This window comes from Mesorhizobium sp. B1-1-5 (assembly GCF_006443065.1).
GTDB lineage: Bacteria > Pseudomonadota > Alphaproteobacteria > Rhizobiales > Rhizobiaceae > Mesorhizobium.
On record NZ_VFWS01000019.1, the window covers coordinates 1 to 57671 of the forward strand.

Consider the following 57671-nt stretch of genomic DNA (forward strand, 5'->3'; position numbering starts at 1 on the left):
AGGACGAGGAAGCCCCGATCTTCCAGGTCGCCGATTACGGCCTGGTCGGCGATCTCTTCGTCATCCTGCCGGAGCTGGCAACCTATGTGTGATTTCCTTATAATCGATGCTCCATGGGAGCGGCTAACGATGGAGATTTCATATCAGATAGGTTTGGTGGTTGAGAGGATGATCGAGGTTGGAACACTCGAGCGACCCGCGCTTGAGCAAGACAACGGCCACTGCTTCGTTTGAACGACCGCTTCGCACCTCATACCGGCCTGGCGAACAGCCCCTACCATGCCCTGAAAGCGGACATTCAAATTTGGGCTTGCGAAAGTCCCAGAGAAATCGCCTTAGATGTTCTCGGGCGTGACAATTTCAAATGGTATGGATCGCTGAATGGTGGCCAGCTGCGCCTGTGGCCCAGTGACATCAATCATCGTCTGCACAAGAAGGGAAGACGTGGCTTCGAGAGGATGGCAGAGAGCTGCGGTTATCAGCCCTTCGGACAGCCCTTTCCGAGTTTCTGGGCCAATGTCGCGGCACACCACTTTGATACCTGATCGCCGCTCAGGAGAGACTTCCCTTAAAGCTCGAAGCACGCCCGTAATACCGCCGCCCACGATCAGGATTCCTGCAAGATCGTCGGTCGTCTTCAGCAACTCCGCCACCATGCGGTAAGCTTCAATTGGTTCCTCGTGGGTGGGGCGGCTTTCCTCAACTGTGAGCCGAGGCGCGTGCTCGCGCAGATAGGAGCGGAAGCTGGCGTCCGAGACATCCTGGCACTGATAACGGTGATTGCCGATGAAAACCGCGATACGGCCTGGGCCTTGCGTCGTTTGCGTGATCAGGAAGGCCGCGGTCCGTCCCAGCTTCCAATTGTCGGTGCCAACATAAGCCGCCCTTTCCGGTGCCGATTGGTCCGTGATGTAGGAGACGACCGGCTTTCCCATCTCCTTCAGGGAACGGATGGCCTGGCCAACGATCGGGTGATCCGCCGCGACCACCGCGACCGCGTCGCATTCCTCGCCGAGCGCGATAAGACGGTTCGAAATGGTCTCCGGCGTCAGAATATCGACGAAGTCGACGACAGGTTCAATGACCTCGTCCCGACGCTCGCGACAGGCAGCAATAATCTTCTTCCCGAACAGCTGGTAGAGGTCGCGGGTCGACTGCTGGAGCAGGAAACCCAACCGGTAGTGTGGCGATATTTTTCGGGCCCGATCGTCAATCGCTCCTAGGCCGTAAAACCCGATTTCCTCCGCGGCGCTCTGCACGCGTTGGACTGTCTTGGGTCGCACGGAAACGGTGCCGCCCAATATTCTGTTCACAGTCGCCACCGATACGCCTGCCGCCGTGGCGAGATCATGGATTGTCGGCCGCTTCATTGGACGCCCATCCCTTTGCAGTATCATCATGACTGAAACTAAATGATACAAATGCAATTTTGATACTATTTCTACCTTCCCCAAATATCAACCCTCCGATATGAATTGCGCCGAGTTAGGGCTCGGCCGGCTGAGCCCAGGGCGGGGCCTGATCCCTGCAGATTCCAGATCGATCCGGGTGAGGAGGCGCTGTTACGATGGATGACCTTCAGTATGGAACACGCGACAAACGCGGCAATTGGGCGCCGCACCGCCGCGCCGAGCCGGCGCCGATCTGGCACCGCCCGTTCAATGCAAAGAAGGTGATGGCCTGGATCCCGGAGTTCTTCTGGCCGTGGAACATGTTCCATCTCGCCACGTCGCTCATTTGGGTCAATCTGCTCATCCCGAGCTGGCAAAGCCTCGCGAGCTTTTCGCTGCTCAACTACCTTTGGCTGTATGGCCTCAATGCCGCCGGGATTTTTCTTTTCTACGGCTTCTTCGAGTTGCGCTATTACATCCAGCGCAAGCAGCAGAACCGTTTCAAATACAATCCGAAATTTCCGTCCGAGGTGCCCTCCGACGTGTTCTGGTTTCAAAGCCAGAACATCGACAATTTTGCCCGCTCTTTTTTCGTCACGATACCGCTGTGGACGGTGGTCGAGATCGTGATGCTGTGGGTCTATGCCAACAGCTGGGCGGTCTGGCTGCCGTGGACGACGAACTGGCTATACCTGTCGTTCCTGGTGCTTATCGCGCCGGCCGTACATGAGGTCTATTTCTTCTTCCTGCACAGGGCTATCCATTGGCCGCCGCTCTACAAATGGGTGCATTCGGTCCATCATAATTCGATCAACCCGAGCCCGTGGTCGTCGCTGTCGATGCATCCGGTCGAAGGCTTCCTCTATCACGCTGAGGCCTGGCTGCACCTGTTGATCCCGTCCAACCCGGTCTGCGCCTACTTCACACTGCACGGCGCGGGTTTCGGCGCGGTGAACGGTCACCTCGGTTTCGAGATCTTCGAAATCACCGACAAGGTCAATCTCGATAGCCATTCCTACGTACACTACCTGCATCACAAGTATTTCGAGGTGAATTACGGCGGCGACGGGCTGGTACCCCTCGATAAGCTGTTTGGCACCTGGCACGACGGCAGCAAGGAAGCCGACGAGGCCATGAAGGCACGCTTCCGCAAGAAGAAGGAAAAGATGCGGAGCCGCCAGGAAGGCCGCGGTGATCCGGCGCCTGGAATGCCGGCGGAATAACCAACCAAACGCTGTTTCGGCTGAGCCGTGAGGAGCGGGCCCGGGACAGGAAGACTTTTGTTGAAACCCCACGGGGTAATCTGGGAGGAATACCATGAAGCTTTTCAAGACACTGGTGTCGACAGCGGTGCTGATCGGGTTCAGCACCGGCGCGACGCTCGCCGCCAATATCTTCGTGGTCGGCGGCAAGCCCGACGATCCGTTCTGGTCGATTGTCAAGCGCGGCGCTGAAGACGCCGGCAAGGTGGTCGAGGCTCAGGGCGGCAAGGTTACCTGGCTCGGGCCGCAGAACTACGACAATCTCGGTGTAGACGCCGCCGAACTGATCCGCCAAGCGATCGACCAGAAGGCCGACGCCATTGTCGGCCCGGACTGGGTGCCGGAAGCTATGGACCCTGCGTTCAAGGCGGTAAAGGACGCGGGCATTCCGCTGCTTATCTACAATGCCGGCGGGTTGAAAGCGGCCGATCGCCTTGGCGCCATGAACTATGTCGGCTCGGACGATTATAAGGGCGGCGTCGCGGCCGGCGAGTACCTCACCAAGGCTGGCAACAAGAAAGGCGTCTGCATCAACACGCTGCCAGGCGCCGCCAATATCGAGGCGTTTTGCGGTGGCTTCAAGGAGGGGATGAAGAACGGCGGCGGCGAAGCCGACGTGCTGCCGTTGCCGGCCACCTCCTTCGGCTCGGCCACGGCCGTCGCGCAGGCGGTGAAGGCCTATCTGCTACAGCATCAGGACGTGAACGCCGTCTTCACCATCGGCAACGTCGATGCGAACTCGGCCATGAACGGCATTACCCAGGCCGGCAAGATCGGAAAAGTCCACCTGTGCGGCATGAATTTCGACGAGACCATCCTGAACAACATCAAGGGCGGCCAGCAGGACTGCGCGATCGACCAACAAGGCTATCTGCAAGGCTATCTCGCCGTTGCGATCCTGAACGGCCATGTCAACTATGGTTTGTCGGTGCCTACCCGTGAGATCCTGACGGGACCAGGCATCATCGACAAGGCAAATGTCGACGCCACCATCGCCGGCGTGAAAGCAGGGACGCGATAATCCTCCCGCCTGGGCCGCCCTCGCTTTTTCTGCGGGCGGCCCCTTTCCTTCTCGGCGTCGGCTGCATCGTGGCAGGTCGGCATGTTCGCGGATTACCCCAATGGCACATCCCGTGACGTCCACATCAATTCCGGCGCCGGACCGAACGCAATCCGGACTGGCCCTCGGCCGGCTGGCGCGTCGGCCGGAGTCGGGCTCGTTTCTCGGCATGGTCGCAGTTCTGCTGTTCTTCGGGCTGTTCGGCGGTAGTGGCTTTTTGTCGGCCGCCGGCACGGCCAGCTGGCTGAACATCGCTTCCGAGATCGGGATAATCGCGCTGCCGATTGGACTGCTGATGATCGCCGGGGAACTGGACATCTCGGTCGGTGCGGTGATCCCTGCTGCATCGCTCACGGCGGCCATCGTCTCCGGCCATTATGGCCTGCCCGATTGGCTCGGCATAGCGGCGGCGCTTGGCCTTGGCCTCGCGGTCGGCTTCATCAACGGCCTGTTCGTGACGAGGACAACCATCCCGTCGCTCATCATTACCATCGGCACCATGTTCGGCACGATGGGTCTGACGCTGGGGCTTACCGTCAAGATCGCCGGCAGCACCGGCGTCTCGCTTGTGCCTGACCCGCTCACCAAGCTAATCCTCGGTGATTATCTCGGCGGCATGTTCCAGGTCACGATCCTGTGGTGGGTGGTGTTCCTCGTCGGTCTGTTCTGGCTGCTGCACGTCTCACCGATCGGCAATTGGATCTATGCGCTGGGCGGCGACAAGGAGAGCGCGCGCAACGTCGGTATCCCGACCAAGCGGCTCACCATCGGCCTGTTCATGCTGTCCGGCTTCAGCGCCGCTTTCGTCGGGGTCAGCGAGGTGATGGTGTACCAGAGCGCGCAGGTTCTGGCAGGCCAGTCCTTCATCTTCAATTCTATCATGTGCGTGGTCATCGGCGGCGTTTTGCTCACGGGCGGTTTCGGCTCGATCGTCGGCATCCTGTTCGGCACGCTTACTTTCTCGATCGTGAACCAGGGCATCTACTTCACCAGCCTGGATCCCAATGTCGGCAGCGTCATCATCGGCGCGCTTCTGCTGATTGCGGTACTGACCAACGACACGTTCCGGCAATTGGCGCTCAGCTATTCGTCGAAGAAGGCAGGGCAGTCATGATGGACGTGGTCAAGTCCTTGCTGCGCCGTCCCGACGCCGGTTCCATCCTCAGTCTCGTCGGCGTGGTGCTGTTCTTCGTTCTGTTCGGCGGCGCCAATCTGGTCACGCTGGTTGGCGCGGCGAGCTGGGTCAACTTCGCGGCCAATCTCGGCATCGTCGCCATCCCCGTCGGCCTGCTGATGATCGCTGGCGAGCTCGATATTTCCATCGGCGCGTTGATCCCGGCGGGTTCGATGACCACTGCGATCCTGACCGGTTACTACGGATTCCCCATAACAGTGGGCATTGCCGGCGCGCTGGCGGTCGGCATCGCGGTGGGCCTGGTCAACGGCCTGCTGACCATTCGGACTTCGGTGCCGTCGCTGATCATCACCCTGGCCACCCTCGTCGCCATGCAGGGCGTGGTGCTCAGTGCTTCGGTGCTCCTGACCGGCAATGCCAGCGTGGCGCTCACCGCGCCGGACTGGGCAAAATTCCTGTTCGGACAGCTGATCGGCGGCTCTCACCAGGTCATCATCGTCTGGTGGCTCGCGTTCGCCGCCATCATCGGTTTCGTGCTGCACAAGACGCGTTATGGCAATTGGCTCTTTGCAATGGGCGGCGACAAGGTCAGCGCCCGCAACGCCGGCATCCCGACGGACCGCATGACCATTGCCCTGTTCGTGCTGTCCGCGGTCAGCGCCACATTCGTCGGCATCTGCCAAGCGATCCTGTTCAACTCCGCCCAGGTCTCCGGCGGCATGAACTTCATCTTCAATGCCATTGTGTCCGTCGTCGTGGGCGGCGTGCTGCTGACCGGCGGATTCGGCTCGGTCCTGGGCATCTTCGTCGGCACCATCACCTTCGCCATCGTCAGCCAGGGCATCTACTTCACCCAGATAGACCGGAACTGGTCGAACCTGATCATCGGCGTGATGCTCCTGCTGGCGGTGCTGATGAACCAGTCGTTCCGCGACTTGGCGCTGTACTTCCGGCCGCGGCACAAACAAGGCCCGCCGCGAGAGCCGGCAAACCCATGAGAAACGAGTTTCAGATCAGCCCCCGCTTCGCCGAGCACCTTGGCGCAGCCGGATGCAGATGAAGAGATGACGCCATGAACGACAAACCTGCCATTCTCGAACTGAGGAACGTCAACAAATCCTTCGGGCCGATCGACGTCCTGCACGATATTTCGCTGAGGGTGCGCGCCGGCGAAGTGCTTTGCCTGCTCGGCGACAACGGCGCCGGCAAGTCGACGCTCATCAAGACGCTGGCCGGGGTCCACAGGCCCACAAGCGGTCAGATCCTGATGGATGGTCAGCCGGTGACCTTCACCGGACCGAGCGACGCGCAGGTACGCGGAATCGCCACGGTGCACCAGTTTGGCGGCACGTTCCCCCTGATGAGCATCGGGCGGTCCTTCTTCGTCGGCGTCGAGCCGACCAAGGGTTGGGGTCCGTTCAAGATCTACGACCGCAAGCGCGCCAATGAGATCGCGGTGAAAGCGGTCCGGGATTTCGGCATCACCCGTATCGATGACGGCGACCGCCTGGTCGGCGGGTTATCGGGTGGCGAGCGCCAGTCGCTCGCTATTGCCCGCGCCGTATATTTTGGAGCGCGCGTGCTGATCCTGGACGAGCCGACCGCGGCGCTCGGCGTCAAGCAGGCCTCGCATGTGCTGCGCATCGTCAACGAGGCCAAGCGGCGTGGCCTGGCGGTGGTCTTCATCACCCACCAGGTCATGCACGCCATGGCCGTCGGCGACCATTTCGCGGTGCTGATCCGCGGCGCCATCGCCGCCGATTTCCGTAAAGGCGAGAAGTCCCGCGAGGAGATCACGGACCTGATGGCGGGCGGCGAGACCATGTCCGATCTGGAGGTCCAGGTCGAGGGTTACATGGAAACCCATGAGGGGCATCCGCCGTCGCTCCAGGTGCTGAAGGGCCCAACCGCGCACTAGACGTCACGAGGTATTCCCAGCCTGGCGCCGCTCGATGCCGCCGCTGCCCATAATTCGAAGAAGCAAAGCAGGACAGAAATGACAATTCGCATTGCAGTGATCGGCGCCGGCTTGATGGGTGCCGACCATGCCAGGGTCGTTGCCGAGGAATTGCCCGGGGCAACTCTCCAATTGGTTTGCGACATGGACGAGCAGCGCGCCCGTAGCGTCGCCGACGCGTGCGGCGCCTTCGACATTGCCACGGACCCCAAGGGCAGCATCGCGCGACAAGACGTCGACGCCGTGATCATCGCCAGCCCCGATTTCACGCATGCGCCGCTTTCGATGGTCTGCATTGCCGCCGGCAAACGGGTCCTCTGCGAAAAGCCGCTGTCACAAGCTTCGGCCGACTGCATCGCCGTGATGGAGGCCGAACAGAAGGCGGGGGCGAAATTCGTCCAGCTCGGCTTCATGCGGCGTTACGACCGCTCCTACCAGGAGATGAAGTGGGCCCTTGATGATGGCCATCTCGGCCGGGCGCTGATGATGCACAATTTCCATCGCAATGTTGAAACGCCTGCGGCCGATTTCACCGGCGCGATGGCGATCACCAATTCCGCCCCGCACGAATTCGACGTGGTGCGCTACGTGCTCGGAACCGAGTATGCGGCGATCTCTGCATTCCAGCCGAGCCGCTCCGATGCGCGCGTGGCTCCCGTTGTCATGGTGCTGGAAACAGTGGACGGGCAGCTCGTCAACATCGAGATCAACAACAATGCCGCCTATGGCTATGACGTCCGTGCCGAACTTGTCGGCGAGCGCGGTACCGTTGCGACCAATAATGTCGCCTACACCCGCACGGAGTCCGCGCTCACCCAAAGCACAAGCTATGACGTCGACTGGCGGACCCGCTACTACGATGCCTACCGCCGGCAGAACCGCGATTTCCTGCGCTTCGTCACGACCGGCGAGTTCCCCGCGACCGCCTCGGATTGCTGGGACGGCTATTGCGCCGCCATCGTCGCCGAGGCCGGCGTGAGGGCGCTGAAGGAAGCCCGCCGCACAGAGGTTCAGATGATTGCAAAGCCGGAGTTCTACGCGTGAAGCTGGGTTTCGTTTCAGACAGTCTCGGCGGTCTGCCGATCGAGGCGGTGCTCGATCACGCCCAGCGCATGGGCGTATCCGGCATCGAGGTGAACACCTGCGGGTGGTCGACCGCGCCGCATTTCCGGCTGTCGTCCATGCTGGGCAACGGGGAGGCCCAGAAGCGATTCGCTGGAGCCTTCGAGGAACGCGGGCTGGAGATCATCAGCCTGAACGCGAACGGCAATCCGTTGCATCCGACGGATCATTCCCAAGGCGAAGGATTGAGAGATACCATCCGCGTCGCCGGCGAGATGGGCATCCGCACGGTCTGCACCATGAGCGGCCTGCCGGCCGGCAGCGCCGGCGACAGCATGCCGAACTGGGTCGTGTCCTCTTGGCCGCCGGAAACACAGACCATCCTCAAATATCAATGGGAAGAAAAGCTGATCCCGTTCTGGACCGAGATCGCTGCGCTGGCGAAGGCAAACGGCGTCGAGCGCATCGCGCTCGAGCTGCACGGCAATCAGTGTGTCTATAACGTGCCCTCGCTCCTCAAACTTCGAGCAGCGGTCGGACCTGTCATTGGCGCCAATCTGGACCCCTCGCATCTGTTCTGGATGGGCGCGGACCCGCTCGCTGCCGCCGAAGCGCTGGGCGCGGCGGTTTATCATGTTCATGCCAAGGACACGCTGCTCAACCGGCCCGTTCAGGCCACGACCTCGTTGCTTGAGAATGGCAGCCTGATGGACATCCCGGCCCGCTCCTGGAGCTACATCACGCTCGGCTTCGGCCATGGCGAGGAGTGGTGGCGGCAATTCTGCTATCGGCTCAAGATGGCGGGCTATGACGGCTGGCTTTCCATCGAGCACGAAGACGTCCTCCTGAATTCGGTGGAGGGGCTGGAAAAGTCCGTCGCGCTGCTCCAGGGCGTGATGCCGTCGGCCCCTGCGGACTTCAAGCCACAAGATATCTGAGGAGATGCTCAATGCCCTGGGTCGACGCATGCGCCGCTGATGACATCGAAGCCGAGGAAGCCAAACGCTTCGACAATGGCGGCCGAACCTTCGCGATCTTCCGCAACGACGCCGATGAATATTACTGCACGGACGGGCTGTGCACGCACGAGAGGATCCACTTGGCCGACGGCCTGGTCATGGGGAATACGGTGGAATGTCCGAAGCACGCATCGATCTTCAACTTCACGACTGGCGAGGTGGAGACGCCGCCGGCTTGCGAGAATCTCAGGACGTATAAGACGAAGGTCGAGAACGGCCGCGTCATGGTCGAGGTTTGAGCCACTATGGCCCAGCCCTTCCAACTGGCCGCTTGCGCCGAGATGCTTTGGCGCGATCGCCCGATGGCTTGGCGCGTCGCGCGGCTGCATGAAATGGGTTTCGGCGTCGGATTGTGGAATTGGCCGGACCACGACCTCGCGGCGCTTGAGAAGACCGGCGCGAGCTTCACGATCATGAACGGCTATCTCGAAGGGCGGCTTGCCGACGATGAGGGCGCCGACATGCTCTTGAAGTCAGCTTCCGAGACCGCGAAGGTCGGAAAACGCCTCGGCGTTGCCCGGTTGAACCTGCACGGCACCGGGCTTGGAGAGGGCGGTATTCCCATCGTGAAGGCCGAGGTCGAGACCGGCCCCATGTGGCTGAAGGCGCGCGACACGTTGAACCGCATCTGCGACATGGCCGAAGCAGAAGATGTCGTCTTCACGCTCGAAAACCTGAACCTGCTGGACCACCCAGGCTGCCCCTTCGGCTCCACGGCGGCGGTGCTGGCTTTGGTGTCGTCGATCGACAGGCCGCAATTGCGGATCAACCTCGACCTCTATCACACGCAGATCGGCGAAGGCGACATCGTGCGCTGGTGCCAGAAGTGCCTGCCCTTCATCGGTGAGGTGCAGGTCGCCGACAATCCGGGTCGCTGCGAGCCAGGAACGGGCGAGATGAACTGGCCCTACATCGCGAGGGCCCTGTTTGACATGGGATATCGCGGGGCAGTGGGACTGGAAGCTTTTGCGCAAAATGATCCGGAAGCAGCGCTGGACGCTTTCCGGCGGGCTTTCACGATCTGAGAAACGAACTGCGGCGGAGGCTGACCATGGGCATGTATCACAACCGTCCTCATGTCGAGGACATCCGAAAGATGAAGCGGAATGGACAGAAGATATCCATGCTCTTCGTCAGCACGCCCGAGGAAGCCGCCGCCGCAGCGGCGGCGGGCATTCACATGCTTTCGATCGAAGGCCGGTATTTCGACCAGGAAATGCGGGATGCAGCTGGCAACTGTTTCGTGCAGGTCGGTCTGCCCTATGGCGGCTGGGGCAGTTTTGCAGGCCGGCCTCTTGCCACGGCGGAAGATTATCTGCGGGCGGCCTTCCATTTCGCCGGCATTGGCGGCGACGCCTTCTACTGCGCGGCCTCCTATGACGTGCAAAGGGCGCTCTGTGACAACCACCTCCCTGTCGTCGGCCATATCGGCCTGATCCCTTCCTACATCACCTGGACGGGGTGGCGAGCGGTCGGCAAGACGGCGGACGAAGCGCTCCGCCTCTGGCGACATACGAAGAGGCTCGAGGAGATCGGCGTCTTCGGGGCGGAATTGGAAGTCGTGCCTGACCGGGTGGCGAAATTCCTGACCGAGAACTCGTCATTGGTGATGCTTGGCATGGGCGCCGGCAAACATGCGGATGCGCAATATCTCTTCACCGAAGATGTCTGCGGCTACGGCAAGAACCACAAACCACGACATGGAAAGGTCTACCGAAATCTTGGTCCTGAGTTGCAGAAGATTCAGGACGAGCGCATCGCGGCGTTCAGAGAATACAGGGCCGATGTCGAGTCTGGCCGATACCCAGGCTATGAGCACACCGTTCCGATCGGAGATGCCGAGTTCGACAGCTTCATGCAAGCGGTCAAACGGTGAAACGATGCCTTTGGAGCTACCCACGTCATCACCAGCAGGCGCCAAGCAGCCGGTAGTGCGAAGCACCAAAGCGCCGACTCTCGCTGAGCTCAAAATACTGATTGCAAAGAAGGAAATGATACTTCCGGCGAAACTGGAGACAGCGGCTCGCCTAATGTTCTCGAACCCGGACTACGTCGCCTTCGAGAATTCGGTCTCGATCGCACGCCGGTGCAACATATCAACGACCACCTTATCTCGCCTCGCTCCGCGCCTCGGCTTCAGCTCGTTCAAAGAAATGCAGAACTGCTTTCGCAAGGATATCCTTGATCGAAAGGGCAGCGGAAACCGAGCTAACAAACCAATTGCATCGATCGCCAGAGCCTAAGCTGCGTTTTACTAGCCGGCGACGTCAGGTGGGCTTTCTAACCTGGCTTCCTAGAAGCCGACGGTCCGCTTCCGGCCTCATTGCGGCCATTCCAGAAATTGGGCGGGCTCATACGGAGGGATATGGGAAGCTTCGGAGTTTTGGCCCAAAAAGACTTGGTAAAATCAACGATTTCAGTACGTCCTCTGGCACACCATTATCCTTATTTATCAGTGCTTTATGGGCGGTTCGCTAATGCCAGCGACGGGATCAGCTCAGCATTTTTAAGGCATGGACTTGAGGCTTGCGTGCAGCCCTTCATGCCCCTGAGCTCAGATGTCGGGCTATTGCGCGCCCGGGCGGCGAGCGACACTATTGTTCGAAAGGCTCTCCCAGCGAAGCCACGCCGTTGAGCTTGAGCAGACGCCGGTTCGAAGAAATGATGCCCAGCACGACGATTGTCACGAGATAAGGTAGGCTCGACAGAAGTTGCGAGGAAACGTCGAGCCCAGTTGCCTGGGCTGCGAGGCTTGCGAGGGACACGGCGCCGAAGAGGCAAGCACCAAGGAAGATACGGCTGGTAAGCCAAGTGCCGAAGACGACGAGCGCGATCGCTATCCAGCCGCGCCCGGCGATCATGCCATCGGCCCAGAGCGGAGTGTAGACCACGGCCGCGTAGGCACCGGCGAAACCCGCCAACGCGCCGCCGAAAGCGACCGCGGCGAAGCGCACGGCGATTACCGGATAGCCGAGCGCACGGGCCGCCTTGGGATTCTCGCCGACGGCGCGGATGACGAGGCCGGTCTTTGTGTGGGCGAACACCGCCCAAATGGCGACGGTCGCAGCAAGCGAAAGCCACACGACAATGTCTTGGCTGAACAAGCCGCCGATGACCGGGATATCTGAAAGCCAGGGCAATGAGAGCTTCGCAAGCCCTTTGACCGTGAGGCTCTCAAAGCTCTTGCCGAACAGCGCCGACAGGCCCTGGCCGAGGATGCCGATGGCGAGGCCCGTCGCAACCTGGTTCGCCCGGAATCCCAGCGCCACGACGGCAAAGACAAGGGAAAGAGCGGCGCTGGCGAGACCAGCGGCGAGGAAACCCAGGAGATGCCCGCCGCCTTGATAGACGATGATGAAGGCAATGACTGCGCCGAGGGCCATCAGGCCCTCCACACCGAGATTGAGGACCCCGGCGCGCTCGGCCACCAGTTCGCCGAGCGCCGCCAGAAGGAACGGCGTAGCCGCCGCCAACATCCCGGCGAGGATGAACTCCAAGGCGTTCATGGCGTGCTTCCGCGGGCGGCATGGCGCCATTCGAGCCGATAGCGGACGAAGGCGACGGCGACAAGATAGGCAAGCAGCAGACTGCCCTGGAATACCCTGACCGCAGCGACCGGCAGATTTGCCGAGACCATGGCGTTATCGCCACCGATATAGAGGGCCGCCATGAGCAACGCGGAAAAGACGATGCCGACCGGGTGAAGGCCTCCGAGATAGGCGACGATGATGGCGGCATAGCCGTAGCCGGTCGAGATGGAGCGCTGCAACTGTCCGAGCGGCCCGGCCACCTCGGCCGCTCCGGCGAGCCCTGCCGCGAAGCCACCGACGAGGAGCGAAAGCCAGATCGCACGTCCTTCGTTGAAGCCGGCGTATCCGGCGGCGCGCGGCGCGAGGCCGCCGACCTGCAGCTTGTAACCCGCGAAACTCCTCTGCATGAACACCCAGGCGCCGAGGGAGAAGGCGCAGGCGACAAGCAGCGAGACGTTGACGCGGGTGCCGGGGATCAGAATCGGCACCATCGCGTCAAACTGGAACATCACCGATTGCGGGAAGTTGAAGCCATTCGGATCCTTCCAGGGGCCGAGAAGCAGATAGTTGAGCAATTGCGCGGCAACGAGCGCCAGCATCAGCGACACGAGAATCTCGTTTGCGTTGAGCTTCACGCGCCAGAAGGCCGTTAGCGACGCCCACAGCGCGCCGCCCAGCGCGCCGATGACCAGCATGGATGGCCAGATCCACTGGCCCGTTGCCTGCGGGAACCAGACGGGAATGGCGGATGCGAAAATCGCGCCGAGGATGAACTGACCCTCGGCGCCGATGTTGAAGACCTTTGCGCGAAAGCCGACCGCAAGCCCCTGCGCGATCAGCAGGAGCGGCCCCGTCTTCAGCAGGACTTCCGAGAACGAGGCCCAGGACAGGAAAGGCTCCAGAAGCATCGCGTGGAAAACGGCTACCGGATCGCGGCCCATCAGGAGGTAGAGCCCGAGATTGAGGAGTGTCGCCAGGCCGAGCGCCACGGGCGGAGCGACCAGCTTCACGGTAAGCGAGGCATGCTCCCGGCGAACCAGAACCGGAAGCAACGGCCTGGAAAGAGCACTCATGCCGGGACCTTCGTGGCCATTGATTGCGCGCCGATCATGTAGCGGCCGATCTCCTCGGGTCTGGTGTCGCGCGTCACCAGCGGCGGGCTCAGCCGGCCCTGATGGATCACCTGGATCGAATCGCAGAGTTCGAACAGTTCCTCCAACTCCTCCGAGATGACGAGGATGCCCATGCCTTCGTTGCGCAGCGCGACAAGGCGCCGGCGGATGGCGGAGGCCGCGCCGATGTCCACGCCCCAGGTGGGTTGCGCCACGAACAGCAATTTCGGGGACAGCATGATCTCGCGGCCGACGATGAACTTTTGCAGATTGCCGCCTGAAAGCGCGCTGGCCTCCGCTTCGGAACCGGGCGTGCGCACGTCATATTGCCGGATGCAGTTCTCGGTGAAAGCCTTCGCCCGGGCTGTGTCGACAAGGCCGCGTTTCAGCAGGCCGAACGGATGGGCGGTCAGAAGGCTGTTGAGGACGAGCGACATTTCCGGCACCGCGCCGCGGCCGAGCCGTTCCTCCGGAACGAAAGCGAAGCCCAGCCGGCGGCGGGCGGCCGTATCGAGCGCGCCGACATCCTTTCCCATCATGTAGATGCAATTGGACTTTTGGCGCGGCAGCACCGTTTCGCCCGAGATCAGCGCCGCGAGTTCGCTCTGCCCGTTGCCCGATATGCCCGCTATGCCGAGGATCTCACCGGCACGCACCGTCAGGTTGACATCGCAAAGCGGCACGGCGAAGGGATCGTCAGGCTGATGGTCCAGGCCCACGATTTCGAGGCGCTTTTCGCCGCCGGAATGCGCCAACACTGGCATGGGCTGCGGCATGTCGCGGCCGATCATCATGCGGGCGAGGTCGTGCGCGTCATGATCGCGCGGGTCCACGTGGCCGGTGACGCGCCCGCCGCGCAGGATGGTCGCTCGGTCGCAGACCGCCCGGATCTCCTCCAGCTTGTGCGAGATGAACAGGATCGAAACGCCGCCGTCGCGCAGCCGCCGCAAAGTCTCGAACAGCTTGTCCACCGATTGCGGCGGCAGGACGGAGGTCGGTTCGTCGAGGATCAGGAGTTGGGGTTCGGTCATAAGGCAGCGAATGATCTCCACCCGCTGCCGTTCTCCCACCGACAGCGCGTGCACATGAGCAAGCGGATCAACCTCGAGTCCGAAGTCGCGGCCGAGCGCGCGGATGTGTTCCGCGAGATCCGACTTGCCCTTGGGCACGACCAGGCGGATGTTCTCCACCACCGTCAGCGTTTCGAACAAGGAGAAATGCTGGAAGACCATGCCGATCCCCTTGCGCCTCGCATCCGCGGGGGAAGCGAGGGCCAGGGGGGCTCCTTTCCAGGTCGCCATTCCGGCGTCCGGCTGCTCGACGCCGTAGATCAGCTTCATCAGCGTCGACTTGCCCGCTCCGTTTTCCCCGAGGATCGCATGGATCGAGCGTGGAGCCACATCCAGATCGATGTCTCGATTGGCATGGATCTGGCCGTAGCTCTTGGAGATGCCGCGCAGCGACAGGAGCGGGACGGTCACGGTCACTTGGGCAGCGGCGTGGTGACACCCTTGACGTGCCAGTCCATGGCAACGATCTCGGCCCCGGTCATCGTCTTACCGGCGGGCACGCCCTCGCTGCCGTCGGCCTTGACGATCGGACCGGTAAAGGGCGAGAAGCTGCCGTCGGCGATCTTGGCTTCAACGTCCTTGATCCTGGCCATCATGTCGGCCGGGATTCCCGGGTTCCAGTCAACGACCTCGACCACCTTGTCGCCGACACCCAGGAAAGCGTTTGCGCCCTTGAAGGTGCCGGCGATGTGGGCGTCGACCGAGGCCTTGAAGAAGGGCGACCAGTCGGTCGCCACGCAGCCGAGATAGTTTTTGGGCGCGTATTTCTTCATCGACGAGTTGAGGTTGAAGGCGGGGACGCCGGCCTCTTCGCAGGCCGAGACGACGGAGGGTGTGTCCTGCGCGTTGGAGAAGATCACGTCGCATTTCTGCGCCAGCAGCGCCTTGGCGGCCTCCTGCTCCTTGGCCGGATCGAACCAGGAGTTCACCCATACGACCGAAACCTCGACATCGGGCTTTACCGCCTGCGCTCCCAGCGTGAAAGCGTTTATGGAGGTGATCAACTCGGGAATGGCGAAGGCAGAGACCGAGCCGAGCTTGCCGGTCTTCGAAAGCGCGGCCGCCGCCATGCCCATAAGGTAAGTACCTTGGGAATATTGGGCCGCGAAGGGCGAGAAGTTCGGCGCCACCTGGAAACCGGAAGCGTGCAGCACGGTTACGTCGGGATTGCGGCGCGCGATCTGCAGGGCGCCGTTCTGATAGCCGAAGGAGCCGGCGACCAGGAACTTGTTCCCGTCGGCGACCGCCTTGTTCATGATCCGGTCGGCATCGGGTCCTTCCTGTATGTTCTCGATGATGGTCACCTTCACCTTGTCGCCGTAGGCAGCCTTCACAGGCTCAAGCCCGTCGGCGAGCGCACGGCCCCAGCCGACATCGCCGACCGGCGACGGGACCACGAGCACGATGCCCAGAGGTTCGTCGGCGGCAAGCGCGCGGCCGCCCACCGCCACGACGAGCCCAGAGGCGGCCGCGCCTTTCATCAATGTTCTGCGGGTAAGATTTGTCAGCATGTCGGTTCCCCTTGTTTTGGTTTCTAAAATTCCACCGTCGCAAGCGCCGCCTCGGCTTGCGCGAACAGCCTGGCCTCGTCGAGCCCCGGGAATTCGCCTTTGGCCCAGACGATGCGGCCGTTGATCATGGTCATGTCGGTCGGCGCGCCGATACCCACCTTGGCCAGCAGGCTCAGCGGATCGTGCCGCGTGCCGACATAGTCCATGCGCCGCGTGTCGATGGCGAAAAGGTCGGCGGCCATGCGAGGCGCCAGCCTGCCGATGTCGCTGCGCCCGAGCAATGCCGCGCCTCCGGTCGTCGCATAGCCGAGAAAATCGGCCGGCTGCGGCACCGGATGGTCGCGCCTCGACGCCGACAGGCACTGCAGCATGTAGGCGGAATGGATGCAGTGCATCAGGTTGGAATTGTCGTTTGAAGCGGCGCCGTCGCAGCCCAGACCCACACTGAGTCCGAAGGCCGACATCGCCGGAATGTCGGTGATTTCGGCGCCGACGAGATAGACCGGTTCCGGGCAGTGGGCGACGCCGGTGCCGCTCGCGGCCATCTTGCGCAGCTCGTCGTGGGTCAGTTCCCAGCAATGGGCATAGAAGGTATCCGGCCCGCAGAAGCCGATGTCCGCGCAATAGTCCACCGTGCGCATGCCGTGACGGGCCTCGATTACCGGGCTTTCGCCCTCGCCGACATGGGTATGCATGCGCACCCCGCGGTCGCGCGCCAGCGCCACCGATTCCACGAAGGTGTCGCGATAGCAGTTGACTGGCTGGCAAGGCGCGACGACGACCTGCCGCATGCCGAAGGGACCGGCATCATGGTAGGCGTCGATCAGCCGGGCGCAGTCGGCGATGAATTCGTCGGTCGTTTCCAGCATGGCGTCGGGGATGGTCGAGCCTTCCGATTTGGGCAGCGTGTTGCCGCCACGTCCGGCATGGAAGCGCATGCCGAGCAGTTCGGCTGCTTGGAACTGCCGGTCGATCAGCCGCTTGCCCGCCTGCCGCGGAAAGCAATACTGATGGTCGAATGCCGTCGTGCAGCCGTGCTTTATCAGCTCGGCCATTGCCGTGACCGATGCGTGGTAGAAGCATTCCTCAGTCAGCCGCGAGAAAATGGGATAGATGCGGTCGAGCCATTCGATGACCGACAGCTTCGTCCAGTCCAGATCGGCGCGGTTGCGCACGAAGCATTGAAAGAAGTGGTGATGGGTGTTGACGAGGCCGGGATAGACGAACCAGCCAGCGGCGTCCTGCGTGATTGTTCCAACGGGCAGCTCTGCCTTGTCGAGGCCTGCGCCGATGGCCCGTATTGCCGGGCCGTCGGTCAAGACATCGACATTGCGTCGGATGTCCGGACCGTTGCCCTCGTCCACGATGACCGCAGCGCAGCCCTTCAGCAAATAGCCCGCCATGTCAGGCCTCGCCGACTTCGAGGACGGGCGCAGGTGTCAATTCGTGCAGCCGGTGGATGCCCGGTATCTCGATGAAGCCCTCGAGACTGCGGACCGCCCGTGACCAGAGCCGGATCGCGGGATAGGGGTCGAGCGAAACGCCGCCGTCCGGCGCCAGCGCAACATAGGGAAAGCAGGCAATGTCGGCGATCGTCGGTCGATCCGACGCGAGGAAGCGCTGGCCGCGGACATGCCGTTCGACGAGGCCGGCTTCCAGCTCCCGCAGGGCCGCTGTTCCCTGCTCCCGAAGGGCGGCGATATTGCCCGGACGCAGCAGCATCTCGTGCAAGCGCGCCGCCCCAAGGCTCGCGGTCAGCCGGTGCGAGAAGGACAGCCATTGCTGGACGCGCGCCGCCCGCCCGGCCGTATCATTGCCCAGCCATTGGGGTGCCGCCTTCGCGGCGAGATAGACCAGCATGGCCGAGGATTCGGTCAGCACGAGGTCGCCATCCTCCAGGATCGGGATCGAACCCGCCGGATTGAGCGCCATGAGCTCAGGACCGCGATGCTCGCAACCGGGATGGAAGTCGACAGGGCGGATGTCGAGCGTCACCCCGATCAGCGCAGCCATGAGGCGCACCTTGTAGCAGCTCGGCGACAGCACGTAGTCGTAGAGCTTCATTGCGCCACCAGTTGCGCGCCGTAGGTGTAGCCGTGGCGTTTCAGCCAGCGCCGGTAGGCAACCGAGGTAAGGTCGGCGCGCGTGGGGATCTCCATGCCGGGATCGAGCGGGAGCAGCGTCGGAATCTGGTTTTCGAGGATCGACCGGTCCTGAACGAAGATCGTCTGCTGGAAATGGATCAGGTCGGTCATCGGTGTTTCGTCATCGAACAGCGCCATCCATGGCCAGACGTCGCACAGGTCTTCGGCAAGTGGCTGCACGAAAAGTGTGATGACGTCCCATTCCGCCGGGCGAGGCGGGCAGGTCTTGTAGAGCACCGAGCAGGTCGGCGCGGGCACGCGGTACATGTATTCCGTGGTGATGCCACCTTCCGCCGACTTGGCGGCCTGCGGCTGGTAGAACTTCACCTGAGTGGCCCAGACCTCGTCTTCGTCCTCTCGGATCTCGACCTTGTAGTTCTGCACCTCCGTATGCGGCTCGGCCCCCAGTATGTCGGTGTGCACGAAAGGAAAATGCGCGATGTCCAGGAAGTTCTCCACCGCACGCAATGGCGAGCAGCGCACGCGCACCACCCCGACATCGACGAGCCGCCGGCCCGGCTGATCGGCCTCGGGGATCGCAAACAGCGGCTTTTGTGGATCACCGAGCGACGACCAGACATGGCCATAACGGATGCAGGCCGGCAGGTCACGTCCGTTGCCGTCCGTGACCTTCGCGGTTCCGTCTTCGCCGCGCCTCACCGCGATCGGCTCGCCCATCAGGGCCGTCCTGCGCCCATGCGCATCGAGCTGGCTAGCAAGGCCGACAGGGTACCATCCGTCGATCATCGCGTTGCGGGTCATCGGGCGGTCCCGGCGCGTCCAATATCCTCGGCCGCCCGCCGCAGCGCCTCGGCGGCCCTCGACGCGGCGATACGCTCGTCCGGATTGCTGTCCTCGCCCACCAAAACATGCATCAGTGTGCGCGCCTGCCCATCGGGAGCAAGCAGCAGCCAGACAGTCCGGTCATCATGGGTGTAGTCGAGCAGGCCTCCAGCGGCTTTCGTGCCCGCTGCCGCCTCCAGCGCCACGATGCCCGCTTCCACCACCATGGAGCGGAGCGGCGCAAGGCCCTCGAACCGCGGCGGCCCGGCGGCGGGTTCGCCAACCGAAATCCATATGATGCCGCCGCCATCCTCGACGTGCTGTGTCGCGACACGAATTGTGTCCGGCGGCGTCAATGCCGGTTGGGCCGGAATGCGCTGGCAGTTTCCCGCCTTGGCGTAGCTCCAGCCGTGATAGATGCAGGCCAGGGTCTCACCGCGTACGAAGCCGTGGGAAAGGCGCATGCCGCGATGGGGGCATCTGTCCGCGAAGGCCGCCGCACGGCCGGAGCGGGTTCGCCAAAGGGCAACCGGACCGGCCGGGGATTGCGCCGGCATAACGGTTCCCGCCGGCAAGTCTGCGGAGAGGGCAACAGGCATCCATGAGCCGGTGGGATAGGGCGGCATGCATCAACTTTCAAAACGGCACCAGTATCTTCCCATCGAAGCTTCGCGGTCAAGGATATGCTAATACGCCGGGTTACGTTTGCACAACATTTCCTCACTGGCAATAATGCCTAAAAAAGGTGCATGACGCTTCGGCAGGCAGAGGGCCGCAGGCCCAGAAACCTAGCCCGATTCGCACTCGATCGGCGCCCGGCGGATGGTCTCGACCCAGACATCGATTGGTCCAAGAGAGCACCCCATCTCCATCATGTCGATGAGTTCGGCCGGACCGGCAATGTCGAGTTCAATGCGGTCGGGACCGGCAACGCATATCGCATGCGCGAGCCCGAGCTTGGCGGCATGACGCTCGATCCACGGAAGAAAGGATGCCACTTCGACATCGCCGAGGATCGTCATGCGCTCCCGCCAGGAACATCGATTTTGCTCGCTCATAGAAAACCTCGGCAATGAAGCTGATATTCTATCTATCTACATCGTGCTCAATCGCTGAACCATCTGCTTTTGAGAGCATCGTCACGCCAGACCTGAAGTCGAAGACCGCGCTGACTTGATCGAATCGTCTTTACGCAAAGTTCCCCCTTTGTCGCTTCGGTGAAACATCATCCGCCGAAAGCTCATCGAGATATGCGCCCGCCTGATGTGTCCGATCGAAGCCCAGTCGCCGATCTCGGCTGCCGCGAGCACCTCCGCGATTTCCCGGCGGAACGCGGCGAACTCCTCGGCCAGGCCAAGCCGCGGCATCATTTTCAAGACGACCCGTGCGACCTGGAAATAGAGCCGCTCGCTGATGTCGCGCAGCGGCTGGTTTCCGGTCATCGCGCTCAGCTCATAGAAGAAATCCATGTTGAGCCGCAGGAAAGCGCGCTGGTCCGGATGGAGGATGTGGGCGTCGCAGCGCTCCATCAGCGCGCGTATGCGGTCGAGATCGGCACCGGTCCGCGGAATTGGCGACAATTTGCCGATCAATTCCGCCAGCTCCATGCGCAAATGGTAGACCTGCTCCAATTCCTCGATGTCGACGTCGGTGACGATCGTGCCGACACCATGGACCGACTGGACCAGGCCTTCCGATTCCAGACGCGCAAGGACCCGCCGGACCGGAGTCCGGCTGACTTCGAACTCTTGAGCGAGCTCTTCTTCCGACAGATGGTTCCCAGGGGGATAGTCGAGCAGGCAGATACGGTCGCGCAGAATCCTGTAGATGCGTTCCGATCTCTCCCGCGCCGAAGGCGGTCGCGTTGGACCGATCGTGGCCCGCTCTATCGCCGCATCGTCGTTGCGGGTCATCCCGCCTCCAGCACCGCGCGCAGGAATTGCCGCGTCCGTTCGTTCTTCGGCGCGCCAAACAGCTCGCTTGGAGGTCCCTGCTCGCAGATCTTCCCTTGGTAGAAGAAGCAGACCCGGTCGGAGAATTCCTTCGCGAAACCCATCTGATGGGTGACCATCAGCATTGTGAGGTCATGCTCCCGCCCGATTTGCCTTATCACCTGCAGCACTTCGCCGACAAGCTCGGGGTCGAGCGCCGATGTCACCTCGTCGAACAGCATGATCTTTGGCCGCATGGCGAGCGCCCGCGCGATCGCGACGCGCTGCTGCTGTCCGCCGGAGAGCTGCGAGGGATAGTGAGCCTTCTTCTGCGACAGGCCGACCATGTCGAGCAACTCGGCCGCGCGCGCCTCGGCGTCGGCGCGTTTCATGCCGAGCACAGTCATCGGCGCCTCGATGCAATTGGCCATCGCGCTCATATGCGGGAACAGGTTGAACGATTGGAACACCATGCCGATCTTGGCCCGTACCCGCCTGATATGGGCGAGATTGGCGGGAACCAGCTTGCCGCCCTTGTCCATATGCGTGAGCGGCTCGCCTTCGACCCAGATGACGCCGTCATTGATCGTCTCCAGCGTCATCAGCATGCGCAGTACCGTCGTCTTGCCGGAGCCGGAAGGTCCGATGATCGACACCTTTTCGCCGCGCGCAATGTCGAGGCTGAGCCCGTCGAGAACCGTCAGCGCGCCATAACGTTTCGACACATTGTCGAAGCGCACCATGGGCTGGTCCGTCATCGTGGAGTCCTCCGGTTGAGCAGGCGTTCCAGAATACGGATGAGCGCGGCCGAGACCAGGCTCATCACCAGGAAGAACAGGCCGACGAGCGTCATCGGCTCGGTGTAGCGGAAGGTGTCGGAGCCGATGATCTTGGCCGTCTGCATCAGTTCGAGAACGGCAATGGCCGACAGCAGCGGCGTCTCCTTGAACAGCGCGACCAGGTAGTTGCCGAGCGCCGGAACGATCGGCGGAATGACCTGCGGGATGATGATATCGCGAAAGGTCGCCCATTGCGGCAGGTTGAGCGCGATCGACGCCTCCCATTGGCCGCGCGGGATGTTGTCGAACCCGGCGCGGTACACTTCCGAGCAGTAGGCCGCATAATGAAGTCCGATCGCGATCACGCCGGCGGTGAAGGCGTCCAGCACCACGCCGAATTTGGGAAACACGAAGTAGAGGAAGAAGATCTGGATGAGCAGCGGCGTCGAGCGGATCAGCTCGACCAGCACCGATATCGGCCAGGCCGTCCACGGTATGGCGATGCGCACCAGGGCGAGCGCCAGACCGAGCAGGGCCGCGATGACGAAGCCGATCAGCGTCGCCTCGATGGTGATGATCGCAGCACTTGCCAGCGTCGGCAGGATTTCGAGCGCGAAGGACCAATCCCACATCAGGCGGCCCTCCCTCGCGAGAGCCCGGCGGACGCCCGCTGCTCGAGAAACCGCATGCCGATCGTGATCGCGAGCGACATGACGAGATAGATCAGAAGCACCAGAGTGAAGATCGGGACGGTTTTCAGCGTGCTCTGGTTCATCTGCTGCGCCTTGAAGGCGAGGTCCGTCAGCGTGATGAGCGACACCAGCGCCGTCGATTTCAGGAGCTCGATGAACAGGTTGCCCCAAGGCGGGATCATGGCGACGAAAGCCTGCGGCAGGATGATCCTGCGCAGCATCTGGGCGCGGCTCATGTTGAGGGCGATCGAGGCTTCCCACTGGCCGGGCGCTACCGCTAGGATCGCTCCGCGCACTACTTCCGATCCGTAGGCGCCGACATTGAGGCCCAGCGCCAGCACGGCCACCGTAAAGGCATCCATCAGCAAGCCGAATTGCGGCAACACGAAAAACAGCCAGAAGAGTTGCACCAGCGCGGAGGTGCCGCGAAAGATCTCGACATAGACCGTCGCCAGCCAGCGCAGCGGTGCCGCCCCGTAGAGGCGGGCAAGCGCCGCCAAGACGCCCATCACCACGGCCAGCACGCTCCCCAGCACGGCGATTTCAATGGTCAGCAGCGCTCCCTGCAGCAGTCCCGGCAGGAACAGGCTGTAGGAGGTCTGCGTGGCGAGCAGGCCGATCACCGCCAATGCGGCAACCAGCATGCCAACAAGCGTCCGGATGCCCATCTGCCTCTCCGAAGAAAAAAGGCGGCGCCGAAGCGCCGCCCGGAGTTGGGACTTTTACTTGCCGGCGCAGAGCTCGGCGGTGGTCTTGTTCGGCAGATAGTCCTTGCCGAAGCCGAACGGCTCGACAAGGGCGACGTGCTCGGGCGAGCCGATGAATTTCTTCAGCTCGGCGTTGAAGGCCTTCTGCAGGTCGGTATCTTCCTTCCTGAATCCGAAACCGCCATGACCTTTCACCGACTTTCCGTTCACCTCACCGAAGGGCTTGGTGGACTCGACACCGTCGGCCTTCTTGGCCATCTCGGCGATCGACAGCGCCGTCAGCGCAGCGGCGTCGGCGCGACCCGACTGAACCGCGGCAACCAGGCTCGACTGGTCCGGCAGGACCACGAGCTGGCCTTGAGAGACGCCGGCATCCTTGGCTTCCGCCCCTTCGACGGCTCCGGCCATGACCGCGAGCTTGAGGCTGGAATTGTCCTTGAAAGTCGAAAAGTCCTTAACCTGCTTCGGATTGCCCTTCTGCACGAGCATCGCCGCGCCGATGCCGTAGGACGGCTCGGAGAAGTTGATCTCGGCGCAACGCTTGGGATTGATGAACATGCCGGCGGCGATGATATCGAAGCGCCCGGCCTTGAGACCCGGGATGAGCGAGCCGAACTCGGTCAGCACGCCGTCGACCTGCTTGATGCCCATCTTGGCCAGTACCGCCTTGGCGACTTCCGGCGCCTCGCCGGTCAGCTTGCCGTCGGGCGTGGCGTATCCGAACGGCGCCTCGTTGGCGAAGCCGACCCGGATATAGCCGTCCTTCTTGGCGCGCTCCAGCGTCGTCTCGGCCAGCGCTGCTGCGGTGCTGGACAACAGGACAAGCCCCGCGCCGAGTCCAAGCGCGGTGCGGCGCGAAATTCTGATCGTCATCATCTTGCTCCCATTTTTGCGAAACCGCCGCCTAACCCGACCCCTTTTTTCGGCATTGAGCAGCTTGAACGTATGGTTGCAGATTTTTCGCTGCGTTTCAATAGATGTGCACATCCATGGCCTTCGAAAAATGAAAAATCCTTGACATCGTCGAAAGCTGAGGCCGATATTGGCGGAAGTTGTACACAACATGCCTCACCGAAGGCGAGCAAAAATGAAGCTGCGGAGCAACGGCTCCGGAGGGGGAGTTATGCTGGACAAAAGCAACGGCGAAGCGGTCGCGCCCTATTTCGAGAGCGAGGAATTCGACCGGCGCCGCGACGCCGTCCGGCATGCCATGGCCGGGCGGGGCATCGACACGCTTCTCGTCTCCGCGCCGGAGAACATCTTCTATCTGACGGGTCTCGATCACTGGGGCTATTTCGCGCCGCATATCCTGGTCGTTCCGGCCGATGGCGAGATGATCCTGCTGACGCGCGCCATGGAAAAGGTCACCATTGCCAACCAGGTCAGGAACGCGCGCTTCGAAGGGCACCATGACGGCGAGACGGTCGCCGACCTTTCAGGACGCGTGCTTCTCGGCAGGCTCGGCGCCGTCGGTATCGAGTCCTGGTCGTTCGGCCTGCCGCACGGGCTTGCCGAGGCGCTGAAGGAACGCCTGAGCGCCGCGTGCTGGGTCGACGCATCCGGCATCATCGACGACATCCGCATGGTCAAGAGCCCGGCAGAGCAGGCCTTGATGCGCGCGACCGCCAAGGTATCCGACGCCGGCGCGCAGGCTGCGATCGAAGCGATCGGGGAGGGGGCGAGCGAGCGCCATGTCGCGGCGGAAGCCGAGCGCGCGATGATCGAGGCCGGCGGCACGTTTCCCGGCTTCGGTCCGTTCATCCGTTCCACCCGGCGGCTCGGCGAGGAGCATACGACCTGGACGAGCGACCGGTTCGGTGCGGGCGATGCGGTCTTCCTCGAACTGACCGGCTGCGTCGCCCGCTACCACGCGCCTCTCGGCCGCCTTATCCATCTCGGCCACGCCTCGAAGGAGACCTACGAGATGGCAGCGCTCACGGCCGACGCCTTTGCGGCGGTCGTCGGCGCGATGCGCGAGGGCGTCCTGTTCCGCGACGTCTATGCGGCCTGGCAGGGCGTGGTCGACCGCGCCGGCCTCTCGCACTACCGCCGCCATCATTGCGGCTATGTGGTCGGCATCGGCCTGCCGCCGAGCTGGACCGGCGGCAACAAGGTGACGGGGCTGCGCCGCGACAGCGACATCGTGCTCAAGACCGGCATGAGCTTCCATGTGCTCTCCTGGCTGATGGGCACCGGCCGCGGCGATTTCTTCATGTCCAACGCGGTGCTTCTGGGTCCCTCGGGCGCCGAGGTGCTGACCAGGACGCCCTCGGGCGTGACCGTGCGCTGAGGACATCGGCGATGCAGTTCGGCAAGAACAACACACCGTTCGACAAGGAGGAATTCGCCGCCAGGCTGGCGAAGACCAAGGCGCCCATGGCTGAAGCCGGGCTCGACGCGATCTATGTCTCGGAGCCCGCCAACCTCAACTATCTCACCGGCTATGACGGCTGGTCCTTCTATGTCCATCAGGGCGTGCTCGTCGCGCAGGACGCAGCGCATCCGGTGTGGATCGGACGCGGCCAGGACGTCAACGGTGCGCGGCTCACGACCATCCTGCCGGAGGAAAACATCGTCGGCTATTCCGACGATCATGTGCAGTCCGAGGCGAAGCACCCGCTGCAGGCTGTGGCGCGCGTGATCAGCGAGCGCGGCCTCGATCGCGCCAGGATCGGCGTCGAGGCGGACTCCTTCTACTTCACCGCGAAGTCGCTCGACATTTTGAAGGCGGAACTGCCCAACGCTCGCTTCGTCGACGCCGGCGCGCTGGTCAACTGGGTCCGCGCGGTGAAGTCGGGCGCCGAGATCGAACTGATGCAGCAGGCGGCCCGCATCGCCGAAAAGACGATGGCGCGGGCGATCGAGGTGATCGGCCCCGGTGTCCGCCAGTGTGATGCCGCCGCCGAAATTCTTGCCACCGCCACGCGTGGCACCGAGGCCTTTGGCGGCGATTACACCGCGATAGCGCCGCTGATGCCGACCGGCGTCGGCACCTCCTGTCCGCATCTGACCTGGCGCGACGACCTGTTCGCTTCGCCGGCCGGCACGACGGTCGAGATCGCCGGAGTCAGGTACCACTATCATGTGCCGCTGACGCGCACGGTCTATCTCGGCCAGCCGCCGGAAAATATGCGCAAGGCCGTGGACGTGGTCGTCGAGGGGCTGGAAGCGGCGCTCGGCGTGGCGAAGCCCGGCGCCGGTGCGCGCGACGTGCACGCCGCATGGACCAAGGCCATCGAGCGGCATGGCTTCTTCAAGGATTCGCGCTGCGGCTACTCCATCGGCCTGGGCTACCCGCCGGACTGGGGCGAGCGGACCATCTCGCTGCGCTCGATCGACCAGACTGTGCTGGAGCCGAACATGACGATCCATTTCATGCCGGGCCTGTGGCTGGACGACTGGGGCATCGCAATTTCGGAATCGATCCGCATCACCGAGATCGGCGTCGAAGCCTTCTGCGATTTCCCGCGCCGCCTCTTCGCCAAATAGAACCCAAGAAGCCTCCGATGCGCCGCTATTCGGCCCTCTCCATCCTCGCCAACGGGCTTGCCGGGCACAGGCACTGGCAGCGCGCTTGGCGCGCGCCGGAACCGAAACGCTCCTATGACGTCGTCATCGTCGGCGGCGGTGGGCACGGACTGGCGACGGCCTTCTATCTTGCCGAGAACCACGGCATCCGCAACGTCGCGGTGATCGAGAAAGGCTATGTCGGCGGCGGCAATGTCGGCCGCAACACCACCGTCATCCGCTCGAACTACCTGCTTGACGGAAACACCCAGTTCTACGAATTCTCGATGAAGCTGTGGGAGAGCCTGACGCATGCGCTGAACTTCAACGTCATGTTCTCGCAGCGGGGGCAGATCGTCACCGCTCATTCGGCCGACCAGCTCGACTTTTTCAGCTACCGCGCCAACGTCATGCAGCTGAACGGCATCGATGCCGAGATCCTGAGCCGCGACGACGTCCGGCGCCTGGTGCCCTATCTGGACTATTCCGACACGGCTCGCTTCCCAATCCACGGCGCGATCATGCAGGGCCGCGCCGGCACGGCCCGGCACGATGCCGTCGCCTGGGGCTACGCCCGCGCCGCCGACGGGCACGGCGTCGACATCATCCAGAATTGCGAGGTGACGGGCTTTCTGCGCGACGGCGACAGGATCGTCGGCGTCGAGACGGCCAAGGGCCCGATCGCCGCCGGCAAGGTCGGCTTGGCCGTGGCGGGGCATAGCTCGGTTCTCGGCCAGAAGGCAGGTCTCGAGCTGCCGATCGAAAGCCACGTGCTGCAGGCCTTCGTGACGGAGCCGCTGAAGCCGATGGTCGACCACGTCGTCGCCTACGGCGCCGACCATTTCTACGTCAGCCAGTCCGACAAGGGCGGACTGGTCTTTGGCGGCAATCTCGACGGCTACAATTCCTACGCCCAGCGCGGCAATCTCGGCGTCGTGCGCGAGGTCGCGGAAGCGGCGATTGCGCTGATGCCCTGCATCTCGCGGGTCAGGCTGCTGCGCCACTGGGGCGGCGTGATGGACATGACGCCCGACGCCAGCCCGATCATCTGCCCGACCCCGATCGACGGGCTCTACCTCAATGGCGGCTGGTGCTACGGCGGCTTCAAGGCGACGCCGGCGTCCGGCTGGTGCTTTGCGCACACGATCGCGACTGGCAAGCCGCATCCGCTGAATGCCGCATACAGCCTCGAGCGCTTCCGCACGGGGCGCACGCTCGACGAGGCCGGCGTCGGTCCGTTCGCCTGGCTGCAATAGGGGAGGCCGAGATATGCTGCGTATCGACTGTCCCTGCTGCGGCCCTCGCGACCATGACGAGTTCCGTTATGGCGGCGATGCCTCGGTCATGCGCCCCGCGCATGACGATGCGGATTTCGAGGCCTGGTACCGCTATGTCTTCGTCCGCAAGAACCCGGCCGGAGCACACCGGGAACACTGGCAGCACGTCCTCGGCTGCCGGCAGTGGCTGATCGTGGAGCGCGATACTCGCAACCATTCGATCGCTTCGGTCGCTCTCGCCCGGAACCCGTCTGCGAAGAAGCCACCTGCCAGGAAACCATCGCAATGAATTCCAACTCCAACCGGCTGGCCGAGGGCGGCCGCATCGATCGCGGCCGGCCGCTCGAATTCAGCTTCGACGGAAGCAGCCTCACCGGTTTCCAGGGCGATACGCTCGCCTCGGCGCTGCTCGCCAACGGCGTGTCGCTCGTCGGCCGCAGCTTCAAATACCACCGCCCGCGCGGCATCTTCTCGGCCGGAGCCGAGGAGCCGAACGCGCTGGTGACGGTTGGCACCGGCGGACGGCGCGAGCCGAACCTGCCCGCGACAATGCTGGAGCTCGCCGAGGGCATGGTCGTCGAGAGCCAGAACCGCTGGCCTTCGCTCGCCTTCGACGTGCAGAGCCTCAACAGCCTGTTCGCGCCGTTCCTGTCCGCGGGCTTCTACTACAAGACCTTCATGGGTCCGACCCGTCGTGCCTGGATGTTCTACGAGCATTTCATCCGCAAGGCGGCGGGGCTCGGCAAGGCCGGGCTGGAGCCGGATCCCGACCGCTACGAGGTTCGCCACGCCTTTGCCGATGTCGCCATCGTCGGCGGCGGGCCGGCGGGCCTATCCGCCGCGCGCGCCGCGGCGAACGCCGGGGCGAGGGTGGCGCTGATCGAGCAGGATTTTCGGCTTGGCGGGCAGCTTCTCTCCGAGCGTCGCGGTTCGGAGGCCGCCGCTTGGCTCCAGGCAATGGAAGCCGAACTCAAGGGCTTCCGGAACGTCAGCCTCATGGCGCGAACGACCGCCGTCGGCCTTTACGACGGCAAGGTGCTTGGCCTTGTCGAGCGGCGCGACGATCCGCAGGCCGCCGGCCAGGCCCGCCAGGCATTCACGATCCTGCGCGCCGGCGCGATCGTCTTTGCCACCGGCGCCATCGAGCGGCCGCTGGTGTTCTCCAACAACGACCGTCCGGGCGTGATGCTTGCCTCGGCGGCCAGGACCTATGTCAACCGCTTCGCTGTCCTGCCCGGAAGGAAAGCAGTGGTCGCCACGACGAATGACGGCGCCTGGCGCACGGCCTTCGATCTCGCTGCCGCGGGAGCGCAGGTCACGGTTGCGGATCTGCGGACTACGCTTGCGCCCGCCCTGCAGGCAGAGGCTTCGCGCCTCGGCATCGCCGTTCGTGCCGGCACGCACATTGCCGACCTGCGCGGCGGCCGCGCGGTCAAGGCGGCCAGACTGGCCGGAACAGGCACGGAGACCGAGGTCGATTGCGATCTGGTCTGCGTTTCCGGCGGCTGGTCGCCGACGGTGCATCTCGCCTCGCAACTCGGCGTCAAGCCGGTCTACCGCGAGGACATCGACGGCTTTGCCCCCGGCCCCTTCGCGGCCGGCCAGTTCGGCGCCGGTTCCGTGGTTGGCGGTTACACCACGGCGGAAGCGATCGAGACCGGCCATCGCGCCGGCATCGAGGCGGCCGTTTCTTGCGGCAAGACGAAGCCCGTGCCGGCCGCTCTCGAGCTTCAATCCGCGGAGCTGTCCGCGGCCGCGTTCCGCAATGTTCCGGCGGCGCGCGGCAAGGCCTTCGTCGACATCCAGATGGATGTCACCATCGGCGATATCGCGCTCGCGCACCGCGAGGGCTATGAATCGGTCGAGCATCTGAAGCGCTACACCACGCTCGGCATGGGGACGGACCAGGGCAAGACCAGTAATTTCCCGGCGCTCTCTGCGATGGCAGCCTTGCGCGGCACAACCATCCCCGAGACCGGCACGACCACCTTCAGGCCGCCCTATACGCCGGTGGCAATCGGCGCGCTGGCCGGACGCGCCGTCGGCCATCACTTCAAGCCGACCCGCCGCACGCCGCTGCATGAATGGCACGTCGCCAATGGCGCCGACATGCTGGAAGTCGGCCTATGGATGCGGCCCTATTTCTACCGCGGCACCGGCCGCGACGTGAACGAGGCCTATGTCGCGGAAATGCACTTTGTGCGCGAGGCCGCCGGACTGATGGATATCTCGACACTCGGCAAGATCGACATTCAGGGCCCCGATGCCGCGACGCTGCTCGACCGGGTCTACGCAAACAGCTTCGCCAAACTGCCGGTCGGCCGCGCTCGCTACGGCGTCATGCTGCGCGACGACGGCATCGTCTTCGACGACGGCACCACGACGAGGCTTGGCGAGCACCGCTTCTTCATGACCACATCGACCGCCAAGGCGGCCGATGTGATGTCGTGGCTGGAATTCCTGCTCGACACGGCCTGGCCGGACCTGCGCGTCGCCGTCGCCTCCGTGACCGACGAATGGGCGGCGATGTCGGTCGCCGGATCGAGGAGCAGGCAAGTTCTCGCCGCCGCCTTTCCTGCGCTCGACCTCTCCAACGAGGCCCTGCCGCATATGGGCTTCGTTGAAGGGGAATTCGAAGGCCGGGCGCTGCGGATCATTCGGCTGAGCTATTCCGGCGAGCGGGCCTACGAGGTCTATGTCGGCGCGAGCGCCGGCGAAGCCGCCTGGCGCCGGCTAATCGAGATCGGCGAGCCGTTCGGGCTGAAGCCCTACGGGGTCGAGGCGCTGGGCGCGCTGCGCGTCGAGAAGGGTCATGTCGCCGGCCCCGAGATCGACGGCCGCACGACACTCGACGATCTCGGTCTTGGCCGCATGGTCGGAAAGCGCTCCGGTTTCGTCGGCGACGTGCTTCGCCGTCGTCCTGCTCTTGGCGAGCCTAACCGGCAGCGCCTGGTCGGGCTGAAATGCCTGGAGGCAGGAACGCGCCTGAGCGGCGGCGCCATTCTCTTCAAGCAGGGCGAAGCCCGGCAGGGGCACGGCCGCGGTCGCATCACCTCGGTGACGTATAGCCCGACGCTCGAAGGCTATGTCGGTCTTGCGCTGCTCGCTGGCGATGTTGCCGTGGGAGACGAGGTGGTGGCCGTTCACACCATGAAAAACGAGACCGTCCGCGCGAGCGTGGTCTCGCCAGTATTTTTGGACCCGGAGGGGGAGCGACTTCATGGTTGAAACCGGCTCCGCCATATGCGCCGCGGCCTGCACGATAATCCAGATCGAGAGCTGGCCTGTAACGCAAGCGGCATGCGAAGCCGACCTGTCACGCCAGCTGGGCGCCGCGCTACCGGCCGCTACCGGCGAGACAGTCGCCGTCGCGGGGTGGCTCGCGGTTCGTATTGCGCCTCGACGGTTTTGGCTGATCGCGGATGGAGGACCGCAGGTTGACTGGAATATCGACCCCACTCTTGGATGCTCGCTGTCGCTCAGCGAAGGAAGAATGCGGCTCAAACTGAGCGGGTCGCAGACTTTCAACGCTCTGAAAGGATCGGTGGCGATCGACTGGGACTCACCGTGCGCAAGTCCGGGGAGGGCGCTGCAGACTGGCTTACATCATGTACCGGTTCTGCTGTTGCGAAACGGACCTGACGCTTGTGACATCTTGGTCCCGCGCAGCTTTGTGCGAAGCGTGATCGAATGGCTGGCAGACATAGCCGCGGTGTCCGATATTCAGAAAGAAATTGTCAGACGCCGCGCCTGAATGCTGCAACGCGGCTCGCAGATTCAAGCGCGTCGGCGCTCACAGATGTGGAAGCTGGAGGACAACCCGGCCGCCGACGGTGGGAAGATCACGATGTGTCGACTTCCGCTGAACAGAAAGTTGTTGCCACACCCGCTAGCTCCCCAGAGCGATGCCGTCTTTCCTTGGTTCCGACGCGCCGGTCAGCGTGCCGTTCTCCCAGTCGACGCGGATCGCTTGAGCGCCGCCGATCGGATCTTCCGCTTGAGTAAAGGTGAAACCTCGGCGTTCGAGCTCGGCTTTTGTTGAGCCGTCCAACGTATGCTCTGCCTCCACTCTCGTTCCGTTGGAGGTCGGCATCAAGCGCGGCAGATCGATCGCCTCCTGGAGGTCCATTCCGTAATCGAGGACCTTGGAGATCAGATGGGCATGGCCGAGCGCCTGATAGTAGCCGCCCATCACACCGAACGACATTTCCACCCTGCCGTCGCGGGTCGCCATGCCTGGGATGATCGTGTGAAGCGGCCGTTTCGACGGGCCGATTCGATTGGGATGGCCGGGCTTGAGCGAGAAGCTCTGACCCCGATTGTGCAGGATCACGCCCGAGCCAGGAGAGACAAGGCCGCTGCCGAAACTGTCAAAGATGGAGTTGATGAAGCTTACGGCATTCCGATTTCGGTCGACCACCGAGATATAGACCGTGTCGCGATGAAGAGGCGTTTCGAAAGGCGGCAGATCTGTCAGCGCCTTTGTGAGGTCGATCATTCCCGCAAGTCTGTCAGCCAGTTCGTCGGACAGCAGGCGGTCGACGGGGACATCCGCCTTCTCGGGATCGGCGATCCAGGCGTCGCGAGCGGCATAGGCAAGGCGCGTCGCCTCGATCTCGACATGCAGCCGGTCGGGCGACTGCGGGTCCCCTTTGGCGTCGAAGCGGCTCAGGATGTTAAGGATCAGGAGAGCGATGATGCCCTGGCCGTTCGGGGGGCATTCATGGATCGTGTAGCCGCGAAAATCGGTGGTCACCGGGCTCACATACTCGCCGCGCGCATTCGCGAAGTCTTCCAGCGTGTGGAGCCCGCCCAGCGAATTTAGATAGGACACCATGTCCTCGGCGACCGGCCCGCCATAGAACGCGTCGCGTCCCCCTGCAGCAATGCCTTTCAGCGTGTGTGCCAGCTCCGGCTGGCGGTGAACCTCCCCGATTCTTGGCGCCCTTCCGCCGGGAAGGAAGATTCGCGCGGCCGTGACGTCGGCTGCGAGAAGTTTTTGTTCGAGAAACCAATCGCGGTGAACGCGCGGAGTGATGGCATAACCCCCCTCGGCAAACCGTATGGCGGGAGCAAGCACGTCGGCAAAGGGGAGATCGCCGTAATCGGCGTGCAGGCGTGTCCATGCGTCGATCGCCCCCGGGATCGTCACCGATGCGGGCGACTGACGTGGCACCTCTGTCAGTCCCCGCTGGTCGAACCAGTCGGCCGTGAGGGCCGCCGGCGTGCGCCCGGATCCGTTATAGGCGATGACCTTGTCGGAGCCGTTGGGCGCGTAGAGCGCGAAACAGTCGCCGCCGATGCCGGTCGAGCCCGGCTCCACAACGCATTGGACCGCGCAGGCAGCAATGGCGGCATCCATCGCGTTGCCACCCGCTTCAATAACCTGCAGCGCCGTGAGCGTGGCGGATGGATGCGAGGTCGCCGCCATCGCATGTCGCGACACGGCAACGGATCGCGTCGGCTTCTCGAAATTGCGCATTTCGTTAATTCTCTTCGTCATTGCCGAGTGGCACGTCTCAGGCCCGCGCCCGGTAGGGGGTGAGCCAGTTTTCCAGCGCGTTCAGCGCCGAGATGAGCGTGAAATTGATGGTGAGATAGATCGCGCCGGCGGCCACGAAGACCTCGACCGCGCGATAGGTTTGCGAAATAAGCCCCTGCGCGATGCCGGTGATCTCCATCAGCGTGATGATCGATGCAAGCGACGTGCCTTTGATCATGAGGATGATCTCGTTGCTGTAGCTCGGGATGGCTTGGCGGAGCGCCAAGGGCAGAATGACGAGACGCAATGTCAGCAGTCGTGACATGCCGAACGCGGAGGCTGCCTCGGCGAGGCCGCGCGGCACGCCCTGTATCGCTCCGCGCAGGATCTCACTGCCATAGGCCGCGGTATTGAGGCTGAGCGCGATGACGGCGCACCAGTAGGGCTCGCGGAACACCCACCAGAGCCCGGCCGCCTGGAGCGACGGGCGAAACTGGCCCAGTCCGTAGTAGATGAGGAAGATCTGCACGAGCAGCGGTGTGCCGCGAAAGATCGCCACGAAGGAGCGTATGGGCCAGATCAGTATCCGGTTGGTTCCCTGTTGGGCCAGTGCGAACAACAGAGCCAAGACGAAGCCGATGCTGATCGACCAGCCCGCAAGCTGCAACGTCAGTGGCAAGCCGGAGAGTAGGGTAGGAATGATCTCGACAAAGAACGCGAAGTCGATCATGCGCGGGCCATGCCTCGCCAGGCCCGGGCCTCACTGTAGCGGAAGACCGAAGCGGTCGCGGCAGCGATGAGGAAGTAGAGCGTGGCGGCCGCCACGTAGAAGACGAAAGGCTCTCGCATCGAGCCGGCACCGATCTGGGCTTGCCGCATCAATTCGACCAGGCCGATCACGGAGATCAAAGCTGAATCCTTGAGCACCAGCTGCCAGACATTGCCGAGCCCCGGCAGGGCGTGGCGCATCAGCTGCGGCCCGATGACGAGGCGCAGGGATTGAAGGCGGGATAGGCCGAGCGCCTTGCACGCGTCAAACTGGCCGTGATCGACGGCCAGATATGCGCCGCGATAGACCTCAGCCTGGTAGGCGCCAGAAATGATGCCGATCGCCAGGACGCCCGTCGCAAATGCCGGCAGTCCGACGAAGCCGGCGCCGCCGAAGAATTTGCCGATCTGCGTCAGGGCAATGCTGCCGCCGTAGTACAGCAGGTAGATCGTCAGCAGATCGGGCACGCCCCGAAACACCGTCCCGTACCCTTTCGCGAGCCAGCACGAGAGACGTTTCGAGGAGAGCCGGCCTCCTGCTGCCACTGCGCCGAAGACAGCGCCGAGAAGAAAGCCGAGGACGGACAGCGAGAGCGTCACGCCCGATGCCAGCAGCAGGGCGGCGCCCCAGCCGCCCTTGCCAAAGGAAAGAATATGCAATGCATCCATCATGTGAACCGAGGCTTTCAGCGCGCCGCCGGCGGAGTCGATCGATGCCGATCCGCCGGACGGGTCAGCCAGCGCCTACTTGACCGGCGTCACATCCGTCTTCACCCATTTCTCCGAGATACGTTTGATGGTGCCGTCGGCGATCGCGGCGCTGATCGCGGCGTTCATCATCTCCTTGAGCTTGGTGTCTTCCTTGCGCAATCCTGCGCCGGTTCCGGCGCCGAACAGGCCGCCGACGAAGCCCGGACCTGCAAGCGTGAAGCCGGAGAATTCAGGTTTTGCGAGCGTCGCGGCAAGCGCTGTCTTCTGAGCGAATATCGCGTCGACGCGGCCCGCCGCCAAATCGAGATCGTGCTGTTCGGTGGTCTTGTATTCGCGGATTTCCACTGTGTCGCCGAAGTATTTCTTCAGGAATTCGAGCATGGCCGTCGCCGCCTGGACGCCGACCACCTTGCCTTTCAGCAGCGGCTTCAACTTGTCGATGGCGGCCTTGGACGCGGCTTCGTCATCCAGTTTGAATTTTTCAGCCGAAGCACCGAGCTTGCCGAGCTCGCTATCCTTGGCGACTGCAAACCCGCCCGGATCGATCGCGTAAGGCTGCGTGAAGTCGATGGTCTCGAGGCGTTTCGGCGTGATGAACATGCTGGCCATGATCACATCGAACTTGCCGACCTTCAATGATGGTATAAGGCCGTCCCAGTCCTGGGCAATGATGGTGCACTTGATTTTCATCCGTGCGCAAAGATCGTTGGCAAGCTCGATCTCCAGACCGTCGAGCTTGCCGTCTGCGTTGGTGAAATTCCAGGGGGCGTAGGCACCCTCGGTCGCGATTGTTATAGCCTTTGGCGCGTCCTGCGCGAATGCGGTCTGGACAAAGCCGAGCATGCCGAATACGGCCGCGACGGCGGCCAGTCGATGAATTTTCATATATGTTCCCCTTTCTTAGGCTGATCTAGATGTTCCGCTGGCCAGTTCCGGTCTTTTGCCGGTTTGAGGCCATTTCTCCTGCCGGCGTTGATCACCGGCTCGCAGACACGAATTCGGCCAACATCGGCGCTGTGCCGAGAATATGATCCCGCATGACCTCTTCCGCATGACGAGCGTCGCCCGATCGCAAGGCTGCGATCACCGCAGCATGCTCCTCGCGTGCGGAGAGCGGCTTGTCGGCGTCATCGAACCAGATGCGCATGTAAGGCTCTATCACGACATGCAGTGCCGAAACCTGGTGGATGAGCTTGGGCCTCCGGCTGAGCGCACAAATCCGGCCGTGGAATTCCTGATGGCGGATCACCCAGTCGCTGCTGCCGCTCTGGCCCGCGCGTTCCATGCGGTCGAGCAGGTTCTCGAACTCCTCGAGCGCCTCCTCATCGATCCGTGGCATTGCCAGCCTGACGGCCAGTCCTTCGAGAACCGAACGTATCTCGAAGATCTCGTAAAGCTCATCAACCGTGAGGCCGGCGACGACACATCCCCGATTGGGACGCAGAACCACCAGCCCGTCGGAAGCCAGGCGCCGAAAGGCTTCGCGCACCGGCATGCGGCTCATGCCGATCTCGGCCGCGATCTCTTCGGGAATTAGCCGGTCACCCGGTTTGTAGCGACCGAAGCGAAGCGCCCGTTGAAGATGCCTGTACGCCTCCTCCTCTGCAGTGGCGGACAGGCGTGGCTCTACGGAGAAGGATGCTGGCACTTGGCACCAAAAAGTATTTTTGTATCCACGTATCATAAAATCCGCATTTGGCTGCGGCGTCAATACCCCGCAAAGATCGTTGCGAGCTGTTCGGTGTCAGCTAACGTCAGCGCGCCCAGCGCTGGGCGTTGGCTGACTGACTTATGATGGGCAATCTCGTCCCTCGCTCCGTCCGAGCGGCGTGAGGGTCATGCCGAGCTACGCGGCATGTTGATGGGCATTCGCGAATTCGCGAGAGGCCATGGATATTCACTTACCGAGGTCTGACGGCGTTGGCTGCGTGCTTGTTGCCGCCGCCCATTTTCTAAGCCCGCTTGCGAAGCGACGCCTGGTAGACCAGCGACGACCAGCTGTTGGACGAAGCGAGGTGGCAGTAGATCAGCGCGAGCGCGCCGGATTTGCGGAGGTCGAGGAAGGCTTCGTCGCCGAGCTTGTTGAGCGCCTGCTCGTCGATCACCTGGAAATCGGTGAGGTTCAGCACCTCGCCGCCTTCCAGCGTCACCGTGCTCTGGCGCGGCGCGAACAGCCCATGGGCGTCGATTTTCTCGACCATGGCGCGGGTGGCGTTGAAGTCGTTCTGGAACTGGCTGCAGAAGGCGAGCGCCTGCTTGGTCGCCTCGGCGGGTTCGGCGCCGTTGAAGAACAAAGCGAGCTTGCCGCCGTCGTCGCGGAATGGCGCCGCCAGCTGATCGACGACACGATCGCTGGCGCGGTCGACGCAAAGCGTCAGCCGGCCGGAGGTGGCTGACTCGTCCGCCAGGATGAAGGGATAGCGGCGCACATAGGCTGGAATGTAATGGGGTTCGGTCCAGCGGCCGTCGGCGTCGACGAACAGGTTCTCGTTCTGGCGCAGTCCGGTGATGACTACCGGCGCCTTGGTAGGGCCGATGAAGACGATCGGATAGGAGCGCATGGCCCCGGGCATTTCCGACGCCACGACCGGAATGGCATGCGCCGTGCGGGCAAAGCCGAAATCGGCGCGGGCGGTCAGCCCGAGCGAGCCGTGGCGGATCGGGTTGAGCGCCTCGGGCTTGCCGTAGAACAATGGCAGCGCATTGCCGGGGGCACCTGCGGCCGGCGCATTGTCGGTCGTTGTTTCAGCCATGTTGTCGCATTCTCCCCGGAAACTTCGAAAGCTATGAAATAGCGCAGCCATAACGGGTTTAGGCCAGCACAAGGGCTGGCGCAACGGCCGTAGCGGCTCTCTTGCCGGATAGAATCCGCCGAACCGCTCCTGCTCCTTTCCAACGCAATTCCGGACGGAAGGCTACGGCGAAGTAGCCGAACCCAACCACCGCGCAGTTTTCCTGGAATTGCTCCGGTCGGCAGGCTATGGACAACATGGTGCCGGCCGATGACATCGGCGGGCCAGGCAAGCGATCGAGGGCGGACGAGTATGATTTCGGCGACGGATTTCGATCGGGCTGTCGGACAGACTTTCATCGTCGAGACGAGCGGAAAGATGGTCGCGCTTGAGTTGAACGCGGTGAAGCGGATTGGCCACAGCCTGCGCGACGGCGGCGGCTTCTCGCTGCTGTTCAAGGGGCCGCGCGAAATGCTTTTGCCGCAGGCGACCTACCGCTTCGTCGGAAGCGAGCATGCGCATGACATCTTCATCGTGCCGGTATCCCAGGATGCGACGGGCTATACTTACGAGGCCGTCTTCAACTGAGCGCCATCGCCGCCCTTGCCTGACAACGCGGCCGGCCGCGCCATCAGGTCGTAAACGCCCTTGTCTTCGCTCACAGCGAAGCCCAGCCGCAGATAGAGGCGGCGCGCCGGATTGTTCTTCTCGACATGGATCGACACCGCCTTGCCGACGGCGGCAGCCTCGTCGATCAGGTCGTTGAGCAGCGCCGTGCCGAAGCCCTTGCCGCAATGCTCGGGCAGGAAAGCAATGTCGATGATGCGGTGTTGGCTCGGCCAGCGCTCGAGATAAAGGCGGCCGATCCGCTCGCTGCCGTACTCGATCACGAACCAATCGGCGTCGGGATAATAGCGCCGGTAATGCGCGCGCTGTGCCTGGAATTGCATGTCGAGGAATGCATGCTTCTGCGGCTCGCTCCAGGAGGTCACCGCCAGTTCTTCCATTCGCGTCGAGGCATAGAGCGCGCCGAGGAACGGGACGTCCGCGTCCGTCTCTGGCTGCGTCGTCAGCCCGAGCGCGCCCCCGTAATTCTTGCCGGCTATCATTCTTGACCGGCTGCCTCAGACCGGCGGTGTCAGGTCACGCACCACGGCGATCTGCTTGAGATTGCCGGTGGCAAGCGCTGTCCAGTCCCACTCCCATTCGGAGCTGTCCATGGCCATCTGGTTGAGGGTCCACAGACCATTCGAGCCATCGCCAGTGATCATCATCGAGAACAAGGCGAGGCGGCCGTCGGCATTGTAGTCGAGCGACAGGCGCGTGTTGGCGTTGGACAGGCTGAAATCACGCCATCCCGACCAGTTCTGGGTGGCGGCGTCATACTGGGCGTTGAAGGAATGGACATGCTGCTGGTCGGACGCGGCCAGCATGATGTCGCCATCGCCCTGGATGCCGGCGCATAGCGTGGATTTGGGAACCCTGCTGTAGCCGGGGGACGCCCAAACCGTCCAGGTGTCGGAGCCCGCCGGCTGTTGCTTGGTGTGCAGAACCTGGCCTGGCTGCGTCATGGCAAAGAGATTGGTTGCGCCAAGCGGACCGACGATCGGCGCCATTTCCGTGAACCTGTATCCGTTGTCGATCTCCACCCATTGCGTCCAGTCGGCCGGCGTCAACGCCTGGGCCTTGGCTTGCTGGCAGCGGTAGAGTTGCAGGCCGGAATTGATGCCGAACAGCGCTATACGGCCGTCGGCCTGGCGCAGCGCGGTGATCGCCACCAGCTCGCCCGGAATCTGCTGCCAGGCGCTCCATGGCCGGGCGGGCGGCCTGAGCTCGTCGGCGGTGATGACGATCGGCGTTGAGGTGCCGGGCGGCGTGATGGTCTTCTGCACCTGAACGATGACGTCCGGGTTCTGGTAGATCCACCAGATGCGGCCGAGATTGTCGGTCGCGAATATCTCGACGCGGCCGTCGGCGTCGCGCGCCATCGACAGCTTTTGGTAGAGAACCGCGCCGGGCGGCGCGCCGATGTTGACCGGCGGGTTCCATTTCTCGATCGGGCCGACCTGATTTGGATCTTCGGCGATGAAGAAGAGATTGGGGCTTCCCGCCTGCTGTGCGGCGATCGCGACGCGGCCATCCTTGGTCAGGCCCGCCGTCATGATCACGAAGACGCCTGGCGCAATGGGAGACCAGTCCTGCGCCCACGGGCCGTTTGGCGAAGTCTGCGCCTTATGGATGAGCCGTCCGGCCGCGGAATCGATGCCGACGACCATGAGCCGCGACAGTTCGAAGAAGGACGCGCCGGCGGGCATGTGCTGATAGGCCGGCGGAACGCCGGGTTGCCGCGCGCGCGCCGGCTGCCGGACCTTGGAAGCCGCCCTTGGCGTTGGCGGCTTCTCTGCCTTCGGGGCCGCCGCTTTCGTTTTCGATTCTGCTTTCTTGGCCATCGTATCGGTCCTGACCTGTTGGCTCGGAATTCAGGTTCTCGGCGGGAAAACGCCTTGCAGCGCGATGCAGAAATAGCAGGTTAGATAGGGCTGCAGATTGTTGTGAGGCTGGTCGCCGCCGGCTGGCGCGAGCATGCTATCGCTCATCGGCGTCAGCGCAGGTATTGGCGTGCCTGGAACATAGGCGAAGACGTCCTTGGATTTGCCGAGGATTCGCGATGGGGAGGGAACCTGAACGTCGGCCACATCCTGGGTTCCGACCATCACACCGTGCGCGTGGAGCGGCATCTCGCTTTCAAGCAGCGATACTGTCCCTGAGCCCCCGGTCTCACCGAGATCATGCAGTGAGAGCCCCGGGCCCTGGCCTGGATGCATCGGCGAGCGACCCTGCAGATCGGGCAGGGCGAAATTGGACTTGCCGTTGCCGCCATAGGTGGTGCCGAGCAGCGAGAACAGCGCGGTGTTCTGCGACAGCGGCAACAATTGCCCGTCGCACCATGCCCACCCCTTGGGCGCGAAATTGAAGGGGAAGATGCGAATTTCGGCGACGAATGGATCGGCCATGACGGTCCTCTCAGGTCTGCGACGGGAAGATGCCGAACAGCGAGATGATGAAGTTGACGCACAGATACGGCTGGAAATTATCGTGCGGCTGGTTGCCGCCGACTGCCGACATCATGGTCGCGGCCATGGGGCCATCGGGCGCTTGCCCGTCGATATACATAGCGATCGTCCCGGTAACCTGATCCAGAACGTTGCCTCCCGGATTGTTACCTGTTCCGGTCTGCGTCGATGCCAGCATGGCATGCGAGTGCGCCGGAATCTGCTGGATCGTCAGCGTGATCTGCTCGGCGCCTCCGGTCTCGGCAAGGATGAAGCCGTTGCCCTGATGGAGCGGCAGGCGGCCGCGCAGGTCGGGCAGTGCGAATGTGCTCTGACCATCGCCGCCATAGGTCGTGCCGATCAGGTTGAACAACGTTTCGTTCTCGGAGATCGGCAGAAGCTGTCCTTCGCAGAACATCCAGCCGGCCGGCGCGAAATTGCCGGCAAACATGCGGATTTCGCCAACATAGGGTTGTGCCATGATCGCGTTCCTCAGGTCGGCGACGGGAAGATGCCCTGCAGGGCAATGCAGAAGGTCAGCGTCAGGAAAGGCTGCATGTTCAGATGCGCCTGTGATCCGCCGATATTGGCAATGCTGGCCGGGTGCAACGACGTGAGGTTGTCCGGCTGCCTGTAACCGTTGTTGAACGCGCCGAGAAAACTGCCGGAACTGGTCGGCACGCTGCCGTTGCTGTTCGTCGCTTGCGCCTGGTGGGCATGGGTCGGCAACTCTCCAATGGACAGCGTGTGGGACTGCTCGCCGCCGCGCTCGCCGAGTGTGTGTCCGTCTCCAACGTGGTTCGGTATCCGTCCCCGGTAATCAGGCAGCGCGAAATTCACCCTGCCGTCGCCACCGAAAGTGGTGCCGAGCAGCGAGAAAAGCGCCTGATTCTGATTGATGGGCAAAAGCTGCCCGTTGCAGAGTGCCCACCCTTTGGGCGCGAAGCCGAACGACATGATGCGGATTTCGGACAGAAACGGTTCTGACATTCAAACACCCCTTCGCTGCCGTCCCGATTATGCGCACACTAAACTTTGAAGTACAACAGAAATAATAAACAAAAAAATAATTTTGAATACTATTTTACTGTCGATTAATACATCTTCTCCGAAAGATGCATAACATCGCTATTGCGTTCATCGGGTTGCAAATCGGCCGTAGTCCAGTCCGCCCTACGTTTGCGGATTAAGGTGCAGAGAAATACCCACCGGAAGTCCCGGTGCCGACGCTCACAGTTCCTGTATTGAACGACTGGATAAAACTTATGACCGCCGCCGTGTCCGTCGGCCCACCACTATAGTTGTTGCCTGCCCCTGCATGCAGCCCGATCGTCGTGTCGAAGCGCTGACGAACACGGATGTCCGTCGCTCCGCCGCCGCCATTGGAGCCGGCAACATTGTTGGCTAATGCTCCAGGCCCGCCTAGCGTGAGAGCAAGTGTCTGAGCATCGCCGCTAATCGTGCCGGCAACGACCAAGATGCCATTCTGTCCAAAAGCAGTGGCTGGATTACTGACGGTGTTGCCCTGAATCACTGCTGTGAGTTGCGCGTTGCCTCCGTCGACGTGGTCTCCCGTCTGCACCATAATTCCGGCTGAGGCACCACCATACTGGAAGACGGCGTTGTTGGTGATTGTCACGCTAGAATTGGCGCCGCCATCGGTAACGAAGCCGATACCGCTGCCTTGTGCCGAACCGCTGTTCGCCACGCCGGCGACGCCGATCGTGTTCGAATCGATCGTGCCGTTGAACGAGCCGGCGCCTGAGCCGGTGCTTATGCCCAGAGCGGCACCCAGCGCATCGCGCATCGTGTTGTGGGCGATGTTGAAGGTCAGGTTCGCCGCGTCGCCGGTGCCGCCGGAGCTGATCGTGACGCCGCCGCCGCCGGAAACGATGTTCTGGTTGTTGTTCGACAGCGTGTTGCCGAGCCCGGCCGTCGCGCCGCCAAACACCAGATCCGACTGGACGTTGCCGTGCAGATCGAGCTGGAACAGGTCGCCGCGCGCGGAGGTGAAGGTCGAGCTCTGGACCGTCGCGTTGAAGACGCCGTTCGTCGCCTGGAAGACCAGCGCGTCGCCTGATTGATTTCCCGCGGCGGCGTCGGTCGCGAAGGTCGAGCCGGTGATGGTGATGCGGTTGAGGGTTTCGCCATTGTTGTTGAAGACGTGGAAAGCGTCCAGCGCCGCGCCGGTGAAGGTCGAGTTCGAAACCGTGGCGGAGCCCTTGAGGCCGGTGAAATAGACATCGCCCTCGCCGACGCCGCTGACGTTCGTGCCGTTGCTGCCGTTGATGACGACGTGATCGAGCGAGAAGCCGGTCACGTTATTGCCCAGGATGCCGTAGTTCTGGAAGTCGTTCATCTGCATCCAGGCGAACTGGGCGCCGGATGTGTTGTTCAGATAAATGCCGGTGCCCTGCGTCGTGCTGCCGTCGGCGCCGGTCTTGTTGGCGATCGTGCCGCCCGATCCGGCCGAGCCGGTGCCGGTCACGTGCAGGCCGCCGCTGGAGCCGGTCGTGTCGAGAATGATGCCGTTGGCCGAGCCGCCATTCGAGCTGATGCTCTGGAAGATCAGATTGCCGGATCCGATCGTGGTATTGGCAACGTTGAGCGCCGTTGCCTGGCCCGAATTGATCGTGCTGCCCAAGCCGGTCGCGCTGATCGTGCCGCCACCCGTCGCGGTGAAGCCGGTGGCGTTGCTGCTCGAGGTGTTGATGGTCAGCGTGTTGGTGAAATTGATGGTTGCGCCGGTGTTGTTGCTGAGCGCTATGCCGCCGCTCGAAACTGTCGCCGAAATGGTTCCGCCGAAGGTCGCCGTGCCACCGGTGTGAGACGATATGCTGACGACGTTGCCGGCGCTCGTCTTGGCTATGGTGCCGCTGTAGCTGATGGTGTTCGAGCCGCCCGAGACCAGGAACGCCGTGCCCGAGGCGCCGCTCAGCGTGCCCGCGCCAAGATTGACCGCGCCGGCGCCGGTGACGTTGGTGAGCGAAACATTGTTGGAGCCGCCGGTCGATGTCGTCGAGGTAAAATTGATGCCCGTCGTGGTGGCGACGCCATTGAGGTTGATTGCCTGCGCGCCGGTGGAGCTGACCGTGCCGGTGGCGACATTGACTGTGCCGCCATTGGCGGCGCTGAAGCCGGTCGTGCCGCTGCTGGCGATGTCGATGTTGGCGAAGTTGATCGTCGAGGACTGGCCGTTGTTGTTGATCGACACCGCGGTGCCGGTCATCGGCGTGCCGGTGCCGAGATCGACCGTGCCGTTGAAGCTGACATTGCTCGCCGCCGTCGCGCCGGAGATGACGATGCCGCTCGCCCCTCCGTTTGCCGTGACCGCGCCCGCAAAGGTGAAGCTGCCGCCGGCACGGTTGGTGATGCTTGCCGCTGTGCCCGAGCCCCCGGCAGCAATGGAGCTGGCGTTGTCGAAGACGATCGCCGCGCTGCCGCCCGTGACCGTGATCCCACTGCCGCCCGATATGTCGACGTTGGTGCCGTTGATCGTGCCACCCGGACCGGAGGCGCCGCCGAAGGCTATGCCGGTGCCGGTCGCTGCCGTGGTGATGTTGAGGTTGGTCAGCGTCGTCGTGCCGGTGGTGTTGCGCAGGTCGAAGGCAATGCCGGTAGCGCCGGTGCTGGTGACGTTGGTGATGGTGGAGTTCAGCGCGTTGAGGACGACGTCCGTCGCATTGCCGGAGAACGCCACATTGTCGATCGTGGTGCTGGTGGACGGCGTGATCTCGATGCCGGCTATGGTGAAGTTTCGGATCGTCATATGGCTGATCGTGGTGCCGGAGGCGCCCGCGCCATTGTCCTTGATGCCGCGTCCGCCGCCATCGAGGATGAAGCCGTCGATGATGTTGCCGCTGGCCCCAAGCGTGATCGTATTGTTGCCGGCGCTGGTGGTCAGCGTCGCTGCGCCATTGGGCGTCTGGTCGATGATCGAGATGTTGTTGCTGGCGAGTTGGATGGTCGACGGCACCGTCAGCGCCAGGTCGATGTTGCCGTTGGCGAAGCCGCGCAGCTGTTCGCCCGCGGCAAGGTTCAGCGTGTTGTCGGCATTGGTGCTGGCGGCGGTGATGGTGCCGCCGTCGTTGACAAGGACGATGACGTCATTGGTAACCGCCGCCGCCTCGGCTGTCGAAAGCGTCGCCAGATTGCTCTGGTCCTTGCCGCTGCCGTCGCCGGTGGCGCTGGCGCCGACAAAGTAGATCCTGCCGATGCCAAAGCCGAGGCCGGGGCTGGCCTGGAAGTTCACGTCCTGGAAATTGTAATTGCCGGCAACCGGCGCGCTGGACGAGTCGATGCCGACATTGGCGCTGATGGTCGACGACTGGTCGGTCGCCGACTCGCCGTCGCCATAGGTGAAGTTGAGGTTGGTCGTCGAGTTGAGGAAGACGCCGGTGTTGACGCCGGTAATGCTAGAGCTGTTTCCGGCCGCACTGACGTCGCCGAGACGCACCGTCTGGCCGCCGGTGGCGCCACGCAGATCCACGCCGATGGAAGTGCCGGCGCCGGTGGCGTTGGTGACGTCGAAATCGTTGGCCGTGATGGCGGCATTGATCGTCGCGCCGTTGAGGCTGAAGCCAACGGCGTTGTTGTTGCTCAGGCTGATGTCGAGATCGTTGAAGGAAAGCGCCGCGCCGAGCGTGCCGGTGACATCGACGCCGCGCGTGGTGACGTTCTGCAAATTGGCCGTGCCGATGGCAATGGCACCGCCGCCGGACGAGCCGACGCTAGCCAGGGAGATGCCGGCCACGGGCCCATTCGCCGACACAGTCGAGAAATTCAAGCCGAGACTGCCGACGGTGACGTTGCTGAGATCGATGCCTCTGCCGGCCGACGTCGTCGTGATGGTATTGCCGCTTCCGGCCACATTGACCGTTCCGCCCGTGAAGGCCCTGAAGCCGTTACCGGAGGTCGTCGTGATGGCCAGGCCGCCATTGGTGAAATTGACGGTGCCGTTGCTAAGGCCGGCCAGGGAGACAGCTGTGTTGGTGCCGGACCTGATCTGCTTGCTGGCGCCGGAGAAGGTGACGATCGCCGCGGTGCCGTTGTTGATGCCGAAAATGGCAATATGGCCGCCGCCCGCGGCGAAACCATCGGTCAGATTGCCCGAAAGCGTCACCGAACCGCCGGTCAGCTCCTGGATCGAGACCGCCGCGCCGCTGCCGTTGCTGGCGATGGCGCCGGCGTAGGAGACCGTGGCGTTGCCGCCGCTCTGGTCGGTGACCGAGCCGATGTTGAAGGCAGCGCCCGAGCCGGTGTTGGTCAGCGTGCCGGTGCCCAGGTCGAGCGAGCCGGTCACCTGCTGCAGGTTGATGCCGTTGGCCGTACCCGAGAAGCTGGCGCTGACCGAGGTGAAGCCGCCATTGAGGGTGGCCGAAGCGATGTCGACGGCGGTTCCGTTCGAGGTGCTGACGCTGCGCGTGCCGGCGCCTGTCACGTTGACAATGGTGGCGGCTGGCGCAGCGCTGCTGGAGACGCGCAAGCCAGTGCCCGTGGACGTGGTGATGCCCAGCGCGCCGTCGAAGGTGACGGTGGTGGTGCTGGCGGCGTTCTCGATGTTCACGCCGCGGCCGGCCGATGCCGAATTGTCGATCGTGGTGTTGCCGAAGGTGTAAGTGCCGTTCGAATTGAGAACTTCGATGCCGGCGCCGCCGGACGCGGTGACGTTGACCGCGTCGAGATCGACACTGCCGCCGCTGGCGCCGCTGATCAACACGCCCTGCCCGGCAGCGTTGGTGGAGGTGATGCTGTCGAAATGGACGCCGCCGGCGCCGATTGCGCCCTGTAGCGACAGCGCCGTCTGGCCCGTCGCGTTGATCGTGGTCGAGCCGGCAGCGGCGACCGTGAGCACGTTCAGGCCCGAGAAATCGAGACCGGCCGAGGTGGCGATGTCGAGGCCGCCGTTGAAATTGACCGCGCCGCCGGCGGTGCCGCCCGAGATCGACACGCCATTGCCGCCGGCGATCGTCACCTGGTCGGTGAAGGTCACCGCCCCGCCGGTGCGGTTGGCGATGTTGATGCCGCCACCGATCAGCGTGCCGGACGTCGCGCTGTTCGGCAGGATGCCGCGCGAAACCTGGATAGCGCCGGAGCCGCCGTTCACGTCGAGCAGCGTGCCGGCAACGCCGATGTCGTTGTTGATGACCGAGAGATTTCCGGTCAACCCCACGACCTTGATGGCGGTCTGGCCGGCCGCCACATTGCTGATCGTGACGCCTTCGATGGTGATGCCGCTGGCGTTGCTGAAGCCCGACGCGCTCTGGTCGATGAGGAAAGCTGAGCCGCTGGCGCCGCTGAAATCGAAGGTCGTGTGGCGGACCGCGTTATCGCCAAGCAAATGCATGAAGTCGCCGGTGCCGGTGACCACGGTCTCGTCGCCGGTGATGTTGCCGCCGGTGGCGCCTAGGCTGCCATGCACGTTCACCGGCTGGATGGTGCCGATCGAGACGACGTTGCCGTTGCCGAAGCCGGTGATCGTCTGGCCCGAATCGAGCGTGAAGGCGCTGGCGCCGAGATCGATCGGACCGACGAAGGCGAAGTTCTGGGTGCCGGTCAGCGCATCGGCGGCGGCAAGCGAAATGGTGCTGACGCCCATGCTGAGGTTGCCGGTCGTGCCGGCGCTGATAAAGCCGCCTGACTGCGAAACCAGCGTGACCGCGCCCGCCGCCGACCCGAGGTTGGCGTTGCCGGTGAAGAACACGTCGTCGAAATCATAGTCGCCGAGCGTCGGATCGAGGCCGACCGTGTTGACGGTGTAGCCGTTGGTGGCCACGGAGATCGAGGATTCCAGCCCGTCGGTCGAGTCGCCGTCACCGAAGGTGAAGGTGGCGTCGGCCGAGGTCGCCGTGGTCTGGCCGGACGACAGATCGACGCCGATGCCGACATCGGCGATCGAGGATCCTTGCAAGAAGGTGATGACCTTGTTGCCGGTCGTCGAGGACAGATCGATGCCGCGCGAGGTGAGGTCGCCGGTGCCCGTGATGGAGGTAACGCCGAAACCGGCGGCAGTGGACGAGCCGCTGAAGTCGATGCCGGTCTGGTTGGCGCCGACATTGCTGATGGTCGTGGTGCCGAGCAGGACGTTGGCATTGGTGCCGCTGAAATCGATGCCGGCCGTGTTGGCGGCCGAGCCCATCGCCACCGTGGTGGTGCCGGAGAACGTCACCAGGCCGGCATTTGAGCCGATCTCGATGCCGTTGCCGCCGGCACCCGAGGCCGTGACATTGCCGAAGCCTGCAATGGCGCCGCTTGCGACGTTCGAGACCGAAAGACCGTTACCGGTCGCGTTGGTGATCGACAACGCCGTCATGGCGTGGAACGTCGCGGTTCCGCCAAGACCGCCGATCACCGCTCCGCCGCCGCCCGTCGCGCTCAGCGTCGAACCGCTGAAGCTGATCGCACCGCCGGTTGGCGCCGTCGTCGAGCCGATGTCGAAGAGATTGCCGGTTCCGGTCGAGGTGACGCTGCCCGTGAACGCGACCGAGCCGCCGGTGGTGCCATCGATCTTGACCGCCGTGCCCGGCGCGCCTGCCGAGCTGGAGACGTTGGCCGAAACGGTGATCGCCGCGCTGCCGCCGGATACCACGACACCGTTGCCGGTGCTGGAATTGGTGATGGTGCCGCCGATCGAGATGGTGCCGGTGTTGCCAGTCAGGTTGACGTCGTCGCCGTTGACGCCGGTCGTGACCAGGTTGTCGACGCTGACGGTGGCGCCGCTGTTCTGCACCGCGAATCCGGGGACCGCACCGCCGGCGGTCGCCACCGTCGTCGTGCCGTTGAAGGTGTAGGTGCCGCTGGCGACGTTGGTGAGGCGGATGGCATCGGTGCTGGCGCGGCTGATATCGACGGCGCCGAAGCTGACATTGCCGCCGCTGGTGTTCGAAATGACGATGCCGCTGACATCGGTAGCCCCTGAGCCGTCCACCTTGACGCTGTCGAAGGTGACGCCGCTGCTGCCGATGACGAGTCCGCTCGCGCCGCCGAGCTGGATGCCCTTCTCGGTCACGCCGCCGCCCGTCGCGATTGTGTTGGTGCCGGTGACGTTGAGCGTGCCGCCGTTGACGGCGCTGAAGGCAAAGCTGCCATCGGTGGTGAGGTCGAGACCGCCAGTAAAGTTGATCGTGCCGCCGGCATTGCCGCCCAGATCGATGGCATTGCCCGAACCAGTGACGTTGGCGGTGATCTTGCCGGCGAAAGTGACCGAGCCGCTTGTCAAGCCGCTGATCGTGACGGCCCTTCCGGAGCCTGTCTTGTTGATGGTGCCGTTGTAGGTGACGTTCGGCGTCGACGCGGAGACGACGAAGGCGTCGCCCGCCGTGCCGGCGATTGAGCTCAGATTGTCGAAGGTCAGCGTGCCGGCGGTGCCGCCGCCGATGTTGATACCGGTGGCCGCCCCGGTGATGTCGAAATTGTTGAAGGTGGCGGTGCCGCTGTAGGCGCTGATCGCGAGCGCCGTGCCGGCAATGCCGCTGATCGTGGTGTTGGTGAAGGAGGTCGTGGCGCCTGAGCTGTTCAGCTTGATGCCGGTCTGCGCGGACTGGACGATCAGATTGGTGACGCCGATGGCGCCCGAGGCGCCGGTCAGGTCGAAAGCGGTGACGGCGCTGGTGACGGTGACGCCGTTGACCGTCAGGCTGCTGATGCCCGCGCCGTCGATCGCCGAGCCGGAGCCGGCGTTGCTGACGCTGAGGTTCTGGACGAGGTTGCCGTTGGCAAGGTCGATGGCGCTGCCGCCCGAATTGATGAGCGTGGCGCCGCCATTGCCGAACGGATCGGCCTGTGTTGCACCGCTGACGACATTGGTGCCGGTGACGTTGGCCGGGGGCGCGCCGAGATCCACCGTTGCGCCATTGGCGAAGGAGACGAGCGACTGGCCGGCGGCGAGCGTGAAGCCGTCGGCATCGGTGTTGATGACGGAGCCGTTGTTGACCAGGACGAAGATGGTGTTGGACGGCGCCCCGAGATCGTCCGCCATGGCGGCGCTGATCAGGTCGTTGACGCTCGAACCGTTGCCGGCGCCGGTGTTGCCGTCGCCGACGAAGACGATGTTGGCGGTGTCGAACAACTGCGGCCCGATGAGCGCCGTATCGTTCAAGGCGTAGCTGCCGCCGCCTGCCATCAGGCCGCGCATGTCGAGCGAGGCGACCGTGCCGGTGATCGAGGCGCCACCAGCGGTGCCGAAGGAGAAGGCGGTGTTGGCGGAGACGCCGGCCGCGCCATTCGTGCCCATCTGCACGCCGGTGCCGGCCGAGATGACGCCGCTGCCGATGGTGACAGAGCCGCCGGTGGTGCCGGAGAGGTCGATGCCCGTCGAGGTACCGCCACCGGAAATGTCGAGCGTCGCAGCGGTGAAGGTGGATGTGCCGGACATGCTGAGGCCGGTCTTGCCGGTCTGCAGGTTGGTGATGTCGATATTGCCGAAGGCGATGGTGCCGTTCGCGCCGATGACGTTGATGCCGTTTTGGCTTGGATTGTCTATCGCGACATCGCCGAAGGTGACGGCGCCCGAGTTGCCAATGAGCCCGATCGCCTGGGTGGTCGCATTGTTGACGGTGACCTTGCCGCCGAAGCCGACCGTGGCAGAGCTGCCGCCCACCACAATGCCGCTCGCAACATTGGAGATGGTCGTCGTGCCGGTGACGTTGAAGCTGCCTGTCACCGCCCCAAGGCTGAGACCGGTCGAGCCCGGGTCGGTGCCGGTGTGGCTGAGGCTGGACAGCGTGACATCAAGCCCGATATTGGCCGCCCGCAGGCCGTTGATCGTGTTGCCGGACACCGTCCCGCCGGCGATGGAAAGCGTGCTCGTTCCAGGGCTCGAGACAACATCGACCCCGATGCGATTGTTCTGCGCATTGACCGTATCGAACGCGTAGGCGCCGGTGCCGACAATTGACAGGCCGGTGCCGCCATTGTTCGCAACCGTTGTCGTGCCGGTGAAGGTGAAATTGCCATTGGCCAGCGCCAGGCCGGCGCCGGTGTTGCCTGTCGAGCCGATATTGGAGGCGCTGATGCCGCTCGTGCCGTCAAATCGCACGCCTGCCAAACTCGCGCCGCTGACCGACATGCCCGCCAGCGTGACGCCGGTGACATTGGTGCCGTGGATGCCGTTGCCATTGGCGACGCCGGCGATGTTGAAATCGAGCAGCGAAGTGTTGCTGGCGACCGTAACGGCATCGCCGGCGCCCGTATTGGTCAGCGTCGCCGCGCCGTTCGCGTCAGAGACGACCTGGTCGTGCTGGACATTGTCGCCGGTGACGTTGACCGGGACGCCGCCGAGCGAGAAGGTGCGGCCGTTGCCGAAGGAGGCCATCGTCTGGCCGGCATCGAGCGTGAAGCCGCCAGCGGCGTTGATCGGCGTGTTGGCGGCGTCATTGACCAGCACGAAGATGGCCCGGCCGTCATGGTTGTTGTCGGCATCGGTGATGGATGCCAGGTTCGAAATCGAAGAGCCGTCGCCGGAGCCGTTCGCGCCGACGAAGAACAGATGCTGTTGGTCGAAGAGCTGACCGCCGCTGAAGGTTGTCGTGCCGAAGGCATAGGTGCCGAGCGTCTGGTTCAGGCCGCGCGCGTCGAGCGAGGCGGCTTGTCCCGCGATCGAGCCGCCGCCGAAAGTGAAGTTGGCGTTGGCCGAATTGGCCAGCGAGCCGGAAATGCCGAGGCGCACGCCGGTGTCGACGCCCGAGATGCTGCCGCCATTGGTGAAGGTGATCGTTCCACCGGTCGTGCCGGCGAGGTCGATGCCGATGGTGTTGGCGGCGTTGGTGCCGGTGAGCTTGAGCGACTGCGCGGTGAAATTGGTCTGGCTGTAGGAGAAGTCGATGCCGGTGCCGATGCCGAGTCCGGAAATTACGATGTTGCCGGCGACCACCGCGGCATTGACACCATTGAACCTTATGGCGTCGTCGTGGACATTGGTGATGTCGATGTCGCCGAAGCGGATCGTCGCCGGCGAATCGGCGATCACGATGCCCGCCGAGGCCGTGTTCGAGATGGTCGTGGCGCCATTGACCGTGAAGCTGCCCGACAGGTTGTAGAGCACGACGCCGGACGTGCCGCCGTCCTGGGTGATGGAATCCAGCACGACATGGGCAGTGATCGGGTCGATGAAGACGGCGGTGCCGCCATTGCCCGAAATGGTGCCGCCGGTGGTGGTGAAGCTGCCGCCGCTCGACGTGCCTTGCACGGTTATGCCGCGATCGGTGTTGTCCAACGCATTGACGGTGGCGAAGGTGTAGGTGCCATGCCCCGTGACATCGAGGCCGTCGTCGCCATTGTTCTGAAGCAGCGTCGTGCCGGTGAAATTATAGGTGCCGTCGCCTTCGATATGCAGGCCGTCGAGGCCGTTGTTCCGCGACGTGAAGTTCGAGGCATTGACGCCGGTCGACGTGCCGGTGAAGTCGGCACCGTTGCCGCCGGCGCCGTCGACCGTGACGTCAGTCAGCTTCGTGCCGGTGACGTTGTTGCCGAAGATGCCGTCGCCCCCGCCGGTGATGGTGATGCCGCTCAGCGTGTTGTTGTTGGCAAGCGAGATGACCGGGTTGGCGGCGTTGGTGCCCTGGATCGTGCCGTTGCTGCCGCCGAAATTGTAAGTGCCGACGCTGCCATTGGCGAGTTTGGCCTGGACGCTGCCGCCACCGCCGATGACGATCTGGCCATCGGCAAGCGTTACGCCGGCGGTGGTGATGTTGCCTTTGCCGCCTAGGGCTACGACGATGCCATTCGCCCCGGCGCCCGCAACCGCGTTGTCGAGCGTCGTCGGGTCGCCGATCGTGCCAAGGCCGAGGGAATCGTTATCGCCGTTGGCGAAGAAGAATTTGCCGAAGGCGGCGTTGGTGGCGGCGTTGATCGCCACGCGCGTCGTCGTGCCGGCGACCTTGTCCTGGTTCTCCAACCTGACGCCGATGTCGCCGCGCACGCGCTCGTTGAGCCGCTTGCGCAGGCCCGGGCTGACCGTGGAGACGAGGTCCGCCGAATCATCGGCGGAAGCGCTCTTGCCGGGCACGTTGAAAGGCACCGTCAGCCGGATGCTGCCGGCGAACTGGGTATTGTCGCGATTGTCGTTGCGCACCTCACCGGCGAAGGTCAGCGACGTGCCGGTGCCGATGACATCGCCGATCGTGTATTCGATGCCCGCCTTGGCGCCGGTGATCGAGTGGTCGTCGCCGTCCGGATCGGCGAAATGATAGGCGCCGATATCGAAGCGCAGCGACTGGTTTTCCGGCAGGTCGATCGGCGCCTGGACGCCGACCTCTCCCTCGATGCCCCAGGCGGCATAGGTGCGGCGGTCTATGGCCGAGATTTCTTCCAGCAGCTGGTTGCCGACCAGAGACAGCGTCGAATCGATGCCGTTCGAGCCGCGGTCCTTGCTGATCGGCAGATAGACATTGACATGCGCGTCGTATTTCGAGGTGATCGCCTCGAGCCCGAGCGTGGTGGCGACGAACTGGTGGCTGTTGTCGTTCTGGATGTTGAGATAGGCGTAGCCGCCGATCATCAGATCGGGATTGACGATGCGGCGAATGCCAAGGCCTACGTCCTGGCCGAAACCATCGTCGAAATCATATTTCGAGCGGACATCCAGGAACAGGACGGATTCGAGGTTCTGCTTGACCGGAAGGAAGCCTTCGAGCGCGGAGTAGCCGCTGTTGCTGTCGGCGCCGATGATGGCGCGGATCTGCGGTTGCCACAGGCTGGCATCCTGGGCATGCGCGGCAAGGCCCGACAGGGCGAGGGCGACGGTCGTCAGCGCGGAGCTGCGCAGCAAAATACCCGACCGACGGGATGCAGCCAACGCTCCGCCGTGCTGCTTGTGGCGCCCTGCAGTCTCCCCCCGACGTTCAGTCAGCCCTTTGCGCGAACGCATATACCCGTCCCGGCCGCCGCCATGCTCTTCCGCTGGAATACCAGATACTATTGTATTGCATGGTATTGCACCGCAATTAACGGTTGAGGTACCGTATTAACATAGAATTTGGAGTCCTGTGGTAGTAGAGCAACACCGATTTTTTCTCCGACGACTCGGACTCACTAAGCCGGCTACAGGCGCCGAAGTTGTAATGCGAGAATTGGAGCTATATTAGTGAATTTTAATGTACAGAGGCGATCAGGATATTTGGCCGCCGGCCTCAGCGCGGTTTTGTTGCTGACAGGTCCTGCCATGGCTGAAGATGCCAAGCCCGCCGAGACGAAGCCGGCCGACGCCAATCCCTGGGTGGTCAACTGCTCCTCAGGGTCGACCGGAACGGAGCTGCAATGCCAGGTCTCGCAGAATCTTACCGAAGCCAAGACCGGCCAGCGGGTGCTGACCGTGACCGTGCGCGGTCAGCAGAACGCCGCCGGGTTTGCCATGCTGCTTGCCCTGCCGCACGGGCTGTTCCTGCCTTCGGGCGCCTCGTACCAGATCGACAGCGGCAAGAAGGCAACCGTGGCCATCCAGACCAGTGACCAGAACGGCGCCTATGCCGCGGTGCCGCTGGCGCCCGAGCTGGTCAAGGCGATGCGTTCTGGGACGACCCTGAACATCGGCATGGAATCGGTGACGCGCAAACCGGTGACCATTCCGGTTTCGCTGAAAGGCTTCGGCGCAGCGATCGACAAGCTCGAAGCGACCAAATAGGGCACTGTAAATTGCTCAGTCGCAAGATCGAACCCGGCTGGAAGCTATACGAAAACAGCCCCGCACCTCGCTGTCATCAATATGCTGGCAGATAGCTTTGCGAACAGGCCAGCAGCTTAGTCGGTCCAGACACCAAATCGCGGTCGCAGAGCCGAATTCGACCGGCAGATCGTCAGGGCCGGATGCAAAGCCGGCTCCTCATCACGCCGCCTGACTGTGAAGTTCCGCTTCATAGCCCATCGACGTTATCGCCAATAGTCGATCGCGGGCAGCGGCCTTAGATCTGCCGGGCAAGTCTGGACGCACGCCGCAATTCGGCAGTGCGGCGCCATCGAGGCCCAGATACGCGATGTTCAGGAGAGCGACACCATGCCAGACGCGACATTTTCCCGACGCGACGTCCTTTGGACCGGTGCGCTCACCATCGGGGCCGCTTTCGCCGGGCCCCTCGGACTCGCCGCCGCGGAACGCGGCCGAGGCCCGGAGCCGGCGTCCTGGGTGGATTCGGCGACACCCGAGGTGACGCATCGCATGATCGAGACGAACGGGATCCGCTTGCATGTAGCAGAACAGGGTGAAGGTCCGCTCGTCATCCTCTGTCATGGCTTTCCCGAATGCTGGTATTCCTGGCGCCATCAGCTTGGCGCGCTGGCGAAGGCCGGGTTTCGCGCCGTGGCGCCCGACTTGCGCGGCTATGGGCGGAGCGATCGTCCGGAGGAACTCGAGAAATATACGATCCTCCATGACATCGGCGACATGGTGGGCCTCGTCGACGCTCTGGATGCGCAACAAGCCGTGATCGCAGGCCACGACATCGGCGCCGCGATCGCCTGGCAAACGGCGCTTCTACGCCCCGACCGCTTCCGCGCCGTGATCGCGTTCAGTCCGCCGTACCGCTCGCGGGGATTCGGCGACGCCGGGCCGCCGACGACGCTGATGCCGCGAACCGAGGATGCCCTGTTTTACCAGCTCTACTTCCAGAGCCCGGAGGCCGAGGCGGCACTCGGTCGCGATCTTCGTCGCACCTTCCGCTCCATGTTCTACTCGCTTTCGGGCGACAGCCCGCCATCGGCCAACGCCGGGGGATTCGCCGCGGGGATGGTTCCTCGGAACGGGGACTTCCTCACCAATCCGGCGTCCCTGCCTTCCTGGATCGGCGAATCCGACATCGACGTTTATGTCGAGATGTTCGCGCGGAGCGGATTCCGCGGCGCCCTGAACTGGTGGCGCAACATCGACCGCAGTTGGGAACTCATGGCCGCCTTTGGCCAGGCCCAGGTCGCCGTTCCAGCGCTCTACATCGCGGGCGACCGCGATATCATCCTTGACGTGTTTCGACCAATCATCGCCAAGCAATCGGCGCTGGTTCCCAAGATACGGCCGGCGATCATCCTGCCGGGTTGCGGCCATTGGACCCAGCAGGAACGTGCGCCGGAGGTGAACTCGGCGATGATCGATTTTCTTCGCAGCCTATAGCCGAGGAAACGCCGGCTTGGCATGCCGCGGTGTTCGGGCCGCGGTCTCGTGAACGAAACCCAACGAGGGGAGCTCGCATGTCGCCGCAAATCGTGTTCCTGACCCATCTCATCCTGGGCTATGTCCCATGGCTGCTTTGCTTCGGCGCATATATCTGGCCGAGGCTCAGGGCGATGGATCATTTCGATGCGCAACGGGCCATCGCGGCCCTGCATAGCTTGCGCCTCTTCGGGCTTGCCTTCCTCCTTCCTGGCGTGGTTGGCCCCAATCTGCCTGACGGCTTCGCCACGTTCGCAGCCTATGGCTACTTCGCAACCGGGGCGCTGGCCTTGCTGGCGCTGCTCACGATCAGGGTGCGACCGTTGTTTTGGCTGCTCGTCATCGCCTTCAATCTCGTCGGGGTGGCGGACATCGCCGTCGACTTTTACGACGCGGTCCGGGTCGACCTTCCTCAAGTCGCTGGCGAACTCGGCGCCATGTACGCATTCCCGGTCATCTACATGCCGTTGCAGATGATCACGCACTTGGCCGCTTTCTACCTGCTTGTGCGTTCTCGGTCGAACGCCGTTTCCTCTTTCGCCGGCGATGCGCCCGCATCACCGGCCCGGAGGAACTAAAAGGCCATGGCGTCACGACGGAGGGCGATCGCTCGGCGTCGGAGTTGGCCTCCTGCTTTGCAATGCCGAGAGACGGTTAAGCAGGTTCAGGGTGATCCTCCCCACGTCGTTCATTGCTTTGCCGGCAGGCAGCGCGCCGCACCAGGCGACCGAACTTGCCGAAAAGATCAGGCCACCCGCAGCAAGATTTCGTAAGGTCATTTCGGCGCAGCGACGCCCGGCGCGCTCTTCATCCCCGCCCGCGTACCAGCGCGAGGGATCCTGGAAGAAGCCGGCCGGAAAGTCCGTCGCGCGGGCGATCACGACGGTGTCTGCCGACGTGCCCAGGGCCGGGTTCGTCGCATCCACCTCGTAACCCGCGGCGGCACCCAATACGATGCCTTCCGAACCGAAGGTTTCGTCCTCGATGCCTTCAAACAGCCATGCGCATTCCGGCGCGTGGCTTTCGGACGTTCGCGTGAACGGACGCGCGCCCTCGAAACCCATCAGCGAAATCGCGCCGCCGACCAGTGAAAACTCGCCCCGGCCCCGGGAGCGAAGGTGGCCGCCAGGCTCGTTGGTTATCGACAGATATTGTTCGCTGACCGGGCCGTCCCATGTGCGGCCAGGTTCCAGGGGCGAGCGGCGCAGTTCCATCAGGTCGTCCTTGAAGGCGACCGTTCCGGCAAAGCCGTTTCCGCCGAGATAGGCGATGCTGCCGCCCTCGGCCGCAAATTGCCGCAGTGCCCCTTCCATCTCGGTCGACATGTATTCCGGATGGCTTCCGGTCACGACGGCACGATGCCCGCGGAGAGCTTCGATCCCCTGCCGATGCAGCTCGTGATCGGTGACGATGTCGAGCGCGATGCCGTTCTCGTTGCAGAATCTGAGGAAGTGCAGATCGACCGGCAGGTTGTGAGGGCAGCCGCATAGCGGGTAGTTGTAGTCGTCCCGCAATGTCACCTTGGGTTTGCGATAGGAGCAGATCGACACGCCGCTGAGATCGGAGTGATAGTCGTAGAGCGACTTGAGGCTGTTTGCGATGGCAAAGCGGTGTCCGCGATCGTCGCACTTCCATTCATAGAGATGGTCGGGGAGATACTCGTCCGCGTAAGCGAGATAGGTCGCGGTCGGCAGCAGATAAAGCAGCGGTGACGACGCACGCGCGCAGGTGACGAAGAACACGATGCGCTCGTAGCCGCCGTCCCATTCCACCTGGAAAGCGTATACGCCCGGCTTCGCATTCTCGGGCACCGCGGCACGGTGGGAAGCGGGCCAATCGAGCGGTCCCATGTCATCGTCATGG

48 protein-coding genes (1 of these 48 running past the window's edge) are annotated in these 57671 nt (G+C 63.4%); 20 read left to right on the forward strand and 28 right to left on the reverse strand.

The genetic code is table 11. The annotated features are described in order from the left end of the window. Positions 1-335: 335 nt before the first annotated feature. Positions 336-1370, reverse strand: coding sequence for a LacI family DNA-binding transcriptional regulator (locus FJ980_RS09595; RefSeq protein ID WP_140542663.1), 1035 nt, complete (start codon positions 1368-1370; stop codon positions 336-338). Between the two features lie 197 nt (positions 1371-1567). On the opposite strand from FJ980_RS09595, the gene FJ980_RS09600 reads away from it, so the two are divergent. The 10 genes from FJ980_RS09600 (at position 1568) to FJ980_RS09645 (ending at position 10762) form a co-directional block, all read left to right on the forward strand. Then, on the forward strand, positions 1568-2614 hold the full coding sequence (locus tag FJ980_RS09600; protein ID WP_140542664.1) for a sterol desaturase family protein: 1047 nt from the start codon (positions 1568-1570) through the stop codon (positions 2612-2614). A 94-nt stretch (positions 2615-2708) separates the two neighbouring features. Beyond that, complete coding sequence (locus tag FJ980_RS09605; RefSeq protein WP_140542665.1) at positions 2709-3674, forward strand: sugar ABC transporter substrate-binding protein; 966 nt, start codon at positions 2709-2711, stop codon at positions 3672-3674. Between the two features lie 208 nt (positions 3675-3882). Next, positions 3883-4827 carry an ABC transporter permease gene (locus FJ980_RS09610; RefSeq protein WP_246676374.1) on the forward strand — a complete coding sequence of 315 codons (945 nt, stop codon included), beginning with the start codon at positions 3883-3885 and terminating at the stop codon, positions 4825-4827. Further along, entirely contained in the window at positions 4827-5846 is a 1020-nt protein-coding gene (locus FJ980_RS09615) for an ABC transporter permease (RefSeq protein WP_140542711.1), read from the forward strand. Before FJ980_RS09610 ends, FJ980_RS09615 begins: the two co-directional genes overlap by 1 nt. A 74-nt stretch (positions 5847-5920) precedes the next feature. Beyond that, complete coding sequence (locus FJ980_RS09620) at positions 5921-6766, forward strand: ATP-binding cassette domain-containing protein (protein WP_140542667.1); 846 nt, start codon at positions 5921-5923, stop codon at positions 6764-6766. 78 nt (positions 6767-6844) lie between these two features. Continuing rightward, positions 6845-7849: a Gfo/Idh/MocA family oxidoreductase gene (locus tag FJ980_RS09625; RefSeq protein ID WP_140542668.1), complete on the forward strand. Its 1005-nt coding sequence runs from the start codon at positions 6845-6847 to the stop codon at positions 7847-7849. Beyond that, positions 7846-8805, forward strand: coding sequence for a sugar phosphate isomerase/epimerase (locus tag FJ980_RS09630; RefSeq protein ID WP_140542669.1), 960 nt, complete (start codon positions 7846-7848; stop codon positions 8803-8805). Before FJ980_RS09625 ends, FJ980_RS09630 begins: the two co-directional genes overlap by 4 nt. A gap of 11 nt (positions 8806-8816) precedes the next feature. After that, complete coding sequence (locus tag FJ980_RS09635) at positions 8817-9125, forward strand: MocE family 2Fe-2S type ferredoxin (protein ID WP_140542670.1); 309 nt, start codon at positions 8817-8819, stop codon at positions 9123-9125. Between the two features lie 6 nt (positions 9126-9131). Next, on the forward strand, positions 9132-9911 hold the full coding sequence (locus FJ980_RS09640) for a TIM barrel protein (RefSeq protein WP_140542671.1): 780 nt from the start codon (positions 9132-9134) through the stop codon (positions 9909-9911). Between the two features lie 98 nt (positions 9912-10009). Continuing rightward, positions 10010-10762: a 3-methyl-2-oxobutanoate hydroxymethyltransferase gene (locus FJ980_RS09645; RefSeq protein ID WP_246676371.1), complete on the forward strand. Its 753-nt coding sequence runs from the start codon at positions 10010-10012 to the stop codon at positions 10760-10762. Positions 10763-11480: 718 nt separating this feature from the next. Here the strand turns inward: FJ980_RS09645 and FJ980_RS09650 are convergent. The 14 genes from FJ980_RS09650 to ehuB all read right to left on the reverse strand — a co-directional run bounded on the left by FJ980_RS09650 (position 11481) and on the right by ehuB (position 24021). Next, positions 11481-12392: an ABC transporter permease gene (locus FJ980_RS09650; protein WP_140542673.1), complete on the reverse strand. Its 912-nt coding sequence runs from the start codon at positions 12390-12392 to the stop codon at positions 11481-11483. After that, positions 12389-13489: an ABC transporter permease gene (locus tag FJ980_RS09655; RefSeq protein ID WP_140542674.1), complete on the reverse strand. Its 1101-nt coding sequence runs from the start codon at positions 13487-13489 to the stop codon at positions 12389-12391. Before FJ980_RS09655 ends, FJ980_RS09650 begins: the two co-directional genes overlap by 4 nt. Further along, positions 13486-15009, reverse strand: coding sequence for an ABC transporter ATP-binding protein (locus FJ980_RS09660; protein WP_140542712.1), 1524 nt, complete (start codon positions 15007-15009; stop codon positions 13486-13488). Before FJ980_RS09660 ends, FJ980_RS09655 begins: the two co-directional genes overlap by 4 nt. Positions 15010-15011: 2 nt before the next feature. Then, complete coding sequence (locus FJ980_RS09665; protein WP_176477105.1) at positions 15012-16106, reverse strand: BMP family ABC transporter substrate-binding protein; 1095 nt, start codon at positions 16104-16106, stop codon at positions 15012-15014. Positions 16107-16132: 26 nt separating this feature from the next. Further along, positions 16133-17512: an amidohydrolase gene (locus FJ980_RS09670; protein ID WP_140542675.1), complete on the reverse strand. Its 1380-nt coding sequence runs from the start codon at positions 17510-17512 to the stop codon at positions 16133-16135. Position 17513: 1 nt separating this feature from the next. Next, on the reverse strand, positions 17514-18173 hold the full coding sequence (locus tag FJ980_RS09675; RefSeq protein ID WP_140542676.1) for a glutathione S-transferase family protein: 660 nt from the start codon (positions 18171-18173) through the stop codon (positions 17514-17516). Beyond that, positions 18170-19015, reverse strand: a complete 846-nt coding sequence (locus tag FJ980_RS09680) for an aromatic ring-hydroxylating dioxygenase subunit alpha (RefSeq protein ID WP_140542677.1) — start codon at positions 19013-19015, stop codon at positions 18170-18172. The genes FJ980_RS09675 and FJ980_RS09680 overlap by 4 nt, the downstream gene beginning before the upstream one ends. After that, positions 19012-19662, reverse strand: coding sequence for a Rieske 2Fe-2S domain-containing protein (locus tag FJ980_RS09685; protein WP_140542678.1), 651 nt, complete (start codon positions 19660-19662; stop codon positions 19012-19014). Before FJ980_RS09685 ends, FJ980_RS09680 begins: the two co-directional genes overlap by 4 nt. Before the next feature lie 162 nt (positions 19663-19824). After that, positions 19825-20058 carry an acylphosphatase gene (locus FJ980_RS09690; protein WP_246676372.1) on the reverse strand — a complete coding sequence of 78 codons (234 nt, stop codon included), beginning with the start codon at positions 20056-20058 and terminating at the stop codon, positions 19825-19827. A 117-nt stretch (positions 20059-20175) separates the two neighbouring features. Beyond that, the gene (locus FJ980_RS09695) at positions 20176-20949 is read right to left on the reverse strand and encodes a GntR family transcriptional regulator (RefSeq protein WP_140542680.1); all 774 of its coding nucleotides are present in this window, start codon (positions 20947-20949) and stop codon (positions 20176-20178) included. Next, on the reverse strand, positions 20946-21725 hold the full coding sequence (gene ehuA, locus FJ980_RS09700; protein WP_140542681.1) for an ectoine/hydroxyectoine ABC transporter ATP-binding protein EhuA: 780 nt from the start codon (positions 21723-21725) through the stop codon (positions 20946-20948). Before ehuA ends, FJ980_RS09695 begins: the two co-directional genes overlap by 4 nt. Then, on the reverse strand, positions 21722-22381 hold the full coding sequence (ehuD, locus tag FJ980_RS09705; protein ID WP_140542713.1) for an ectoine/hydroxyectoine ABC transporter permease subunit EhuD: 660 nt from the start codon (positions 22379-22381) through the stop codon (positions 21722-21724). Before ehuD ends, ehuA begins: the two co-directional genes overlap by 4 nt. Next, positions 22378-23106, reverse strand: a complete 729-nt coding sequence (ehuC, locus tag FJ980_RS09710) for an ectoine/hydroxyectoine ABC transporter permease subunit EhuC (RefSeq protein WP_140542682.1) — start codon at positions 23104-23106, stop codon at positions 22378-22380. Before ehuC ends, ehuD begins: the two co-directional genes overlap by 4 nt. 54 nt (positions 23107-23160) lie before the next feature. Beyond that, positions 23161-24021: an ectoine/hydroxyectoine ABC transporter substrate-binding protein EhuB gene (gene ehuB / locus FJ980_RS09715; RefSeq protein WP_140542683.1), complete on the reverse strand. Its 861-nt coding sequence runs from the start codon at positions 24019-24021 to the stop codon at positions 23161-23163. A gap of 247 nt (positions 24022-24268) precedes the next feature. Here ehuB and FJ980_RS09720 point away from each other — a divergent pair, with 247 nt between their 5' ends. From FJ980_RS09720 to FJ980_RS09745, 6 genes are read left to right on the forward strand one after another with little or no spacing between them, the layout of a single operon-like run. After that, positions 24269-25435 carry a Xaa-Pro peptidase family protein gene (locus FJ980_RS09720; protein WP_140542684.1) on the forward strand — a complete coding sequence of 389 codons (1167 nt, stop codon included), beginning with the start codon at positions 24269-24271 and terminating at the stop codon, positions 25433-25435. Positions 25436-25446: 11 nt separating this feature from the next. Next, positions 25447-26634, forward strand: a complete 1188-nt coding sequence (locus FJ980_RS09725; RefSeq protein ID WP_140542685.1) for a M24 family metallopeptidase — start codon at positions 25447-25449, stop codon at positions 26632-26634. Positions 26635-26651: 17 nt separating this feature from the next. Continuing rightward, complete coding sequence (locus tag FJ980_RS09730; protein ID WP_140542686.1) at positions 26652-27908, forward strand: sarcosine oxidase subunit beta family protein; 1257 nt, start codon at positions 26652-26654, stop codon at positions 27906-27908. Between the two features lie 13 nt (positions 27909-27921). Then, complete coding sequence (locus FJ980_RS09735; protein ID WP_140542687.1) at positions 27922-28218, forward strand: sarcosine oxidase subunit delta; 297 nt, start codon at positions 27922-27924, stop codon at positions 28216-28218. Continuing rightward, positions 28215-31157: a sarcosine oxidase subunit alpha family protein gene (locus FJ980_RS09740; protein WP_140542688.1), complete on the forward strand. Its 2943-nt coding sequence runs from the start codon at positions 28215-28217 to the stop codon at positions 31155-31157. Before FJ980_RS09735 ends, FJ980_RS09740 begins: the two co-directional genes overlap by 4 nt. Then, on the forward strand, positions 31150-31683 hold the full coding sequence (locus tag FJ980_RS09745) for a sarcosine oxidase subunit gamma (RefSeq protein ID WP_140542689.1): 534 nt from the start codon (positions 31150-31152) through the stop codon (positions 31681-31683). The genes FJ980_RS09740 and FJ980_RS09745 overlap by 8 nt, the downstream gene beginning before the upstream one ends. 135 nt (positions 31684-31818) lie before the next feature. On the opposite strand, the gene ggt is transcribed toward FJ980_RS09745, so the two are convergent. The 6 genes from ggt to FJ980_RS09775 all read right to left on the reverse strand — a co-directional run bounded on the left by ggt (position 31819) and on the right by FJ980_RS09775 (position 37643). After that, positions 31819-33411 (reverse strand): gamma-glutamyltransferase, encoded by a 1593-nt coding sequence (gene ggt, locus FJ980_RS09750; protein ID WP_140542690.1) that lies wholly within the window; start codon positions 33409-33411, stop codon positions 31819-31821. 37 nt (positions 33412-33448) lie between these two features. Further along, positions 33449-34141 (reverse strand): ABC transporter permease, encoded by a 693-nt coding sequence (locus tag FJ980_RS09755; RefSeq protein ID WP_140542691.1) that lies wholly within the window; start codon positions 34139-34141, stop codon positions 33449-33451. After that, entirely contained in the window at positions 34138-34851 is a 714-nt protein-coding gene (locus tag FJ980_RS09760; protein WP_140542692.1) for an ABC transporter permease, read from the reverse strand. The genes FJ980_RS09755 and FJ980_RS09760 overlap by 4 nt, the downstream gene beginning before the upstream one ends. 72 nt (positions 34852-34923) lie before the next feature. Next, positions 34924-35775: a transporter substrate-binding domain-containing protein gene (locus FJ980_RS09765; protein WP_140542693.1), complete on the reverse strand. Its 852-nt coding sequence runs from the start codon at positions 35773-35775 to the stop codon at positions 34924-34926. A gap of 91 nt (positions 35776-35866) precedes the next feature. After that, positions 35867-36538 carry a GntR family transcriptional regulator gene (locus FJ980_RS09770; RefSeq protein WP_210243736.1) on the reverse strand — a complete coding sequence of 224 codons (672 nt, stop codon included), beginning with the start codon at positions 36536-36538 and terminating at the stop codon, positions 35867-35869. A 304-nt stretch (positions 36539-36842) separates the two neighbouring features. Continuing rightward, a complete protein-coding gene (locus FJ980_RS09775) occupies positions 36843-37643 on the reverse strand; it encodes a SapC family protein (protein WP_140542695.1) in 801 nt (266 codons plus the stop codon). A 291-nt stretch (positions 37644-37934) separates the two neighbouring features. Here FJ980_RS09775 and FJ980_RS09780 point away from each other — a divergent pair, with 291 nt between their 5' ends. Further along, positions 37935-38210 (forward strand): hypothetical protein, encoded by a 276-nt coding sequence (locus FJ980_RS09780; protein WP_140542696.1) that lies wholly within the window; start codon positions 37935-37937, stop codon positions 38208-38210. Here the strand turns inward: FJ980_RS09780 and FJ980_RS09785 are convergent. The 6 genes from FJ980_RS09785 to FJ980_RS09810 all read right to left on the reverse strand — a co-directional run bounded on the left by FJ980_RS09785 (position 38189) and on the right by FJ980_RS09810 (position 53441). Next, a complete protein-coding gene (locus FJ980_RS09785; protein WP_140542697.1) occupies positions 38189-38731 on the reverse strand; it encodes a GNAT family N-acetyltransferase in 543 nt (180 codons plus the stop codon). The genes FJ980_RS09780 and FJ980_RS09785 overlap by 22 nt on opposite strands. Positions 38732-38746: 15 nt before the next feature. Next, positions 38747-40072 carry a hypothetical protein gene (locus FJ980_RS09790; RefSeq protein WP_140542698.1) on the reverse strand — a complete coding sequence of 442 codons (1326 nt, stop codon included), beginning with the start codon at positions 40070-40072 and terminating at the stop codon, positions 38747-38749. A 30-nt stretch (positions 40073-40102) separates the two neighbouring features. After that, positions 40103-40636 (reverse strand): tail fiber protein, encoded by a 534-nt coding sequence (locus FJ980_RS09795; protein WP_140542699.1) that lies wholly within the window; start codon positions 40634-40636, stop codon positions 40103-40105. A gap of 10 nt (positions 40637-40646) precedes the next feature. After that, entirely contained in the window at positions 40647-41156 is a 510-nt protein-coding gene (locus tag FJ980_RS09800; protein ID WP_140542700.1) for a tail fiber protein, read from the reverse strand. 11 nt (positions 41157-41167) lie between these two features. Beyond that, a complete protein-coding gene (locus FJ980_RS09805; protein ID WP_140542701.1) occupies positions 41168-41665 on the reverse strand; it encodes a tail fiber protein in 498 nt (165 codons plus the stop codon). Positions 41666-41861: 196 nt separating this feature from the next. Beyond that, on the reverse strand, positions 41862-53441 hold the full coding sequence (locus tag FJ980_RS09810; RefSeq protein WP_140542702.1) for an S-layer family protein: 11580 nt from the start codon (positions 53439-53441) through the stop codon (positions 41862-41864). 393 nt (positions 53442-53834) lie between these two features. Between FJ980_RS09810 and FJ980_RS09815 the strand changes: the two genes are divergently transcribed. The 3 genes from FJ980_RS09815 to FJ980_RS09825 all read left to right on the forward strand — a co-directional run bounded on the left by FJ980_RS09815 (position 53835) and on the right by FJ980_RS09825 (position 56386). Beyond that, positions 53835-54293, forward strand: coding sequence for an invasion associated locus B family protein (locus tag FJ980_RS09815; protein WP_140542703.1), 459 nt, complete (start codon positions 53835-53837; stop codon positions 54291-54293). A gap of 369 nt (positions 54294-54662) precedes the next feature. Continuing rightward, a complete protein-coding gene (locus tag FJ980_RS09820) occupies positions 54663-55769 on the forward strand; it encodes an alpha/beta hydrolase (RefSeq protein ID WP_246676373.1) in 1107 nt (368 codons plus the stop codon). A 77-nt stretch (positions 55770-55846) separates the two neighbouring features. After that, on the forward strand, positions 55847-56386 hold the full coding sequence (locus FJ980_RS09825) for a hypothetical protein (protein ID WP_140542704.1): 540 nt from the start codon (positions 55847-55849) through the stop codon (positions 56384-56386). Between the two features lie 12 nt (positions 56387-56398). Here the strand turns inward: FJ980_RS09825 and FJ980_RS09830 are convergent, their stop codons facing one another. Further along, on the reverse strand, positions 56399-57671 hold the 3' portion of the coding sequence (locus FJ980_RS09830) for a N,N-dimethylformamidase beta subunit family domain-containing protein (RefSeq protein WP_140542705.1). It continues 809 nt past the right edge of the window; only the last 1273 of its 2082 coding nucleotides appear in the window; the start codon falls outside the window, past its right edge; its stop codon occupies positions 56399-56401.

Bases quoted from the DNA above. Each gene is read 5' to 3' on its own strand.
- FJ980_RS09595 (WP_140542663.1), bottom strand. From the start codon at position 1,370: ATGAAGCGGCCGACAATCCATGATCTCGCCACGGCGGCAGGCGTATCG.
- FJ980_RS09600 (WP_140542664.1), top strand. From the start codon at position 1,568: ATGGATGACCTTCAGTATGGAACACGCGACAAACGCGGCAATTGGGCG.
- FJ980_RS09605 (WP_140542665.1), top strand. From the start codon at position 2,709: ATGAAGCTTTTCAAGACACTGGTGTCGACAGCGGTGCTGATCGGGTTC.
- FJ980_RS09610 (WP_246676374.1), top strand. From the start codon at position 3,883: ATGGTCGCAGTTCTGCTGTTCTTCGGGCTGTTCGGCGGTAGTGGCTTT.
- FJ980_RS09615 (WP_140542711.1), top strand. From the start codon at position 4,827: ATGGACGTGGTCAAGTCCTTGCTGCGCCGTCCCGACGCCGGTTCCATC.
- FJ980_RS09620 (WP_140542667.1), top strand. From the start codon at position 5,921: ATGAACGACAAACCTGCCATTCTCGAACTGAGGAACGTCAACAAATCC.
- FJ980_RS09625 (WP_140542668.1), top strand. From the start codon at position 6,845: ATGACAATTCGCATTGCAGTGATCGGCGCCGGCTTGATGGGTGCCGAC.
- FJ980_RS09635 (WP_140542670.1), top strand. From the start codon at position 8,817: ATGCCCTGGGTCGACGCATGCGCCGCTGATGACATCGAAGCCGAGGAA.
- FJ980_RS09640 (WP_140542671.1), top strand. From the start codon at position 9,132: ATGGCCCAGCCCTTCCAACTGGCCGCTTGCGCCGAGATGCTTTGGCGC.
- FJ980_RS09645 (WP_246676371.1), top strand. From the start codon at position 10,010: ATGCTCTTCGTCAGCACGCCCGAGGAAGCCGCCGCCGCAGCGGCGGCG.
- FJ980_RS09650 (WP_140542673.1), bottom strand. From the start codon at position 12,392: ATGAACGCCTTGGAGTTCATCCTCGCCGGGATGTTGGCGGCGGCTACG.
- FJ980_RS09655 (WP_140542674.1), bottom strand. From the start codon at position 13,489: ATGAGTGCTCTTTCCAGGCCGTTGCTTCCGGTTCTGGTTCGCCGGGAG.
- FJ980_RS09670 (WP_140542675.1), bottom strand. From the start codon at position 17,512: ATGGCGGGCTATTTGCTGAAGGGCTGCGCTGCGGTCATCGTGGACGAG.
- FJ980_RS09675 (WP_140542676.1), bottom strand. From the start codon at position 18,173: ATGAAGCTCTACGACTACGTGCTGTCGCCGAGCTGCTACAAGGTGCGC.
- FJ980_RS09680 (WP_140542677.1), bottom strand. From the start codon at position 19,015: ATGACCCGCAACGCGATGATCGACGGATGGTACCCTGTCGGCCTTGCT.
- FJ980_RS09685 (WP_140542678.1), bottom strand. From the start codon at position 19,662: ATGCCGCCCTATCCCACCGGCTCATGGATGCCTGTTGCCCTCTCCGCA.
- FJ980_RS09690 (WP_246676372.1), bottom strand. From the start codon at position 20,058: ATGACGATCCTCGGCGATGTCGAAGTGGCATCCTTTCTTCCGTGGATC.
- FJ980_RS09695 (WP_140542680.1), bottom strand. From the start codon at position 20,949: ATGACCCGCAACGACGATGCGGCGATAGAGCGGGCCACGATCGGTCCA.
- ehuA (WP_140542681.1), bottom strand. From the start codon at position 21,725: ATGACGGACCAGCCCATGGTGCGCTTCGACAATGTGTCGAAACGTTAT.
- ehuC (WP_140542682.1), bottom strand. From the start codon at position 23,106: ATGGGCATCCGGACGCTTGTTGGCATGCTGGTTGCCGCATTGGCGGTG.
- ehuB (WP_140542683.1), bottom strand. From the start codon at position 24,021: ATGATGACGATCAGAATTTCGCGCCGCACCGCGCTTGGACTCGGCGCG.
- FJ980_RS09720 (WP_140542684.1), top strand. From the start codon at position 24,269: ATGCTGGACAAAAGCAACGGCGAAGCGGTCGCGCCCTATTTCGAGAGC.
- FJ980_RS09725 (WP_140542685.1), top strand. From the start codon at position 25,447: ATGCAGTTCGGCAAGAACAACACACCGTTCGACAAGGAGGAATTCGCC.
- FJ980_RS09730 (WP_140542686.1), top strand. From the start codon at position 26,652: ATGCGCCGCTATTCGGCCCTCTCCATCCTCGCCAACGGGCTTGCCGGG.
- FJ980_RS09735 (WP_140542687.1), top strand. From the start codon at position 27,922: ATGCTGCGTATCGACTGTCCCTGCTGCGGCCCTCGCGACCATGACGAG.
- FJ980_RS09740 (WP_140542688.1), top strand. From the start codon at position 28,215: ATGAATTCCAACTCCAACCGGCTGGCCGAGGGCGGCCGCATCGATCGC.
- FJ980_RS09745 (WP_140542689.1), top strand. From the start codon at position 31,150: ATGGTTGAAACCGGCTCCGCCATATGCGCCGCGGCCTGCACGATAATC.
- ggt (WP_140542690.1), bottom strand. From the start codon at position 33,411: ATGCGCAATTTCGAGAAGCCGACGCGATCCGTTGCCGTGTCGCGACAT.
- FJ980_RS09755 (WP_140542691.1), bottom strand. From the start codon at position 34,141: ATGATCGACTTCGCGTTCTTTGTCGAGATCATTCCTACCCTACTCTCC.
- FJ980_RS09760 (WP_140542692.1), bottom strand. From the start codon at position 34,851: ATGATGGATGCATTGCATATTCTTTCCTTTGGCAAGGGCGGCTGGGGC.
- FJ980_RS09765 (WP_140542693.1), bottom strand. From the start codon at position 35,775: ATGAAAATTCATCGACTGGCCGCCGTCGCGGCCGTATTCGGCATGCTC.
- FJ980_RS09775 (WP_140542695.1), bottom strand. From the start codon at position 37,643: ATGGCTGAAACAACGACCGACAATGCGCCGGCCGCAGGTGCCCCCGGC.
- FJ980_RS09780 (WP_140542696.1), top strand. From the start codon at position 37,935: ATGATTTCGGCGACGGATTTCGATCGGGCTGTCGGACAGACTTTCATC.
- FJ980_RS09785 (WP_140542697.1), bottom strand. From the start codon at position 38,731: ATGATAGCCGGCAAGAATTACGGGGGCGCGCTCGGGCTGACGACGCAG.
- FJ980_RS09790 (WP_140542698.1), bottom strand. From the start codon at position 40,072: ATGGCCAAGAAAGCAGAATCGAAAACGAAAGCGGCGGCCCCGAAGGCA.
- FJ980_RS09795 (WP_140542699.1), bottom strand. From the start codon at position 40,636: ATGGCCGATCCATTCGTCGCCGAAATTCGCATCTTCCCCTTCAATTTC.
- FJ980_RS09800 (WP_140542700.1), bottom strand. From the start codon at position 41,156: ATGGCACAACCCTATGTTGGCGAAATCCGCATGTTTGCCGGCAATTTC.
- FJ980_RS09805 (WP_140542701.1), bottom strand. From the start codon at position 41,665: ATGTCAGAACCGTTTCTGTCCGAAATCCGCATCATGTCGTTCGGCTTC.
- FJ980_RS09815 (WP_140542703.1), top strand. From the start codon at position 53,835: ATGGCTGAAGATGCCAAGCCCGCCGAGACGAAGCCGGCCGACGCCAAT.
- FJ980_RS09820 (WP_246676373.1), top strand. From the start codon at position 54,663: ATGCCAGACGCGACATTTTCCCGACGCGACGTCCTTTGGACCGGTGCG.
- FJ980_RS09825 (WP_140542704.1), top strand. From the start codon at position 55,847: ATGTCGCCGCAAATCGTGTTCCTGACCCATCTCATCCTGGGCTATGTC.